Source organism: Flavobacterium sp. (assembly GCF_027490375.1).
Classification (GTDB): Bacteria; Bacteroidota; Bacteroidia; order Flavobacteriales; family Flavobacteriaceae; genus Flavobacterium.
Genome location: NZ_JAIXYH010000070.1, coordinates 1 through 57671, shown reverse-complemented (window position 1 = coordinate 57671; position 57671 = coordinate 1). Strand labels below are relative to the sequence as shown.

42 protein-coding genes and 3 tRNA genes (1 of these 45 running past the window's edge) are annotated in these 57671 nt (G+C 39.9%); 18 read left to right on the top strand and 27 right to left on the bottom strand.

Annotation, left to right across the window (positions count from 1 at the left end):
* The 5 genes from crtI to Q0064_RS09650 form a co-directional block, all read right to left on the bottom strand.
* A protein-coding gene (gene crtI, locus Q0064_RS09670; protein WP_298147772.1) for a phytoene desaturase family protein crosses the window boundary here: on the bottom strand, positions 1 to 9 show its 5' portion. Its footprint begins 1458 nt before the window's first position; only the first 9 of its 1467 coding nucleotides appear in the window; its start codon is at positions 7 to 9; the stop codon falls past the left edge of the window.
* A gap of 5 nt (positions 10 to 14) precedes the next feature.
* The gene (locus Q0064_RS09665; RefSeq protein WP_298147769.1) at positions 15 to 914 is read right to left on the bottom strand and encodes a MerR family transcriptional regulator; all 900 of its coding nucleotides are present in this window, start codon (positions 912 to 914) and stop codon (positions 15 to 17) included.
* 323 nt (positions 915 to 1237) lie between these two features.
* A tRNA-Leu gene (locus Q0064_RS09660) sits at positions 1238 to 1320 on the bottom strand.
* A gap of 39 nt (positions 1321 to 1359) precedes the next feature.
* Positions 1360 to 1432 (bottom strand) — tRNA-Lys (locus Q0064_RS09655).
* Positions 1433 to 1455: 23 nt separating this feature from the next.
* Positions 1456 to 1528 (bottom strand) — tRNA-Lys (locus Q0064_RS09650).
* A gap of 110 nt (positions 1529 to 1638) precedes the next feature.
* Here Q0064_RS09650 and Q0064_RS09645 point away from each other — a divergent pair.
* The gene (locus tag Q0064_RS09645) at positions 1639 to 2169 is read left to right on the top strand and encodes a shikimate kinase (RefSeq protein ID WP_298147766.1); all 531 of its coding nucleotides are present in this window, start codon (positions 1639 to 1641) and stop codon (positions 2167 to 2169) included.
* Here Q0064_RS09645 and Q0064_RS09640 read toward each other — a convergent pair.
* Together Q0064_RS09640 and Q0064_RS09635 are read right to left on the bottom strand one after the other, a co-directional pair.
* Complete coding sequence (locus Q0064_RS09640) at positions 2161 to 2658, bottom strand: phosphoribosyltransferase family protein (protein ID WP_298147763.1); 498 nt, start codon at positions 2656 to 2658, stop codon at positions 2161 to 2163. The genes Q0064_RS09645 and Q0064_RS09640 overlap by 9 nt on opposite strands.
* Positions 2655 to 3041 carry a S4 domain-containing protein gene (locus tag Q0064_RS09635; protein ID WP_298147761.1) on the bottom strand — a complete coding sequence of 129 codons (387 nt, stop codon included), beginning with the start codon at positions 3039 to 3041 and terminating at the stop codon, positions 2655 to 2657. Before Q0064_RS09635 ends, Q0064_RS09640 begins: the two co-directional genes overlap by 4 nt.
* A 76-nt stretch (positions 3042 to 3117) precedes the next feature.
* Here Q0064_RS09635 and Q0064_RS09630 point away from each other — a divergent pair, with 76 nt between their 5' ends.
* The gene (locus Q0064_RS09630; RefSeq protein WP_298147759.1) at positions 3118 to 4080 is read left to right on the top strand and encodes a hypothetical protein; all 963 of its coding nucleotides are present in this window, start codon (positions 3118 to 3120) and stop codon (positions 4078 to 4080) included.
* Between the two features lie 417 nt (positions 4081 to 4497).
* Here the strand turns inward: Q0064_RS09630 and Q0064_RS09625 are convergent, their stop codons facing one another.
* The 3 genes from Q0064_RS09625 to Q0064_RS09615 form a co-directional block, all read right to left on the bottom strand.
* Positions 4498 to 5451, bottom strand: coding sequence for a transketolase C-terminal domain-containing protein (locus tag Q0064_RS09625; RefSeq protein ID WP_298147755.1), 954 nt, complete (start codon positions 5449 to 5451; stop codon positions 4498 to 4500).
* A gap of 1 nt (position 5452) precedes the next feature.
* Positions 5453 to 6304, bottom strand: a complete 852-nt coding sequence (locus tag Q0064_RS09620) for a transketolase (RefSeq protein ID WP_298147752.1) — start codon at positions 6302 to 6304, stop codon at positions 5453 to 5455.
* Between the two features lie 135 nt (positions 6305 to 6439).
* Complete coding sequence (locus Q0064_RS09615; protein ID WP_298147749.1) at positions 6440 to 7504, bottom strand: hypothetical protein; 1065 nt, start codon at positions 7502 to 7504, stop codon at positions 6440 to 6442.
* 180 nt (positions 7505 to 7684) lie between these two features.
* Between Q0064_RS09615 and glgA the strand changes: the two genes are divergently transcribed.
* Positions 7685 to 8908 (top strand): glycogen synthase, encoded by a 1224-nt coding sequence (glgA, locus tag Q0064_RS09610; RefSeq protein ID WP_298147748.1) that lies wholly within the window; start codon positions 7685 to 7687, stop codon positions 8906 to 8908.
* A gap of 32 nt (positions 8909 to 8940) precedes the next feature.
* Positions 8941 to 10212 (top strand): glucose-1-phosphate adenylyltransferase, encoded by a 1272-nt coding sequence (locus Q0064_RS09605; RefSeq protein ID WP_298147745.1) that lies wholly within the window; start codon positions 8941 to 8943, stop codon positions 10210 to 10212.
* A 337-nt stretch (positions 10213 to 10549) separates the two neighbouring features.
* On the opposite strand, the gene Q0064_RS09600 is transcribed toward Q0064_RS09605, so the two are convergent.
* Positions 10550 to 11734, bottom strand: a complete 1185-nt coding sequence (locus tag Q0064_RS09600) for a glycosyltransferase (RefSeq protein WP_298147742.1) — start codon at positions 11732 to 11734, stop codon at positions 10550 to 10552.
* A 184-nt stretch (positions 11735 to 11918) separates the two neighbouring features.
* Here Q0064_RS09600 and Q0064_RS09595 point away from each other — a divergent pair, with 184 nt between their 5' ends.
* From Q0064_RS09595 to Q0064_RS09585, 3 genes are read left to right on the top strand one after another with little or no spacing between them, the layout of a single operon-like run.
* Positions 11919 to 15008 carry a hypothetical protein gene (locus tag Q0064_RS09595; RefSeq protein ID WP_298147739.1) on the top strand — a complete coding sequence of 1030 codons (3090 nt, stop codon included), beginning with the start codon at positions 11919 to 11921 and terminating at the stop codon, positions 15006 to 15008.
* Positions 15009 to 15034: 26 nt separating this feature from the next.
* Complete coding sequence (locus Q0064_RS09590; protein ID WP_298147736.1) at positions 15035 to 16243, top strand: hypothetical protein; 1209 nt, start codon at positions 15035 to 15037, stop codon at positions 16241 to 16243.
* Positions 16227 to 17780 carry a cellulase family glycosylhydrolase gene (locus Q0064_RS09585; protein WP_298147734.1) on the top strand — a complete coding sequence of 518 codons (1554 nt, stop codon included), beginning with the start codon at positions 16227 to 16229 and terminating at the stop codon, positions 17778 to 17780. The genes Q0064_RS09590 and Q0064_RS09585 overlap by 17 nt, the downstream gene beginning before the upstream one ends.
* Here the strand turns inward: Q0064_RS09585 and Q0064_RS09580 are convergent.
* The 3 genes from Q0064_RS09580 to Q0064_RS09570 all read right to left on the bottom strand — a co-directional run bounded on the left by Q0064_RS09580 (position 17760) and on the right by Q0064_RS09570 (position 20632).
* Positions 17760 to 18962, bottom strand: coding sequence for a glycosyltransferase (locus Q0064_RS09580; RefSeq protein WP_298147731.1), 1203 nt, complete (start codon positions 18960 to 18962; stop codon positions 17760 to 17762). The genes Q0064_RS09585 and Q0064_RS09580 overlap by 21 nt on opposite strands.
* Positions 18963 to 19054: 92 nt before the next feature.
* Positions 19055 to 20287 (bottom strand): sugar isomerase, encoded by a 1233-nt coding sequence (locus Q0064_RS09575; RefSeq protein WP_298147728.1) that lies wholly within the window; start codon positions 20285 to 20287, stop codon positions 19055 to 19057.
* Between the two features lie 42 nt (positions 20288 to 20329).
* On the bottom strand, positions 20330 to 20632 hold the full coding sequence (locus tag Q0064_RS09570) for an STAS domain-containing protein (protein ID WP_298147725.1): 303 nt from the start codon (positions 20630 to 20632) through the stop codon (positions 20330 to 20332).
* A 158-nt stretch (positions 20633 to 20790) separates the two neighbouring features.
* Between Q0064_RS09570 and Q0064_RS09565 the strand changes: the two genes are divergently transcribed.
* Entirely contained in the window at positions 20791 to 22875 is a 2085-nt protein-coding gene (locus tag Q0064_RS09565; RefSeq protein WP_298147722.1) for a tetratricopeptide repeat protein, read from the top strand.
* Positions 22876 to 22907: 32 nt separating this feature from the next.
* Here Q0064_RS09565 and Q0064_RS09560 read toward each other — a convergent pair whose 3' ends face one another.
* The 11 genes from Q0064_RS09560 to htpG all read right to left on the bottom strand — a co-directional run bounded on the left by Q0064_RS09560 (position 22908) and on the right by htpG (position 38511).
* Positions 22908 to 25346, bottom strand: coding sequence for a DUF4114 domain-containing protein (locus tag Q0064_RS09560; protein ID WP_298147720.1), 2439 nt, complete (start codon positions 25344 to 25346; stop codon positions 22908 to 22910).
* A gap of 113 nt (positions 25347 to 25459) precedes the next feature.
* Complete coding sequence (locus tag Q0064_RS09555; RefSeq protein WP_298147719.1) at positions 25460 to 26176, bottom strand: LytTR family DNA-binding domain-containing protein; 717 nt, start codon at positions 26174 to 26176, stop codon at positions 25460 to 25462.
* A gap of 14 nt (positions 26177 to 26190) precedes the next feature.
* Positions 26191 to 26508, bottom strand: a complete 318-nt coding sequence (locus Q0064_RS09550; RefSeq protein WP_298147716.1) for an Hpt domain-containing protein — start codon at positions 26506 to 26508, stop codon at positions 26191 to 26193.
* Entirely contained in the window at positions 26489 to 27532 is a 1044-nt protein-coding gene (locus tag Q0064_RS09545; protein ID WP_298147713.1) for an ATP-binding protein, read from the bottom strand. Before Q0064_RS09545 ends, Q0064_RS09550 begins: the two co-directional genes overlap by 20 nt.
* A complete protein-coding gene (locus Q0064_RS09540) occupies positions 27532 to 28665 on the bottom strand; it encodes an FIST N-terminal domain-containing protein (RefSeq protein WP_298147710.1) in 1134 nt (377 codons plus the stop codon). Before Q0064_RS09540 ends, Q0064_RS09545 begins: the two co-directional genes overlap by 1 nt.
* 10 nt (positions 28666 to 28675) lie before the next feature.
* Positions 28676 to 31285, bottom strand: coding sequence for a PAS domain S-box protein (locus tag Q0064_RS09535; RefSeq protein WP_298147707.1), 2610 nt, complete (start codon positions 31283 to 31285; stop codon positions 28676 to 28678).
* Positions 31286 to 31289: 4 nt separating this feature from the next.
* Complete coding sequence (locus Q0064_RS09530) at positions 31290 to 31832, bottom strand: heme NO-binding domain-containing protein (protein WP_298147704.1); 543 nt, start codon at positions 31830 to 31832, stop codon at positions 31290 to 31292.
* A 6-nt stretch (positions 31833 to 31838) separates the two neighbouring features.
* A complete protein-coding gene (locus Q0064_RS09525; protein WP_298147701.1) occupies positions 31839 to 32252 on the bottom strand; it encodes a response regulator in 414 nt (137 codons plus the stop codon).
* A gap of 1081 nt (positions 32253 to 33333) precedes the next feature.
* Entirely contained in the window at positions 33334 to 33798 is a 465-nt protein-coding gene (locus Q0064_RS09520; protein WP_298147698.1) for a hypothetical protein, read from the bottom strand.
* A gap of 445 nt (positions 33799 to 34243) precedes the next feature.
* Positions 34244 to 36094, bottom strand: a complete 1851-nt coding sequence (locus tag Q0064_RS09515; RefSeq protein ID WP_298147695.1) for an ABC-F family ATP-binding cassette domain-containing protein — start codon at positions 36092 to 36094, stop codon at positions 34244 to 34246.
* 530 nt (positions 36095 to 36624) lie between these two features.
* Positions 36625 to 38511 carry a molecular chaperone HtpG gene (htpG, locus tag Q0064_RS09510; RefSeq protein WP_298147693.1) on the bottom strand — a complete coding sequence of 629 codons (1887 nt, stop codon included), beginning with the start codon at positions 38509 to 38511 and terminating at the stop codon, positions 36625 to 36627.
* A gap of 168 nt (positions 38512 to 38679) precedes the next feature.
* Here htpG and Q0064_RS09505 point away from each other — a divergent pair, with 168 nt between their 5' ends.
* The 6 genes from Q0064_RS09505 to Q0064_RS09480 all read left to right on the top strand — a co-directional run bounded on the left by Q0064_RS09505 (position 38680) and on the right by Q0064_RS09480 (position 44445).
* Positions 38680 to 39153 carry a lipocalin family protein gene (locus Q0064_RS09505; protein WP_298147688.1) on the top strand — a complete coding sequence of 158 codons (474 nt, stop codon included), beginning with the start codon at positions 38680 to 38682 and terminating at the stop codon, positions 39151 to 39153.
* Positions 39154 to 39164: 11 nt separating this feature from the next.
* Complete coding sequence (locus Q0064_RS09500) at positions 39165 to 39857, top strand: OmpA family protein (RefSeq protein ID WP_298147685.1); 693 nt, start codon at positions 39165 to 39167, stop codon at positions 39855 to 39857.
* Between the two features lie 445 nt (positions 39858 to 40302).
* A complete protein-coding gene (locus Q0064_RS09495) occupies positions 40303 to 40971 on the top strand; it encodes a TetR family transcriptional regulator C-terminal domain-containing protein (RefSeq protein ID WP_298147682.1) in 669 nt (222 codons plus the stop codon).
* The gene (locus Q0064_RS09490) at positions 40968 to 42278 is read left to right on the top strand and encodes an AarF/UbiB family protein (RefSeq protein WP_094485016.1); all 1311 of its coding nucleotides are present in this window, start codon (positions 40968 to 40970) and stop codon (positions 42276 to 42278) included. Before Q0064_RS09495 ends, Q0064_RS09490 begins: the two co-directional genes overlap by 4 nt.
* Before the next feature lie 75 nt (positions 42279 to 42353).
* Positions 42354 to 43316 (top strand): ABC transporter ATP-binding protein, encoded by a 963-nt coding sequence (locus Q0064_RS09485; protein ID WP_298147678.1) that lies wholly within the window; start codon positions 42354 to 42356, stop codon positions 43314 to 43316.
* A 124-nt stretch (positions 43317 to 43440) separates the two neighbouring features.
* Positions 43441 to 44445, top strand: coding sequence for a beta-ketoacyl-ACP synthase III (locus Q0064_RS09480; RefSeq protein ID WP_298147675.1), 1005 nt, complete (start codon positions 43441 to 43443; stop codon positions 44443 to 44445).
* Between the two features lie 290 nt (positions 44446 to 44735).
* Here the strand turns inward: Q0064_RS09480 and Q0064_RS09475 are convergent, their stop codons facing one another.
* Positions 44736 to 50552 (bottom strand): T9SS type B sorting domain-containing protein, encoded by a 5817-nt coding sequence (locus tag Q0064_RS09475; protein ID WP_298147672.1) that lies wholly within the window; start codon positions 50550 to 50552, stop codon positions 44736 to 44738.
* 340 nt (positions 50553 to 50892) lie between these two features.
* Here Q0064_RS09475 and argS point away from each other — a divergent pair, with 340 nt between their 5' ends.
* The 4 genes from argS to Q0064_RS09455 are packed head-to-tail and all read left to right on the top strand — an operon-like array spanning position 50893 to position 57039.
* Positions 50893 to 52671 (top strand): arginine--tRNA ligase, encoded by a 1779-nt coding sequence (gene argS / locus Q0064_RS09470; RefSeq protein WP_298148042.1) that lies wholly within the window; start codon positions 50893 to 50895, stop codon positions 52669 to 52671.
* Positions 52672 to 52680: 9 nt separating this feature from the next.
* The gene (locus Q0064_RS09465; RefSeq protein WP_298147669.1) at positions 52681 to 54117 is read left to right on the top strand and encodes a hypothetical protein; all 1437 of its coding nucleotides are present in this window, start codon (positions 52681 to 52683) and stop codon (positions 54115 to 54117) included.
* Positions 54104 to 55528 (top strand): LysM peptidoglycan-binding domain-containing protein, encoded by a 1425-nt coding sequence (locus Q0064_RS09460; RefSeq protein ID WP_298147667.1) that lies wholly within the window; start codon positions 54104 to 54106, stop codon positions 55526 to 55528. Before Q0064_RS09465 ends, Q0064_RS09460 begins: the two co-directional genes overlap by 14 nt.
* Before the next feature lie 2 nt (positions 55529 to 55530).
* A complete protein-coding gene (locus tag Q0064_RS09455) occupies positions 55531 to 57039 on the top strand; it encodes an MBOAT family O-acyltransferase (RefSeq protein WP_298147664.1) in 1509 nt (502 codons plus the stop codon).
* A gap of 18 nt (positions 57040 to 57057) precedes the next feature.
* Here Q0064_RS09455 and Q0064_RS09450 read toward each other — a convergent pair whose 3' ends face one another.
* Complete coding sequence (locus Q0064_RS09450) at positions 57058 to 57354, bottom strand: hypothetical protein (RefSeq protein ID WP_298147662.1); 297 nt, start codon at positions 57352 to 57354, stop codon at positions 57058 to 57060.
* Between the last annotated feature and the right edge of the window lie 317 nt (positions 57355 to 57671).

Here is a 57671-nt window from a genome sequence, read left to right as displayed (position 1 = left end):
TTGAGACATAAAAACTAAAGTGTGCGAATGAAAGTATTAATAGATTCGTATACAGTAACTCTGCTGTCTAAAAGTTTATCGGAAACTAATTGCGCCTGCTTTCCAAGCAAAACAATTTTGGTACTGTCGTCGTTAAGTAAATTTTCTTTCAGATCTTTTACATACGTATTCATTTCTTCGGCAATTGGCTCGACAGTACAATACGTCACGTATGTAATGTTGCTGAAAGCTTTTTTCATGTCCGATAGGCATTCGAGAGGTACGGATTCACCTAAATACACCGTTTGAAAACCGGCATTGATGATTTCGTAGTTTACGAATAGAATTCCCAATTCGTGAATTTCATTCATCGGAAGGTACAGTACGTAGGTTCGATCCGTGTACTGCGGACTATTTAATTGTGCTTTTTCGGTGTTAACCAAAACCTTCTGTTTGATTTGGTGGCTAATGAAATGTTCGTGTACGATATTAATGGTATCTGTTTGCCACAGCAAGCCTATTTCGTTGAGAAGGGGTACAAAGATTTCATGAAAGATCTCGCGGAACGGCTTCTCTGAAAGCAATTTATTATACGTTTGAACGAAAAGTGTCTGGTCGAAGTTCATCATGGCGAGTTTGAAATCGCTGATAGCATGAACTTTTACACTTTTGCTCGAGATTATTTCGTTGACTAATTCCGGAATTCGTTCTTCGGGATATTTTGATATCTTCGAAATTTTGTAACCGTGATTGTGCAACAAAGTAATGTTGAGCAGCTTTTGTAAGCTCGCCAAATCGTAATAACGAATGTTGGTGTCGGTTCGTTTTGGCTCGAGGACATTGTAGCGCTTCTCCCAAATACGAATCGTGTGGGCCTTAATGCCGCTCAAATTCTCGAGATCTTTAATCGTCAGGATGTTCTTAACGTAAGCCATAGTCTTATTTTGTTTAACAAATATAGGTAAATACTTAAACAAAATAATTTATTGGCTAAGTTTTAGGATTTTTTAAACAGTTGATTTACTGAAGAAAAAAATCTTTAGTTATTTTTAAATGTCTGTTTTTTAATTAATTAAGTGTTTTTTAGTGGATTGTTTTTTTAGTTTGAGAATAATTTTTATCCCAATCGACTTTTTGTTTAAGTAGATTTGATTTTGTTTAATCAACTCTTGTCTGGAGTTTAAATTTGTCCTTGATAGTTTGCTTAGCAGAAGCGAGAGGAAATAAAAAAAGTCTGCTTAAAAACAGACTTTACATGTGACCAAGGTGGGATTTGAACCCACACGCCCTTACGAGCACCACCCCCTCAAGATGGCGAGTCTACCGTTTCTCCACTTGGCCGAGTATAAAAAAAGTCAAACGCAAAACGTCCGACTTTCGTGACTCGACTGGGGCTCGAACCCAGGACCCCATCATTAAAAGTGATGTGCTCTACCGACTGAGCTATCGAGTCTGGAACATAAAGCAAAAAAAAAGTGACTCGACTGGGGCTCGAACCCAGGACCCCATCATTAAAAGTGATGTGCTCTACCGACTGAGCTATCGAGTCTTTTTAACTTTGCTGAATGCGGGTGCAAATATACAGCGTTATTCTGTATATTTCAACACATAATTCCTATAAATTTACCTTTTTTCTTGCGTGTTTGATAACTTATTTATATGCAGCAATTTAGCTTAAAATCATCGGTTGTTTTAATGGGTTACGCCGGTTCTGGTAAGTCGACCGTAGGAAGATTGCTTGCGCAGAAGTTAGCAATAAGACACCAAGACCTCGATACTTTCATTGAAGAAAAACAACAGCAATCGATCACCGACTTATTTAAAAATCGCGGTGAAATTTATTTCCGGAAGATTGAAAACCAATTGCTTGTAGAATTATTAAACGCCGGATCGCCTTTGGTGATCAGTTTAGGAGGCGGAACACCTTGTTACGGAAACAACGCCGAGCTCATAGCTAACAGCCAACACCTCTCTTTTTATCTGCAAGCCAACGTGCCCACTTTGGTTGCACGATTGAGTAACGAAAAACAACAACGCCCGCTATTAGCTGCTGTCGAGGATTTACCTACTTATATAGGTCAGCATTTATTTGAGCGCGAGCACTACTACCGAACTGCAAAGCACATCGTTTCAACGACGGGCAAAACTCCCGAAGAGGTTGCCGATGAGATTTATCGATTTTTAACGTAAATAAGCTATGCGTTCCGGGCCGTCTAAAACCACTTCAACGTGTTCTTGTAGTGAAGTCGACAGCGAAATGCCTTTAAAATCGGCTTTTACGGGAAACATTTTGTGATTGCGATCAACCAGAACGGCTGTTTTGAATTTTCGAAGCGGAATATCCAAAAAGTAACGGACAGCATATATCAAGGTTGTTCCGGAATGCAAAACATCGTCGACAAGCACCAAACCAGTATCGGCAAGTTGTTCGCGTACAGGTGTGCTGCTAATGTTTCCACGCGGATTGCTTTTGTCGAGTTGTACTTCGCAAAGTATCGTTTGTAATGGCGATACACGGCGAACTTCCTCGGCAAGTAGTTGCGCCAATCGATGGCCATTTCCTTGAATACCAGCAATAACGACGCGATCTTCATCGATAAATGTTTCGTAAATCTGGTAGGCCATTCGGGTTATCTTGTGGCTAATTTCGTTGTGGTTGAGTATAATGTGTTGGCTCATGGTTCAAAGGAAACAGATTCTTCGTTGAGATAATCTTCAAAATCGCGACGGTCTTTTTTTGTTGGTCGGCCTTCTCCAAAACGGCGCGTGTGATCTTTACCGAGTTGTAGCAATTCGTATTGCTGATAAACTTCTTCAGGCGTAATGTCTTTGCGATAAATATCAACCAATTTAGCTGCCATTCGGCTGGAAGGCAAGTCCAAGACTTTAATGGTGCGCGTTAATTGCTCGCGCCGAAACGCAATTTCGTCGCCGGGGAAAACTTCTTTTGCAGGCTTTGCCAAATGCCCATTTACCCACACTTGGTTTTTCTTACAAGCTTCCGTTACCATATTCCGAGTCTTGTAATATCGAACACACCACAAAAACTTGTCTATTCGCATTTTAAAATAAGGCGTTAAAGTTCGAATTCAAAAAAATCTAAATTGTATCTTGCGCGCTCAATTAGCAACGACTTACATGAACAAAGTTAAGATTTTCTCGGCGCTCTTTTTAGCTCTTGCCGCATTAATTTCTTGTAATAGAGACGACGATAATAACAGTGCGCCAATTCGCGATTACGGCGAACAGTACACAGCCGATATTTTAGCGATCGAGACTTATCTCAAAACGCATACGTTAACGGTTACCACAATCGACGGACAACCAGACGTTTCAATTACAGCAATACCAACAGGAAATCCCGACAATTTAATATCCATTTGGGACAATACTGCTTATCCGCTGCAATCCAAAATTGTGCAAAACGACAATAGGACCTCGAATGCAGTTGATGGCGAACTTGTGGACGATACGCAATACAAACTATACTATTTAACGATTAACACCGGTGGTGGCGCAACCGCAAAATCGATCGATTCTACTTACGTGAGCTATCGCGGTTGGAAACTAGATAATGCCGAGTTTGATCGCAATGCAAACGGTTTGTGGTTTACGTATCCACCAGTAACAAGTGCTGAAACCAATGCCGTTTCGATTTCAGGTTTTAGACAAATTTTAAGTGGGATGAATGCCTCAACAGGTATAATTAATAATCCTGACGGAACATTTTCATTTCAAAATTCCGGAGTTGCCGTTGCTTTTTTGCCTAGCGGATTAGCTTATTTTTCTGCTGCACGAACCGGTATTCCTGCATATTCGCCTTTGGTTTTCACCATCCGTTTGCATACCATTCGTGAGCGAGATCACGATCGCGACGGTGTACTAACCAAATATGAAGACTTGAATAACGACGGAAATCCGTTTAACGACGATACAGATGGTGATAACACGCCAGATTTCTTCGACATCGACGACGACGGCGATCGCGTCCAAACACGTTTTGAAGTGCGCGACGAGAACAATATTCGTTATCCTTTTGAGTTAATTCCAACTTGTCCAGGTGGAACTCAAAAACGACACCTCGACCCGAACTGTAACTAACACATTAACCCGATTCGTCGGGTTTTTTTGGGTGTTTTCTGTGCCTAATTTTCGTTGCGGACGTACGCCACGCCATTCGCTGCCCTCGATAGCTATGGGGTTACTGCTCGGCAGCTGCCGCTGGCAGCAAGTTTTCGCTGCTGTCGTTAACACAAAATAGTGCGCTTAATATAAGTAAAGAAGAAACTATCCACTCTGCGAAAGTCGTCGATACACACATAGTTTGTTAGCATTGTTTTTTGGTAACGATTGCCCGCAGCCGCGACTGCAACGGAAAGCGCGCAAAGAAAAAGCCGCAACAGCCTTTGGCTTTTTTGTGGCGACCAACGGAAGCCCAAAAACGACTTAAGGATGTGCGACTTTTTGTGTGTACTTGTAGTGTAAGGCGCGAAATGCTGCCCTAAAAAACCACTAAAATTATTTTCTTGCGATAACTTTTTTAGCTTTTGCCACAATCGATGCGGCGTTTAAACCGTACTTTTCCATCAATTGTTCGGGCGTACCGCTTTCACCAAAGCTGTCGTTTACCGCTACAAACTCTTGCGGACGTGGGTTATTTAGTGCCAAAACGAGCGAAACGCTTTCGCCCAAACCACCTAAAAAGTTGTGCTCTTCGGCAGTAACTATACAGCCTGTTTTTGCAACCGATTGCAAGATAGCTTCCTCATCTAACGGCTTAATTGTGTGGATGTTCAAAACATCAGCCGAAATTCCTTCTGCTTCGAGGGCTTCGGCAGCTAAAAGCGCTTCCCAGACCAAATGACCGGTAGCTACAATCGTAACGTCGGTTCCTTCTTGCAAATGCACGGCTTTTCCAATCACAAACGGCTCATCTGCAGGCATAAAATTCGGAACCACTGGGCGTCCGAAACGCAAATAAACCGGTCCGTGGTGGTCGGCAATGGCCAAAGTAGCCGCTTTGGTTTGGTTGTAATCGCAAGTATTGATAACGGTCATGCCCGGAAGCATTTTCATCAAACCAATATCTTCTAAAATCTGGTGCGTAGCGCCGTCTTCGCCCAGCGTTAAACCGGCGTGCGACGCACATATTTTCACATTCTTATCTGAATAGGCCACCGACTGACGGATTTGATCGTACACGCGTCCGGTAGAAAAGTTAGCAAAAGTTCCCGTAAACGGAATTTTACCGCCAATGGTTAAACCGGCCGCAATTCCAATCATATTCGCTTCAGCAATACCCACTTGAAAAAATCGGTCGGGATGATTCTTTTTAAAATCGTCCATTTTCAACGAACCGATTAAGTCGGCACAAAGCGCAACCACATTCGGGTTTTTAAGTCCAAGTTCCGTTAAACCGGCGCCAAATCCTGAGCGCGTGTCTTTACTTCCCGTGTTTGTATATTTTTTCATGCTAGTAATCGGTTTCTTGAGTAGTGGTGTTTTGTGCCAAAGCGGCTTCTAATTGCGCATCGTTTGGCGCTTTTCCGTGCCATGCGTGCGTGTGCATCATGTAATCAACGCCGTGACCCATTTCGGTATGCAATAACACACAAACGGGTTTTCCTTTTCCGGTAAGCGATTTGGCTTCGTTCATGCCGGAAATAATTGCGTCAAGGTTGTTACCTTCTTTAATTTCGATTACCGTCCAATCGAAGGCTTCGAACTTAGCTCGCAAACTTCCCATAGCCAATACTTCGTCGGTCGATCCGTCGATTTGCTTTCCGTTTAAATCGATTGTAGCGATTAAGTTGTCTACGTGTTTAGCCGAAGCATACATGATTGCTTCCCAATTCTGACCTTCCTGCAATTCGCCATCGCCGTGCAGCGAGTACACCAATTTGCTGTCGCCGTTTAATTTCTTCGCTTGTGCAGCACCAATGGCTACCGATAAACCTTGTCCTAACGAACCTGAAGCGATTCGTACACCCGGAAGTTTCTCGTGTGTAGTTGGATGTCCTTGCAAACGCGAGTTAATGTGTCGGAACGTGGCTAATTCGGAAACTGGAAAATAGCCCGAACGCGCTAAAACGCTGTAGAACACCGGCGAAATGTGTCCGTTTGATAAGAAAAAAATGTCTTCGCCTACGCCATTCATATCGAATGTTTCTTTGCGATCCATGATGTTTTGGTACAGAGCTACGAAAAATTCGGTACAGCCGAGTGATCCACCGGGATGCCCAGAATTTACCGCGTGTACCATGCGCAGGATGTCGCGTCGAACCTGAATGCATAGGTCTTGGAGTTGTTGTGTGTTTCGCTTCATAAGCTAATTTGAGTTAGAAGCGGCAAAGATAAAAAACTGACTAGCAGAATTAAGAATATTTATCAGGCAGTTGTTCACAGTTTAATATGCTTTCGCAGAGGAGCATTCGGCTAGCAAAATTCGGTTTTCGACCAATTACTCTTCCGTCCATTTAAAAACATTCACGCCAATAGCGTAGCCGTAAACTTTGTTGGCGCTGTTGCGGTAGATGCGAATTTTGTTACAAGCGCGACCCAGATCGATTTTCGTCCAGGTTTTTCCACCGTCTTTGGTTTCGAAACCGCTGTTCATCGTACCAACAAATCCGTGATTTTCATCGATAAAACCAATTCCAAATTCGCGCGCAGCGGCATCTTCAATGAGATTGATTTCCGTCCATGTTTCGCCGCCGTCGGTTGTTTTGGCGATACGTTGTTGCTTGACGTTTGGATCGGGATTGTACGATTGTATCGTTACGTAACCCACTTGCGGCGTCGGAAATGAAACTTTCCAGGTCGTTTCGAACAGTCGTGCCGATTGGTATACTTTTTTCCAGGAATTGCCGCCATCGGTTGTTTTGAGGATTACGGCATGGGATTGCGAAATATCGTCGCTGCTGGCGGCACAGGCAAATCCAAGGTTTTTATTCAACATTTTAATATCGAACAGCATTTTGCAATCGTTTTGCAGCGATTTCGATTGCCAAGTTTCCCCGCCGTCGTGCGAAACGAGCAGGTTTGCAGGGCTTCCGACACGGCCCACAGCAAAAAGATGGTATTTGTAGTCGATGTTTCCGTGATTGATGTATTGTTCTTTAACCACATCGATGGCGCATAATCCTTTCACATACGGACCCTTATACGAAACGGCTTCCCAAGATGTACCGCCGTCGCGGGTTCGATAGAGCGGAATGGTGTCGGTTACGTTTGGAAAATACTCGGTGCCTACGGTTCCGACAAAACCCACCTGATCGTTGATAAAAGCAACGGTTCTAAAAAAGCTGCCTTTTTGTTCCCATTGTTTGGTCCAGGTTTCGCCGCCGTTATTGGTGTGAAAAACTTTTCCGAATCCATTTACATACCAGCCGGTATTTTCATTGATGAAGCAGATGTCGTCTTGTTTACCTGCGTAAGGTTCGGTGTTGAGTTGCTTCCAGTTTTGTGCGTTAATGTTGAGGAACGGCACTAGCAGAAAAATCAGAATTGGTGCGCTAATTTTCATTTCGTGAGTTTTATAATGAGTCGTCGGTTACGACCTTTAGTAACAAAAATTCAAATGCTTGTCGAATTCGCTAGAAATCGCGTTTAATTTTGAATGTTGAGTTAATATATAGGTTAAACTACCTGTAATATCTAAATTTATTTGCAATTTTAGGGAATCGAAATTAACTCAACTTTTTGCATGAAAGTAGCGCTTTTTACGAATGAATTTCCACCACACATTTACGGTGGCGCTGGTGTACACGTCGATTTTCTCTGTCAGGAATTATTAGCTCACGCAGAAGTAGAAGTTCGCTGTTTTGGCGATCAGAACGAAAGTAGTGAACGACTGCATGTACAGGGCATCGAAGCCAATGACGAAATACTACAATCGGCTGCTTTTCAAGTGAAGTTATTTCAACATTTAATTCGAAACGTTGATATCTCCGCCGCTACACCAACGGCAGACGTCATACACTGTCATACTTGGTATACCCATTTAGCCGGCGTTTTTTCCAGACAATTATTACAAGTGCCGTTGATTCTTACAACTCACAGTTTGGAATCGCAACGACCCTGGAAAGTCGAGCAGCTCGGAAACGGCTATTTTCTTTCACGTTGGATTGAGCAACATGCCTACCAGACAGCTGATGGGATTATTGCTGTAAGCCAGCAAATGAAACGCGATGTTGTTGATTCGTATCAGGTAAATCCCGATAAAGTCACGGTAATTCACAACGGTATTGATCCGGATTTTTACGCACCTACCTCCGACGATTCGTTGCTGGAGCGCTATGGCATCAATCCCGACATTCCGTTTGTACTTTTTGTAGGGCGCATTACTCGTCAGAAAGGTATTTCCCAACTCATTGCTGCAGCACATCATTTTGATGCGAATTGCCAAATAATTCTTTGTGCCGGCGCTCCCGATACGCCTGAAATTGCTCAAGAAACCGAGCAGTTGATTGCCAAGTTGCAGCAAGCACGGCCGGGTGTAATTCTTATTTCAGAAATGCTGCCGAGAGAGCAGGTTCGCATTTTGTACAGTAAGGCGCGCGTTTTTGCGTGCCCGTCGTTGTACGAGCCTTTTGGCATCATTAATTTGGAAGCACTGTCGTGCGAAACTCCCGTAGTAGCTAGCGCGGTTGGAGGAATTCCCGAAATCTTGACCGAAGGAGAAACGGGCTTTTTAATTCCGTTGGAGCCGGTTTCAAAGTCGGATTTTTATCCCAAGGATCCGGCGGCTTTTCAACGTGCTTTTGCAGAAAAGGTGAATGAGCTGCTGCGCGACGAATCCAAAGCAATTGCGATGGGAAAAGCGGGTCGAAAGCGTGTAATCGATCACTTTAGTTGGCGCGCTATCGCAAAACAAACTTTCGATTTTTATCGTTCCGTGCAAGCAAATTTTAAACCGGAACAAGCTTAATCTAGACAAACCTCAAAACAAAATACATTTCCATGAATACAAGTACTTTAGCTATAATTTTAGGTGGCGGACAAGGTTCTCGATTATATCCTTTAACCGAAACACGTTCGAAGCCAGCAGTTCCGATTGCTGGAAAATACCGTTTGGTTGATATTCCGATTTCCAACTGCATCAATTCGGATATCAAACGTATGTTCGTTTTAACGCAGTTTAACTCGGCATCGTTAAACCAGCACATCAAAAACACCTATCATTTCAGCCATTTTAGTACTGCTTTTGTGGATATTTTGGCCGCAGAACAAACGCCGGACAATCCGACCTGGTTTCAAGGAACTGCCGATGCGGTGCGCCAGTGCATGAACCACTTTTTAAATCACCAATTCGATTATGCACTAATTCTTTCAGGCGATCAGCTCTATCAAATGGATTTCAACCAAATGATTAAAGCACATCACGAAAGCGGCGCCGAGATTTCGATTGCTACCTTACCCGTTACGTCTAAAGAAGCACCCGAATTCGGAATTTTAAAAACCGATGCCCAAAGTTGGATTACTTCGTTTATTGAAAAGCCAGACGCATCGTTGTTGCCGGAGTGGACGTCTGATGTTAGCGCTGAATCGGCTGCTGCGGGCAAGCACTACTTGGCGTCGATGGGTATTTATATATTTAACAAACAGTTACTTATCGATTTAATGTCGAATCCGAACACGAAAGATTTTGGCAAGGAAATCATTCCGCAATCCATCGGTAAACATAAAGTACTGAGCTATCAATACGAAGGTTATTGGACCGATATTGGAAACATCGAATCGTTTTTCGAAGCTAATTTGGGATTAACAGACGATATTCCGCAGTTTAACTTATTCGATAATTCACAGAAAATTTACACGCGTGCTCGTGTACTTCCGCCTTCGAAAATTACTGGCGCAACTACTATCGATCGGTCTGTGGTTGCAGAAGGTTGTATCATTAATGGTGCTGCGATCAAGCATTCGGTGGTTGGAATTCGGAGTCGGATTGGTTACGGTACTTCTATTTCCAATTCGTACCTGATGGGTAACGATTATTATCAAAATCTGGAAGAAATCCGACAAAACGTTGAAAAGCAAATCATCAACATCGGCATCGGTACGAACTGTGTTTTGAACAACACGATCATCGATAAAAATTGCCGCATCGGAAATGGCGTTGTTTTGAACGGCGGTCCGCATTTACCAAACCAAAATACGCCCTTATTTGCGGTAAAAGAAGGCATTATTGTGGTTAAAAAAGGTGCGATTCTGCCGGATGGGTTTGTGGTTTAGGGTTTTGAGATTGTGAGATTGTGAGATTGTGAGATTTAAAGATTTAAAGATTAAAAGATTAAAAGATTAAAAGATTAAAAGATTAAAAGATTAAAAGATTAAAAGATTAAAAGATTAAAAGATTTAAAGATTTAGAGATTTAGAGATTAAAAGATTAAAAGATTAAAAGATTGAAGGATTGAAGGATTGAAGGATGGTTCGTAAACTACAATTCCTTACTATCAAATCTTTGTGGTTAAAAGTTTAGGTTTTTAGTGGTTTCTGTTTAAAGATGAGAGGCATTTTGGTATCAGAATTCACAGCAGATTTCGTTCGAGTTGGTGCCTAGATACTCGTTTTAACGGTAATGTAACACGATTTGACCAATTTGGCCGACAATTTTCATGGAGTCTTTTAAAGATAGTTTAGAGCCATCTACGTGCATCCAACGGTTAAGTGGCTTTTCGCAAATCAACGTTTTTGCTTTTTCACTACCGTAAACTTTTTTCATTCGCATAAAAATTTCTACGTCAAATAACCATTTGGTCAAGAATTTTTTCTGAAATGTCTTTTCAACGATTTCCTTCGACATTATTTTCGCGCCGCATTGCGTATCGTTGAAGTCCATTTGCAATACTTTTCGGATAATTAGATTAATGCTTTTACTAATTATTTTGCGAGCAGATTCCTTCTGAATGGCGGCTCCCATGCGGCTTATACGTGATCCACTAACGATTTTGTAGCTGGAATTGTTTATCGTTTGTACGAGTTCGTCGAAGTCTTCAAAATTTGTTGCTAAATCAGCATCTAAAAATCCGATGTAATCAAACTGATTCTCTTTTGCTAAATGAAGCATTCCTTGTCGAACGGCTTCTGCTTTTCCAACATTTTTTTCGCAGTTGTAAATACTTACCCGATCTTCATTTGATTTCCGGATTTCTTCCAAGACGCCAAGTGTGTTGTCTTTACTTCCATCATTAACGAAACACAAATGATATCCCAAGTTTTGATGAATAAATGTTTTAAATTCGGTAACTGCTAATCTATTTTCTTCATTGTAACACGGAATTACAACACCAACACAAGTGCTTTGAATGTTTCTATTTCTGGCTCTGTCGGTTACTGTAAAATCGGTTTGCGTGCCTAATAATTTGCCCACTCGAATACCAATCTCGCTCAAACTAAGTGGTTTTTTTAGATAATCCTCAGCTCCAAGTTCAAAACCTTTGACAATGATTTCTTCTTCGTTGTTTCCGGATAAAATCATAACTGGAGTTGCGTGTCTTTTAATCTTTTTTATGTATTTAACGATTTCTAAGCCAGAGGCTTTTTCATTAATGTTTGTAGTATCATTCTTTTGGCTGTCGATTTCTAAAACCGGCATATTTATATCAACTATCACTAAATCGGGCTCAAATTCGTCGTACTTTTTGATGGCACCAAATACGTTGTTTGAGCTTTCAACCTGATAGCCTAAATCAGTCAAACATTTGTACAGAGAAAGCACTACTAATTCTTGGTCGTCGATGATTAATATTTTCATAATGATAGAGTTTTTAATTCTGAATTTCGGAGCGAAAGTATATTTCTTTACCAGTTCATGTTTTGATTTTTAGACCAATGGTAGGTTTTCATTCGATGAACTGAGGATAAGTGTAGTTGCGTTTTATTCTATTTTCTTTTCAATATCAGTATCTTTACCGTATCTATTAAACACCAGACTCTTTGTGCGAGAAAAATCAAATAAATACTTACTGATTGCATTAATAATTGGCGTAGTATTTCACTCTAGTGTCATTTTTTTCACACTCGAAAATTCGTACGATGCCTTGATCCATATGTTTTTTGGCAATCACTACGCTCAAAGTTGGTTTGAACCTTGGAATTATAGTTGGTATACCGGTTTTACGGTAATGGGTTATCCGCCGCTGGTTCACCAATGCATCGGTTTGCTGTCGCTTTTGGGAGGCCTAAAATTTGGCTTGATAACAGTCGCTATCCTTGCTGTAATTCTCTTTATTACGGGTGTTTTTCGTTTTTCGTTAGTTATTACTGGAAATCGCGATGTAGCCGGATACGCTGCTTTAGTGGCTGTTTTTTCCTCATCTTTTATAGAAACACTCCACATTTTCGGTCAGTTGCCGAGTATCATTGGTATTTCTGTATTAATGCACGCACTACCCGAAATTTATTTGTGGATAAAAACAGGAACTAAAAAGTATTTTTTCACTGCTACCTCGTTGATCGCCGTAACGGTTTGCTCACATCATGTTACCCCTTTGTTTGGGATGATTTTCTTCATTTTTCCGTTAATTGGAATGACAGTAATGGATGTGGCTAGAGAAAAGGTACATGCTTACGCAGAAATCAATTTAAAGTTATTTCTAAACTCTTTATTGTCTTTATGGAAGCGAATTGTTGCATTTGGTGTAACAGCTGTTTTTTTAATCCTTTTTTGCATACTTCCGTATTGGATTAATTCTAAAAAGAATCCGATAACGCAGGTTCCTATTCCACACGGAAGTAGAGATAATTTTCTTGAAGTTGCGTCGTCTGGTTTGATGTTTTTCCTCATTCCCTGGGGAATTTTATTGTTTATACTTCCGTACATATTTTATCGGTATTTCAGTAAGCGCTATTTGTTTTTCGGATTATCTATCTCATTACTAACTTTATTGGGAACAGGTGGCACAACGCCAATTCCTCTTAAAATACTAGGTTCTAATGCCTTTAATATTTTAACTCTCGATCGGTTTACGCTTTGGGCTGCTTTAATGAGTTTACCCATATTCGGCGAATTCGTGTACCGCTTAGTGGAGGCCGATTTACGAACTCGGATACAGGAGAAATTTGGCTCTGTTTATTACAAAGTTATTTCGATGTTCTTTGCGGGAGCCTTTCTCTTTATGGCTATTTTTACCATTACTTTAGGTTTTTTTAGGCCGTTTCAGCCACAAAAAATTAATACACTTCCGATCGTCAATTTTCTGAATCAAGACCAGCACGATCAATGGCGTTATCTGCCACTTGGCTTTGGAGATCAAATGGCAACGCTTTCCTATCAGACTCGAGCTTTAACAGTTGATGGTAATTATCATTCTGCAAGGCGACTTCCCGAACTCACCTCTCGTGCTGTCGAGCGTTTAGAAAATTCAAAGTTTCGCGGTTTAGAAGGAATAGGTTCGTTACAGCAATTTTTAACAGTTCCCGAAAAATACAATCTCAAATATGTTTTTTCCAACGATAAATTCTATGACCCCATTTTGTACTTCTGTGGTTGGCATCGATTAACACAGCTTGAAAATGGGATTATGGTATGGGAGAAGTTGAATGTTTCACCGTTGCCAAAAATTCTTCCTTTTGAGGAAGTTCCTTTATATCAAAAACTAATGTGGGGAATCATTCCCATGCTCACAATTGTAGTGGCTTTTATCTTGAATATTCAAATGATTTTTATTCAAGCTCTAAAAATCAAACCCGTTTTGCCTTCCGATTTTCTAAAATTCAAAAGCAACTATGTACTTTTCCCTCCTAAATTGCTCCAGCTTTTGCAGCTGTGGGGCGGTTTGATTTTGCTAGTTGTTTTCTATTGCACCTATCAGTTTTACCTAAATAATACACCACAATTAACAGCTGCCAATGTGGTAAAATCGTATTACGACGCGCTTGATTTTAAAGAATTTGAGCGGGCGCATTCTTATTTATATCCTAAAGCAAAAAAATCCTTACCCCAATTTTTACTAGAAACGGCGGTTCAAGATGGTGTCTTAAATTCTTACGGTAAATTAGATGCCGTAGCTATCGAGGAGCTCTTTCAAACTGAGAATACAGCGAAAGTTATTGCGAAAACTAGATGGGTTACACCGCTGGAAATTATCGAGAAAAACTACACACACGATTTGGTGAAAGAAGCGGGAAAGTGGTTTATCTTACCAAGTAAAGTAGATGCGGATATTCCGCCCGATCAATTTATTTCGAACAATAAATCAGCCTTTTTCAAGCACGGCCGAAGAATATTAACTACGCAGCAAACCTATCACGACGATGTTTTAAAACAGCCGGTTCTCGAAATTTTATCGGCTAAATTAATTAGACATAACGATAAGTACGTAATTATCGGTGAAGTCCAAAATGTGGATAACGTTCCTGCCGATGTGGTTTTAAAAGCTACTTTGTACGGTAAAAAAGACAAGAGATTGGCATCTTTCAATGCTAAATACGAAATTAAACACAAACTCTTACCGATGGAAATCAGCAGTTTTAAGGTAGATTTTGAAGATGTAGCTTGGGTGAAAAATACAGACTTGAAACCTAAAACTTTTAATCCCAATGAATTTTCTCCTTCTGAAATTACCGACCAGCCGCTAACTTTTGACATTCAATGCGCGGGAAATGTTGCTACCACTGATTTGTACACCGAAGTTGCGCTATCAGATATGCATATAGAAAAAGGACTACTACGCGGAACACTTTTTAATTACGGCATTCAAGAAAGCACGATACCGCAATTGCTGATATCATATTACAACTCAAATAAAGAACTCATTTATGTTGATCATTACTTTATGCGCGAAGGTATTCGCGTACAGCGTAAAAAGAGTTTTGATTATAAGTTGTTGAATTTGTTGTCTTGCAAAACAATAAAATCATCGTTGGAGAATTGTTTCGTTAACGGCCTTAACAATGCTGAAATTTCTAAAGCGGTGGTTCCAAACAGAAAACAAATCCAAAATGAGCAGCAGCTGCAGCGCGTAAAAGGAGCAGGCTTTGATTATGTGAAAATTGAAATCAACAATTACATCGGCAATCCACGATGATTAATCGAAAACGAAACATACTCTTTTTGATTTTCACACTATTTCTTTTAGCATTAGCTATTGGAAAAGAGGTTGCGCGAATTGAATCTTTGGTTTTAGTAACAAAGGCGACAGAATTTACAGCCGGAACTCCGATAAAATTAGAATTTACAGCAAAGTCAAACAGCGAAAAACCGCAGCTTTTCATCATTCATTCCTACGGAAAAACACTATTAGAAGCGAGCGTAGATCGAGGTAATTACGTATTTGAACTACCGGAGAACTATTGTGAAAAAACGGGAAAGGTCTCTTGGTTTTTGATTCTGGAACACGAGTCGATAGCATCGGGTACATTACAAATACTTCCGAATCCAAAAACTAAAACAGTTCTAGAAAATTATTTCGGTCCTCGAAAAATTATGGCAGGAGGAAGAGAGTTCTCGATGATGGTGGTTGTGCCAACAGACGGTTTCGACAACCCAAAAGAATCGAATACTACCGTGAAATTGAAATATCAGTTTCTTCAAAACATTAGTACTTTGGATTTGCGGACCAACAACTTTATTGCTTGGTATAACATATATTCGCCAGATAAAGCCGGCAAGATTTTAGTTTCAACTGAATGTGAAAATACTGTGTCTAAAGAAATTGAAACCGAAGTTTATCCGAATATTGCGACAGACTTTTCTATCAATTATTCCAGAAATCATGAATTTGCAGATGGAAACCAACTTACCCGTTTTTCAACTTCTATAATTCGCGATCAGTTTGGAAATGTTGTTAGCGATGGTACCTTAGTGTATTTCATCATTCGAACTAAAGAAAATATGTTGTTGAAGACATTTGGAGCTACGATTAACGGAATTGCAAGCGCGCAAATTTTACATCCAGATCACCAAGACAGCTATCAAGTTAAGGCCTACGTTATGGGAATTGCTGAAAGTAACTCAATAACAATAAATTACAAACCGGTAGCCGCTTCGTTTGATTATGCTTTAAGTCACAATAATCGAACGCTCCGGGTTGGCCCGATCAAAAGTTTTATGAATCAGTTGGTTCCCGATGGAATTACTGTGGTCTTAAACGTTTTGCAAAAGAATAAGATCGTAGCTACTTTGGAAAAAGAAACCTCAAAGGGAATAGCATTTTTTGAGATTTCGGACGACATCCTTGCAGCAGGCAATTTTCAATTAGAAATAAAAACGCTTGGTATTTCCAAGAAAACTCCAATTTTACGTAATGACCATCAACAATAGAAGCATGATTCGGATTTTATTGGTAAGCTCATTTATTGTGCTAAATGTGCTGTTATTATTAGGTCTGAGTAATATTTTGAATTATCTCAATACTGGTGCCGATCGAAGTTCGATGCTTCATTTGGAGAGAGAAACAGTAGACACGTATTTACCTGCGGTTACTTGGGATGAATTGAAAAATATTGGGCGTAAAATGGAGCCTACAACTTTGAAGAAAATTGAGAAAGATTATTTATTTTCTTGGTACGTCAAGAATAAATCGCTGAAAAGTAACGATAAGCAAGGAATTGAAGATTTTTACACACAAAATGCACGGGTTAATCTATTTAAGTCGATTGACTACAATTTAAGAAATCATGTTTCCATTGAAAGCACTTCTTTAAAGCATCATCCCAAATTAGAGTTTTACAGTGAAGATGGGCAACAAGTAGTGTTTACAGATAAAAATGTAATTGAATTTCAGCGCATTTTTAAAAATGAAAAATTGATTACCGAAGTTCAAGATACGGCTACCTATAAGATAATGATGCTTTTAGAAGACGGTTTTTGGCGCGTTAGGCATATTGAAAAAATGTCGGCTATTCCCGTTGCAACCGATACGGTTAAAAAGAATCCTGAATTTAGCGTATCGGGAAATAAGATACTATTTAAAAATTCTGAATTTACGTTCAAAGGAATAAACTACTATCCAAAAAATTCTGCATGGGACACTTTTGGCGACGCCTTTAATAAAGATACTATTGCTAGAGATTTTGATATTATAAAATCTGCAAAGCTAAACTCGATTAGAATTTTTATTCAATATGACGATTTTGGAAAGGCAAACCTCAAACCTGAAAAGATCGAGAAACTAAGAATTCTACTAGATCTCGCACATGCCAAAGGATTAAAAGTTGTAGTGACGCTGTTTGACTTTTACAGCGATTATACTTTGGAAAGTTGGACTTTAACCGGTAGGCACGCTGAAAAGCTAGTTTCTGAATTTAAAAATCATAAAGCCATTGCAGCCTGGGACATTAAAAATGAACCGAATCTTGATTTTGAAAGTCGCGATAAAAACAACGTTTTAAACTGGGTCAAGCAAATGATAACAGTTGTGCGAGAACACGATCCTAATCATTTGATTACAATTGGCTGGTCTAATTCAACTGAAGCAAAGAATCTTGAAGACAAGGTCGATTTTGTTTCTTTTCATTATTACCATTCGATAGCCGACTTTGAATACGAGTACAACAATTTACAGAGAGCAACCAAAAAGCCGTTGGTAGTTCAAGAGTTTGGAATTCCTTCTTACAGAGGTTTTTGGCGGTGGTTTGGCGAAGATGAGGAAGATCAAGCCGAATATCATAAAAAAATGCAAGCCTTATTCAAAAAGAATAATCTTGCATTTATGTCGTGGACGCTCTATGATTTTCCGCATGTTCCCGATCAGGTTGCGGGTAAATGGCCGTGGCAGAAGAATCGTCAGAAAAAGTTTGGCTTCATCGATGAAAAGGGAGCAAAAAAGCCGTCGTTTTTATATATTTCCAACGATTAATTGAGGATTCTTTTTTGATTGCAATTCTTCAAACTTATTCAAGTACATTTCCACAATTTTGTCCATGGATAACGAACATGCGGCATTGAAATTGGTTTGAGCGATTCGCTTTCTGTAGTTATCGTCCTCAAGAATCGTTTGAATGGCAACGGCTAACGAAGAAGTACAGTTCGGATTGAAAAATTCTCCCTGATAGCCTTCTTCCTTTACGAGCAGTGCCAAGTCGCCTAAATCAGGCATCACGACGGCTTTTCCGTAGCTCCCCGCTTGATGTAAAACACCAGAACTACCTGTAGTGGAAGTATAGGGGAAGGCCACTATCGTACTTTCTTTAAAAATTTGTTCTACATCATTTTCTTCCACATACCCTGTAAAAGTCAGACCTTCAACATGAGCATATTTGTCTTTTACCGATTGCAAATAACCAGGTGTATTCGGACTATCTGTTCCAGCGATTACCACTTCAAGAGGTTCTTTATTTTTTTGCCGAATAAGCTCCACGGCATCAATTAGAATTTCAACCTTCTTGTAGGTTCCAAACTTCCCAAAAGCTAGAACTTTTTTAGGGCCTTCGGGTAAATCAAAATTTACCGACTGCGGCGATTCGAAGCTGCCGTGCGGAATTAAAGTTACATTTTGCGCATTATATTTTGCCTTCAAAATAGATACGTAAGCAGTTATTGTTACGGCTACTGCATCGGCTTTCAAAAGACAATTGGTAAGCTGTGTTCCGATGAAATTGTAAATTTTCTTAGCTATTTTGTTCGATGTAAAACCTGCATTTGTTAAATCTACTTGTTCTAAAATATTGTGCAACAATACCACGGAAGTGCAGCCAAACATCTTTAAAATCATAGGAATGAGTAAACCTAGTGCAGCGGGTATTTTTTTATCACCAAATTTTACAAATTGTAAATTGAACAATACCGCATCGGGTTTTTCCTTTATAATTGCCGACACAATAGTGAACAGATTGGTGTAATTGTTGAATTTCCAGCATTCGTTAACCGAAACTTTGTGGCTGTTCTTAAAATCCAGCTGTTTGGGTTCCGCAGTGTAATCTGTAACCAAAACCAATTCAGTTACTTCTTCTTTCTGGACGAAGTTTTTTACTAGATGATAGCCGTATTCATTTAAGGTTACTTTGCTGGGAGGGAAAGCCGTAACAATTGCTATTTTCATGATCGTACCTTTTATATTTTATTTTAATTGCAGTTCAAAATTCTATTAAATAGAATCTTTACGTTATTTATTTCGATGAATGGGCGTTTGCCTTAGACGAACCTTTTCCTTCTATTGACGAAGTAAAATAGTAGCTGAAAGAAAAGTAGAACAAGCATTGAGATAATTTGCATTTCGACTACCTGCTCTAACGAATTGTGAAATAAAACGATTAGAATGATTTGCGTTAAGCCAAGAAGGGCAGAGATGATAACCGGAAGAAATTTACCAGTGGATAAGAAGTAATATGCAAAAATATTTGCAACGGCAAAAATCGATGTAGCCAAAGCATATTTCCACAATAGTGGAGCGATACTCAAGTAGCTTTTACCAAACAATAGTAAAACAACAAAGTCGGGGAAGAGGAAGCATACCGAAGTAATTACCGCAGCCAACATAACAACATATCCGACATACCTAAGTAAAGTAGGCGCAGTATCTTCTTCGTTTTTATGCTTTTCGATAACTTCTGGCAACAATAACATCACAAACATCCACGTCACAAAATAGACGACTCTTCCGATAAGAGCGAGTGACGCATATACGCCTGCCTGATCGTTTGAAAAAAAGTGCTTTACCAAAAGGATATCACTGTTATTTATGATAATTTGCGTGAGTTCGTAGAAAGCTGTGAGTGAAAAAAAGATAGCAATCTCACGGGAACTGATCTCAGATGTCGAAAAAACTTTGTTACTTTTTAGTATTCGTTTTTGGAACGGGAATAATCCAACAATGCACGAAAGCAAAATTCCTAGTGCAATAGTTATAGAACTGGGAATTATTGAAACTAATGCAATTAGGAAAATAGTAACGAACAATCTTACAATCATTTCGTTTTGATAGGTAACAGACATTGCATTTAATTGGTGTTTTCCCTGAAAAAGCCCTCTGTTTACACTAATAAGGAAGTACAACGGAACACTTAGCCCAAAAATTAAAAACATTTCGTGTGTTTCTGTCTTTAACAATTGTTGTAAGGTTTTCGCAAATACGGCTATCAACAAACCAATAGCAAATCCGGCCAATAAAGCTGCTCTACTCAAAAGCTTCAAAACCGTATTTAATTTCACTGAATGATATAAAACGGCGTACTTGGAAGTCACGATTTGAAATGTCATTCCTAAAAAAGAAAGTACCAACAACAGCGTAATTAAAATTGCTGCATCTGCAAAAGCCGCCGGAGTTAATAGTCTTCCGAGAATTAAATTGTATGTGTAATTCCCAATATTGACAACCAGCATGCTGCCCATAAAAAACTGCTGAGCACTTAGACGTTTTAGATGCATTTTTTAAGGTTTGGTGTTTCTAAAATGTTTTCCTGCAATAAGTTACAATACATCTCTTTGAAGAATGTAACTTAGTCTTTCTGTCTGGAATTGTTCGCTGATTTTTGAATTCTCTTGCCCAATGATAAAAAGAACTTTGTTGTGCGACATTGCTTTTTTGTATAGTGAAGCTATTGCTGAAATAGCCGTTTTATCGATATCTGAAAGATTGTTGAGTGATAAGGTTACAATTTTAGATCGATCTAATAATTTATCGAAATGATCGTAAAGCGAAATCACATTTTGAGAATTTAGATCGCCGATAATTTCAAAAACTCCTGAGTTGTTAGTTATTTGTAAAGCCATAATTTTTACTTGTTGTAGTTTATTTTTTGTTTTGACGCTGCGAAGATGCTTCGGCTTTCTCTTTTTGGCGCGTAGATTTCGACGAATGCCCGTTTACTGTAGATGAAATATGTGCCTTTATCCCTAATTTGCACACGTTATCCATTAACTTTCGACGAATGAACCACTTCTGCAGAATTACCTTATTATTTTTCATATTCTTTAGCAGCTATTCACAGAATATGGAGGAAGGCTTTTCGCTGCTAGAACGTGGCGATTTTAAACAAGCTGAAACCTTTTTCGATGCTGTACTTAAAAGCTATCCACAAAACAAAACGGCCCGATTGTGTTATGCTAGAGCCGTAGGTCTTAGTGGGAAACCCGAAAAGGGACTAGAACTTTTCACTATCTTAAATCAAGAGTTCCCTAACGATTTGGAAATTAAACTGAATTACGCCGAAGCTTTACTTTGGAATAAACGGTTTGAAGATGCGGAAGTGTTTTACGGAAAGTTGATTTTGGAAAATCCGGATAATTTTGTCGCTAATTTAGGTTATGCAAATACCTTATCTAATCTTCAATCGTATAGCAAAGCCTTAGAATACATTACGAAAGCTATTGCTTTAGCGCCCGAAAATAATGGAGCTAAAGTTTCTAGGAAGTACATTAAATTAGGGTATGCAAATGAAAAAGTAAAAGAGAAAGATTACCAGGGAGCAGAGGCATTTTACGATGAAATTCTATGCGATTTCCCTAACGATCAAGAAACCTTACTCAATAAAGCTAATTTGTATCTGATTACAAAGAACATCGAAAAAGGTAAAGCGGTGTATAATTTGCTGGGAAAAGAAAACCCGCTCATTGCTCTAAATGGCCTCGCATTAGTTGAACACATCGACGGAAAAGATAAAGCATCATTAAAACTATCAAATCAAGCCATTGCGGCATTAACAACAACGACGGGAGAACGATTGGTAAAACAGACGCAAGAGCGCCACGTTCAAGCCTTAATTTGGAATAAGAAATATCGTGAAGCTGATTTGGAAATAAAACAATTAACTGCTCGATATGGAAACGAAAATTGGGTTTTAGCGCTATCAGCCACTTTAGCAATTTACATCAGCGAGTTCAAAGACAGCATAAAGTATTATCAGCTTATTTTAGATGCGGATTCAAAGTCGTTCGACGGAAATTTAGGAATTGCTAATGCCTATTTTGCTAATGGCGAAACCGAAAAAGCATATGCTGCTGCTTATAAAACACTAACTATTTTCGAAAAGCAAAACGACGCCACCAACTTTTTAAAGAAGTTGCACGAAGAGCATACGCCCTTTATAGAGGAGCGATTTAGTTATTCTTTCGATAATGGAAACAATACCGCATATACGTCAAGAACCTTAGTGTCGGTGCCTGTTTCACAAAAATGGTCAATCAACGGAAACTACCAGTATCGTAAAACTGGGAATAAAGTTGTCGATTTAAACGCCAAATCTAATGATGTGTTGCTCGGTTTTGGTTATAAATTTCATCCTAAAGCAAGTTTTTACTTTGATGCCGGAATTACCTCGGCAAGTACCAACAGCAGCAGCTATACCGAAGCATTATTTAACGCATATTTCAAAGTTAAACCCTATAAATTGCAGGATTTGGAAGTTGGGTATCGCCGCGAATTGCAAAATTTTAATACCGAATTGATTGATCGACAAGTAGCAACCAACAATTACTATTTGAACTACAATGTTGGAACTAACTTTAATCTCGGCTGGTTTACGCAGTACTTTTACACATCTCAAACAGATAACAACACCAGAAATTTACTATTCACATCGTTGTATTATTCGATACTTCCTAAGTCGGGTTTAAAAGCGGGTTTAAATTACCAGTATATTACTTTTAAAGATCAACTTCCTACTTTTTACTTCAGCCCGGCGCGTTTTAATGCCTACGAAGTTTTTGTAGATTTCTTAAAGGACGAAAAAGCGATCCAGTCTAAACAACTTTTTTACAACATCAACGCGGCTTTCGGATATCAATTTATTGAATCAAACGATAAGCAATCAACGTATCGTTTTCAATTGCGATTTGGTTATAAATTTTCAGATCGATTGCTTGCCAATTTGTATGGAGGAAGAAGTAATATCGCATCGGCCTCTGTAGCCGGTTTTACTTTTACTGAAATGGGGGTACGCTTGAAATGGAACCTATTTAGCGTTCCTATTTTTAAAACGCAAAAGAATGATGAAACAACAAAGGCTGTCGATTGACAGCCTTTTTAGATTCTAAAAACTAAGACGATTTAGTTTTTAAGAAGTTTGGTAAACAACTTTTTGTTTTCATCTGTGGTAACTTCTAGAAAGTAAATTCCATAGGTTAAGTTTTCCGTATTGATGGAAACTTCATAGTTGAGTTGATCAACCTCTTTCTTTCCATAATCAACAACTCTACCCATTTGATCTATTATTCTGATAAACACAAAATTAGATTGCGTAGGTAAAACTAAAGTTGTTGAGTTGTGACAGGGATTTGGATAATTATATAATGGATTGAAGGATAGAGGTTCGTTTGGTGTTATTGCTAAAGTGGATGCATTTCCAAAAGTTACATTTGACACGCTGATACTAAAAGGTTGGTAGCTGTTATAATTTCCAGAAGTAGAAAATACTATGTCTTTTACATTTTCTTGATTGTAAGCTTCGCCAAATGTGTTAACAAAATCCGTTAGTGGAATTGTTATTTCGGTTTCGGTTTCGTGTGCGGGAAGTGAAATGCGCAATCTGTTGTTCCAATTGCTTAAGCCTTGCGTAACTAAAACAACTTCAACAGGCAAGGTGTTCTTTATCGTAAAGCGAATCGAACTGTAGCCCGAAGTATCAAAAGTAAGTTCGCCCGGCAAAATATTTCTAAACAAATTTACAGTTCCATAAACCGAGCCTGTTACTGTGGCATTTCGTTCAATTTTATATTCATCTGCTTCAACTGGCGTGTTATCGTTAGTGATTTCGAATTGGGTAACAGTAGTTTCCGACTCGATGTAGTCTAAACCCCACGGACCATCGGCCAAGTAAAGCGCATCAAATTGCGTCGCATTATTGCCTTGGATCGTAAAACCGATATCAAACAATCCGCCTGTATTTATGGTTATTTCTTGCTCGTAGCTACCCGTAAGCGGGATATTTTGCGCAACAGTTTCAAGTGATGCAAGCTCTGTTTCCTTCTTATTACCTAAAAAGGTTACGCTTGTAGCTGCTGTTTTATTGATTAGATTGAGCTTTAATGCACCATTTTTATAAAAGCCGTTTTTCACAAACACAGTTGGTATTCTATTTGTTAAAAAATCTTCTGTTAAAGGTGCTTCATTTTGAAATTGACTTAAAATATAATTTGTTATACTACAAACTTGCCCCATAGATGAACCCCAAACCTGAAAATTACAGTAATTGCCACTCGGATATTGTCCGATATTCCAATAGCTGTGCAGTTTATTCTCCTCGGTAAGTTGCTGTACCGAAAAGTTCAAACCGTATTCTAAAGCGCCGTTAGCTCTTCTGATCTTAATCATCACAATTTCATAGCCGTTTAGCATAAGAGTTCTCACATCTTCTAGACTTGAATTGTTTAAGCGATCGCAAATTGCTTTCGAATGACCGTAGATTCCGTTTGACGTTTGTGTAGCTAAAACGGCCGCAACTCTTGTAGTACTTTGATAGTAGTCAACCGAGTAGACTTGCAACGCATTGGTAATTCCAATCAAATCTGTTGGACTTGATACATACGTAGACTCGTTTCCGAACATACCAGTTTGCGGAAGTAAAGCAGCGAGATTTATAGAAGAATTACTGCGGAATTGAAGTGTGTTGTCTGGAGCAAAAACGCTCTGTTTATCTTTGGTATCGGCGTAGCTGTTCGTTTTCACTCTACTGAAATTTCGCTTTGCAATTAAGGTAGCTAAATCTCCGGTACTTTCTAAACCACCATTGTTTGCAGAGGAAACGTCGGTTGCTGATGTGATATCTGCGGTATTATTTAGCCTCATTGCTACGTAAGGATTGGCAGTAACGTAGAAAACGGCATCGTTAAAATCGTTATCGCAACTACCGAAATCTCTGCGAATATCTTCAAAACCTAAAATAATTCTTTGATTTTCAACGTCATTCAACAAAACGTTGTGCTGTCGTAGGTTTGGATCTGATTCCGGGTTAAAATCTGGGTTAGAAAACAAGCGCCACAAGCCGTTTGTTACAGAAGATCCGTTCCAGCCATTCGCTAACAACACCCAGCCAATGCCCGTCCCTGCAGGGAATGTTCCTATTTTTACTTTGTGTCCTGCCACTAAAGAACCGCCACTACCAGCGGCAGATACATTTGGAAAAACGATGGTGATCTGACTTGCCGTAGGTGGAGTTGTTGGTGGGTTGTTTATATCGTACGTATAAAAGCCCAGTACGTTTCTGTAGCCTGCACCTTCACTTACAAATGTCACCCAAACATCGGCCATGCTGTCTAGAATTACGTCTGTATCATATCCCGACGATATGTACTGCGGATTGTAGGTGGGCACCGGATAATTCTCGGGTAGTGAGTTATTAATTAGTGTCATTGTTGATGCACTTATAACATCACTTTGTGCAAAATAAAGCGGTGTACCGTCGGCGGTAAAACTCCCAAGATACTGAAAGCTTTGTGCCGATGCGAGTGAAGTAGCTAACACCAAAACAGATATTAGTAAACGTGTCATAATTAAAAATTTAAATGTGACACAAAACTAATTCGGCAAGTTGTCCTGCTTTTGATTTTTAGTTTACAGTATTCAGAAGTGTAGACGAAATGTGAAAAAGCGTAGATGAATGATTATAGGAGATTTAAGCGATTCATGAGCTCGGCTTTGTTCGACCGACTTACCGGTATCACATCTTTTGCAATTAGAACGCTATTATCTTCTATATCGATGATTTTTTTTGTGTTGATAATATACGATCGGTGCACTTTTAAAAATAAATCTTTAGGTAATTTCTCTTCAATTTTTTTCAATGTAGAGTGTACCAAATAGTTTTTTCCGTCGGTTTTTATTTGCGAATAGTCTCCTTTTGCTTCTACAAAATTCACCGATGCAAATTCGATTTTGATTAATCGCCGATCTATGTTGATGTAGAATTCTTTTGCCGTGTCTTGTGGCTCCTGATTTTTAGTTTCGGCCGAAACAGGAAATGTAGTTAAGGCAGTGCTCGCAGCTTTTTGAATTGCTTTTAGAAATCGGTCTTCGGTTATTGGTTTTACTAGATAATCAACAATACATTCATACTCAAATGCTTCAATAGCAAAGTTTTTGTCGGAAGTAACCAAAATTACTTTAGGCGGATTTTTTATTGTTTGTATAAAGTCAAAGCCAGTAAAAGCAGGCATATGAATATCGAGGAAAATCAAATCAACCTGATTTTGATTTAAATATTTAATTGCTTGTATGGCATCGGAGAACGACTGGACTAATTTAAGCTTCGGGTTGTTTTCAATCAGCTGACCCATGATGGCACGTGCCATTTCTTCGTCGTCAATAACAATGCAATTCATACCGCAATCGGAAATTATAGTTCTTCAACAAATCGCTGCATGACGTATAGAATTTCTTCGAATTTATCTTGCAGCAAAGTGCTTTTATTTTTCAAAAGTTCTTCAAATTCCTCAGCAATATAATAACTTTTTTCAAGACCTAACAGAGATATTTTGTGTTTCAATTTGTGTACACATTGCGCGGCATCAGCTAAATCGTTGTTTTTGAGGTGGTTTCTGTAAATAGCTATTTCCTCTGGTAACTCTCGCTTTAAGATTGCAATCATTCTTGCTTTAAAATCATAGTTGTCGCCCGAGAGTTGTTCGATGTATTTATTGTTGGGTTGTTCCATGGTTTTTTGGGAAAGTGAAATAAAAAGTAGTTCCTTCGTGCTCTTTGCTTGTGAGCCAAATTTTACCCTTGTATAGATCGATAATCTTTTTGACAATTGATAGGCCTATTCCCGATGATGCATCGTTGTTATTTAACTTTGAAAATACTTCGAAAATCTTTCCTTGATAACGTTCCGCAATGCCTATTCCGTTGTCTTTGACGTAAAAAAGCAGTTCGTTTTCGGCTTCTGAACTTCCAATTTTAACTTCGCCCAGACTTTTATCGTTGTATTTAATGGCATTTTGAATAAGATTTTGAAACAACTGATTAAAGCGGTACTGATTACCATGAATTTTGGGCAAGGTATTTTCAATAGTTATCACTACATTTTCTGGCACGTAAATTCCTCGAATGACTTCATTAACCAAATCATTTATATCGATAGTTCGATCTTCTACTTCTTGCTTTTCTACGGAAGAATAAATCAAAATCCCTTTAATAAGGCGGTCCATTTTTTCAACATTCGATAAGATAGAAAGCATGGTTTTTTTATTCGCTTCGGTCAGCAGAATAGCATTATCTTCCATAAACCAATTTATGAGCGTATCAATGCTGCGCAAGGGTGCTTTTAAATCGTGCGATACCATATGGGCGTATTCATTTAATGCGCGATTTTGTTTTTCCAGATTGATAAGTAATTCTTCTCGCTGTTGGTTAATCCTGATAATTTCGACAGATTGCGCTTTGATGAACTCGGCTGATTTTAAGGTATCTGTATTAGAAAATCGGGCAACATCGAGTTTCATGGAGTTTAAAATAGACTCCAAATCGCGATTGATTTCTTTTAAACTCTCGGCTTCTTCACGGAGTTTTTGATTGGCAGCGTACAATTCGTCCGAACTAATTTTCATAGCACGTTGGAGCATTGCAATCTGCTCCTCGTAATTTTCGTAAGAACTTTCGACTGCGTTAAGAAACAAAGCGATCTCTTCCTGATTGCCTTCCAAATACTTACCTATTTGTCTTTTCAACAAGGAATTCATTATTCGCTAATTAAGGTTAGAGTCATCGTTTGGTTATGTAATTGACAATTGGCAGTATCGTTAAAAGGCGCTATTTCACCGTAAGAATAAAAGCCACAAATCGCTGTGTGGTTTCCTAAGATTTCCTGTACTTGTTCGATTTCTTCTTCTACACGCTGATTCAATACTAATTTCCTTCCTATACAGCTTACAAGTATTGCTAGTTGAGGTTCTGTTTTTCTGTTTTTCATGGCAAGCTCGGCCGCACGCTCAGCTCCCGCAACGATCCCGTCTACAGCTGCCATCATTAACTGCACTCTCGAATTTACGGGAACATCTCCGGCAAGTATCATCGAGTTGTTATTCTCGTTAATTTTGAGAATTGTTCGAACAACGGGCTCAGTTGTACCTTCCGGTGTTACATTTAACGGATACAATAATGATGCTTGTGGTAATTTGCTTGCTTTTTCTCCCAAATACTTTTTATATAAGTCCAGGGCTGGTTGATCGTCGATTTCAAATAAAATATTACTTTTCGCTCGAGTAACTTTTCGCTCGGGGCCAAAAGGCAACCAACCGCCAAAACTAGCGAAACTAATTTCTAGAGAATTTCCATAAAAACCGATTAAAACTACTTCTCCTTCTTTAGGATTGTCTTTATAAGAAGCTAAGGTTTTTTCGAATCTATCATCGTCGCCACAAAGGCCTCCAGTTATTGACAAGTTCGGATAAAGCTTGTTTTCAATACCTTCAATTAATGAACTTCCGTTCACAAAACTCCCCTCAGATAATACAAAGAAGTGCTTTAAATCCGATTTAGGTATTTTGTCGAATAATTCTTTGCCTAAATTTTTTGCTTTTTTATTGAAATCTAAAACATTTGCGGTTACGATTTTAAAACTACTTTTCTCAAATTCAATAGCAGTTACGGCAATTGAGTTATCGGTAACTTCTTTGCCTATTATTTCGCCGCAAGTTGAACCAAATACAAGATGCTCGTAGGGGAATTGTGTGCGTATGTCTGCTAAAACCTCTTCATTTTCTAGTGCATATCGATTTGCAAAAATTAAAACCAACGGATTGTTTAAACGCTGATTCTCTGTAATAAACACCCATGGTTGGTTTCCAATTTTTGAACCTTGAACTATCTTCACTTGTGTATTTTTATTTTTTCAATTTAATATAGAACGTCGAGCCGAGACCGACTTGGCTGTCAATCCAAATTTCACCGTCGTATAAGTCTATTATTTTCTTCACAATCGAAAGACCAAGCCCGGTCGATTTGTCGCTGGAACCAAGAGATTGGAATATTTTAAAGATTTTTTCTTGGTTTTTCTTTGCAATTCCTTGTCCGTTATCGCGGATAGAAAAAAGATGGTATTTCGGTAGTGTTTGACATTCAATCTCGATAAATCCCTGAGGTTTATCGATGTAATTTACAGCGTTGCTGATTATGTTTTGAAAAAGTTGTTGAATTCTAAATCGGTCGGCTTTTATGACAGGCAAATCGCTTTTTATCGAAATGGAAATATGTGCAGGAATGTGAATAATGTTTATGATATTTTGAATAATCTCCGAAGTATTAATCTTTTCGATGGCCACATCGGCTTTATCAATTTTTGCATAAGTGAGAATTCCTTCGATGAGATGGTCCATTTTTTCCACTTTATTTTCCATCATTTTAAGGTATTGCAAGGTTTGCTTACTAAATTCTTTGTCGTTGTCTTCTCTTATCCAGGTAATTAGAGAATGAATGCTTCGTAAGGGCGATTTTAAATCATGTGATACAATCGCCGCATAATCTTCAAGCTCTTTGTTACTTTTGGCTAAACTATCTAACAGGAACTCTCTTTGCTGTTCAAATTCTTTCTTCTTCGTTATATTTTCTTCGATAAAGAAGAACTTTATGAGCTCCTGATTCTTATTGTACAAGGCTTGACCTTGAATGCTTACCCAGTGTTTTTCGCCGTTCTTTGCATAAATGCTGATCTCACAATTAAAAGGCTCACCCTTACTAATGTGTTCTTTTAAAGAGGCAATCGTTTCGGCATTGGCTTCGGGGCCTTGCAGCAAATCACTACGCTTTCTCCCTAAAACTTCCTCTTTTGAAAATCCTGAAATGTTCAAAAAGCTCGAATTTACCCATTCAATTGTGCCTTCTTTATCGGTAATAACGACGGCATTAATATTCTTTTCCGCGATAAGCGACAGCATTTGTAGCTGTTCTTCTTGTTCTTTTTGCTCGGTAATGTCGAGATGAATACCTATTGAACCCGTTATATTTCCGTTAAGGTCATAGTTTGGTGCGCCGCTGATAAGCCAGTGTCTTTTATCACCTTTTTTGTTAACAATCTTTACTTCGTAGGAATCTGTAACCCCTTTCCTACGCATTTTTATTTTGTTGTCAATGACATGCTGGCTGTCAAATGGCACTAATAATTCAGCTGCTTTTTTTCCTTGTAATTCCGCTGCTGAGTAGCCACTAATTTCCGTGAAACTGTTGTTGGACAAGGTAATTACATCATTTAAATCCACTTCAAGTAGCCCTAAATTCATGTTTGCAATTATTCCCTGGTATTTACTTTTTTCTAACTCTAAACTCTCTTGGTAGCGTTTTTTTAGAGAAATATCTTCGAGCATTGCAAAGTATTGTTTTACCTTACCTTGTTCGTCGAAAATAGGTTGTCCTTTGGTTCTTGACCAAAAATGGCTACCATCTTTTCTCCCGTGAATTAAGTCTACTTCAAAAGGTTCGCCATTGTAAAACGGCTTGAGCATTTTTGAAAAATCTTCTGTATTCGTATGTTTACACTTTCCTATTTCAACTGGAGTTTTACCTAAAATGTACTCTTTCGAATAGCCAGTTAAATTTAGATAAGCATCGTTACACCAAAAGATAATGCCGTCTGGGTAGGTGAACACAATTCCGTTTTCATTGGAACTTGCAACAAGCGACAAACGTTCAAATTCGGCGTTATTCTTTTTTTGTTCTGTGATATCTCGACCGTAGATATTGATGTACCTTTCTTCTTTAAGACTCTTGCAAACAAACGAGTAGTCTTTAGCGCCGGATTGTGTCTCAAATGTGAAACGCTCTTGATCAATATCGATTTGATTAATAATAATTTTAAAGAATTCATCAGGGGGATATGCTAAACCTTGATAATTAAAGTGAGTAAGTAGCTCTGCGGCCGGGTTTCTTTTGAGTAAATTTCCGTCAAAATCGATGCGAATTAATGGATCCGGATTTTGAGTAGGAAATAAGGCAATATCGTGTATCTCTTTATTTGCCCGCTTTAATTCATTCTTTTGTTTATTGATTGTTTCTAAGGTCTCTTTTAATTCGTTGGCCGAGATCTCTTGATTTTTCAAAACATGCAACAAATCTAAAAGCGGATCGTGAATAGCGAAATCATTAATCGTGAGGTTTTTTTCTACTGCTTCATTCATGGAATTGAACCATGGAGATCCAACAAACAATAATTGATCTTCTAAGCGTTCAAATTGCCCACGAAGGGAAATGCCATCAAGTCGACTTTCAATAACAACTAATTGCTCCTTGTAGCTGTTTAAGCTTTCAAAATTAAGATCTTCTAAGTACGGCCTTTTTAGTGTGAAAAAGTGGGAGAAAGAAACTTCTGTTTTTAGATTTGGACATATTTTCGCAATACTTTTTCCAAACCCAAGTATATCGAAATTTGAATCGATTAGAATAAAATAAGGGAATAACTTATTAAAAGATTCTTCTTTAAATTTAAATTCTAATCCACTCATTTTTTTACCAGCTTATTTTGAAGATTTCATGACTGCTGCCTTCGTTTCGGCTTTGCAGTAATTCAATCGTTGTTGGTGTTTTGTACATGATGCCGAGCCCTTGAATTAATCCTCGTACAAATTCCTGTAAACCTTCGCGTTTCGAAAAATAATGTAAGTGAATACTGTTTTCTGTTACATCACTTATTTTAAATTCGGGAGGTGTCAGTTTTGGATAAATCAGCATTACACGGTTGTGAAAGTTAGGCAGATTTATTAAAAAATCTTTCAAATTGCTTCCGCCTGATTGCATCAAACCGGCATACTTTTCAGAAGTTGTTTTTATTACCCACCATTCGCCAAAGGCAACCAACACTTCGCCAACGCTCATATTCATCTCTTCCGATACAGCAACGGCGAGTTTGAATGTAACATCGTCATCATAGGGTTCGCTACTGATAAAGAAATCAATGTCTATGGCACTGCGTTCTTTAATTGCTTCCCATTTCTGTTCGCCAAAGTTAGCAATTACCAAGTCTTCAATGGCCTTGTTTACAATTCCGTACATGATATTTTATTGGGAAATTAATTCGTTTGCACTCCAATAATCGAGGGTTTTTTTAATTCGATCGAGATAATCTTCGTACTTCAAAGGTTTTAAAACATAGCCAGCAATGCCAATTTTATAACATTCCAAAACATCTCTATGATTGTTTGAAGTAGTTAAAATTATGGCAGGTATGTATTTTAAATAATCGTCGTCCTTTAAAATCTTCAAAAATTCGATACCGTTAATTCTAGGCATATTCAAATCTAAGATAATAATATCTGGAATGACATCCTTTTGTTCTAAAATACCTATAGCTTCTTCACCATTATTAGCTTCAATGATCTTGTGCTTCAGGTTTAAAGTACTAAGCACCCTATTAAATTTCATTACTTCTATCGCATCATCCTCAATCAAAAGTATATTTAGTGATCTCCCCATTTTCTAAGTATAATTATCCAAAGTTAAATGTACTTGCAAAGAAGCTCTATCGCATTTATTTTTCGCCAGATCCCCGCTTACTGTAGTTCAACGACGCAAAAGTGTCGACGAGCGGTGCCGATTTTTTAATGCAACTTCATTAGAAAATCTATAGTCAACTTACGCGAATAGTAAACTATGATTTCATGCTATCAAATCTTTCTGATTAATAGTCTCGGTTTACAGGTTTTTGCGCAAATTCGGGAGTCGGTTGCACAGCTTTACTATGTTTTCTATGTACCTATGTGGTCCACTGTATTTAAAAGTGGTATGGAGTAGAGATTTAAAGATTTCGAGATTAAAAGATTGAAAGATTTCGAGATTTAAAGATTTAAAGATTGAAAGATTGAAAGATTGAAAGATTGAAAGATTAAGAGATTTAAAGATTAAGAGATTGAAAGATGGTTTGTTCAACTACAAGTCTATACTATCAAATCTTTGTCATTAAAGTGTAGCGATTTTACGGGTTGTTGCGCAAATTCGGGAGTCAGTTGCGCAGCATTACTATGTTTTCTATGTGCCTATGTGGTCCACCGAATATAAAATTGTTTTGAGGTCGAGATTTAAAGATTTAAAGATTCAAAGATTCAAAGATTCAAAGATTCAAAGATTCAAAGATTAAGAGATTTAAAGATTTAAAGATTGAAAGATTGAAAGATGGTTTGTTCAACTACAAGTCCATACTATCAGATCTTTGTAGTTTAAAGTCGAGGCTTTAGTGATTTTTGCACAAATTCGGGAGTCAGTTGCGCAGCATTACTATGTTTTCTATGTGCCTATGTGGTCCACCGTATTTAAAAGTGGTATGAAGTAGAGATTTAAAGATTTCGAGATTTCGAGATTAAAAGATTGAAAGATTGAAAGATTGAAAGATTGAAAGATTGGAGATAAGCGAAAAAAGCGAAAAAAGTGAAAAAAATGGAAAAGCTAAAAAAGGGAAAAAAGTTAAAAAAGCGAGAGAGGTTGGAAGTTAGATTGGCTTTTAGCTTCTTTCGATTCTAAAAGTACTTCTTACAGAGGAAAGAACAACCGCTTACAAAAGTTAGTGAATATTCATTCTTTTATTGCTCTGATTTATTGTTTTTTTGATTTTTTCTTTAAGTTCAATGTTTTCTCTTTTTAATTCAATATTTTGGATGTCAGATATATATTTTCCAATGCCGACCGCCACAGTAGCTATCGCTGTCAAAATTAAAACAATTAAACTGTCTGAAAGTTTACTTAAAATATTAGTCGTGGGCTTTTTATAAAGTCCGACATTTTTAATGGTATTGATACAGTCTTCAAGAAATTTTATTGCGTCTTTTTCTTGTCGGTCATGATCTCTTTTAGGCTCTATGCTCCAGCTAAGGTGACGGAAGTATTCATTTTGAAAAGAATTCTCTCCAAAAAAATAGACTATATAAGTTCGAGTTTCGATCGTCCAGCTTTGTGTTCGGTTATCTTTTGAGGTTTGAAGTTTCTCAATTTGTTGTCTTAATATCTCTACTGCTTTATCTGGTTTCATATTACAGTGTCTTTTTGTTAAGGAAATTATTTTCTTAAAACTAACTAATTAAGAGATTTTCAAAAGTGAATAGTATTATTTGGTAAAAGATTGATTTTAGTATATCAATGTAATATAAACCGAAAATATCCACTTTATGAAAACTAATACTAGCTTCGTATTCTATGGGTATCTATTGGAAAAAAATATATCTCAATAGTTTAAATCATTTACACATTTCAAACCTCATCTTTCACGAAGATACGTTTTTTCCACTAAACGTTAGTAACGTATTTTCGCAGCAGCGGCAGAGCGGATTACCCCACAGCGTTGTGCCCGGGGTTCGGGCGCAAGGCGAGGAGTATGAGCGACGACGCGGCCCCACTAAACTACTCTCTTCGTACGGACGCATTTTCGTGGGGGCTGCCCAAAAAAAAACTCAAGTTAGTTGAACGCTCGTGCTCCCCTAAATCCCAGCTTTTTCGCCCAATTCAAACCAGCGCATTTCCTTTTCCTCCAACTTGTCGATCACTGTTTTAAGTTCCAGTGAGGCTTTCTCTATGTCGGTTATCGTGCCGTCCGAAAAGGCTTGCTCCATCCGTTGCTTGTCTTCTTCCAACTGCTTAATCTCGCGCTCGAGTTTTTGAAACTCCTTTTGTTCTGCAAACGTAAGTGCCGACGCCTGTTGCTGTTTCCAACTGTTCTTGTCCGGTTTTGCTTCGGTCTTTTCCGTCGGAACACTGTCTTCATACGCCCGGAAATCCGAGTAATTGCCGGGAAAATCTTCAATCTCGCCCGCTCCGCGAAACACAAAAAGGTGGTCGACAATCTTGTCCATAAAATAACGATCGTGCGAAACCACTAGCAAACAACCCGGATAGTCGAGCAAGAAGTTTTCCAAAACGTTCAAGGTAACTATGTCTAGGTCGTTCGTAGGTTCGTCCAAAATCAAGAAATTCGGATTTTGTATCAAAACCGTACACAAATACAAGCGTTTTAACTCGCCTCCGCTGAGTTTTTCCACATAATCGTGCTGCTTTTTCCGATCGAACAAGAAACGTTCGAGCAAATGTCCGGCAGAAATGGTTTTTCCTTTCGTAAGCGGAATAAACTCGCCGTATTCTTTAATAACTTCGATAACTTTTTGCCCCGGCTTCGGATTGATGCCGCTCTGCGTGTAGTAGCCCAGTTTTATTGTGTCGCCAATAATCACTTTTCCACCATCGGCGGGTAAATTTCCGGCAACCACGTTTAAGAAAGTCGATTTGCCCGTTCCGTTTTTTCCGATAATGCCAATTCGTTCGCCGCGCTGAAAGTTGTAATCAAATTGGTTTAAAATGGTTTTCTCGCCAAAGTTCTTACTCACTTTATGCAGCTCAATTACTTTGCTGCCCAGGCGCTCCATGTTTATTTCCAGTTCCACCACATTGTCTTTCCGACGTTGTTGCGCCTTTTCTTTGATTACGTAAAAGTCGTCTTGACGCGATTTCGATTTCGTAGTACGGGCTTTAGGTTGTCTGCGCATCCATTCTAATTCGCGTACAAAGATGTTTTTTGCCTTGTCGATCGATGCATTTTCAGCGGCAATTCGCTCTTCTTTTTTCTGCAAATAATAGGCGTAATTGCCTTTGTAGTTGTAGAGTTTACCGTTTTCCAGTTCCAAAATTTCGTTGCACACGCGTTCCAAGAAATAGCGGTCGTGCGTAACCATGAATAAAGTTATGTTTTCTTTGGCAAAATACGATTCGAGCCATTCGATCATTTCCAGGTCGAGGTGGTTGGTAGGTTCGTCTAGGACGAGTAAATCCGGTCGATCAATAAGAATAATCGCCAAAGCCAAACGCTTTTTCTGTCCGCCAGATAAGTTCTTTATTTTGAGTTTTAAATTGTCGAGTTTAAGTTTGAATAAAATCTGTTTGTACTGCGTTTCAAAGTCCCAAGCTTGGTATTGTTCCATAGCTTCGAAAGCCGCCTGATATTTCTCGCTATCTTCCGGATTTTCCAGTGCTTTTTCGTACTGTTCGATAACTTTTAGAATCGGATTGTCGCTGGCAAAAATGCTTTCTTCGATGGTTAATTCGGCTTGTAATTTAGGTTCTTGCGGCAAATACGCCACTTTAATTCCCTTACGCATAACCACTTGCCCGGTGTCGGCCTCGTCGGTGCCAATAAGCATATTCATCAAGGTCGTTTTTCCGGTTCCGTTTTTGGCAATTAGCGCAATTTTTTGGTCTTTATTGATGCCAAATGAGAGGTCGCGAAACAGTTCACGCTCGCCAAACGATTTGGAGATATTTTCAACCGAAACGTAATTCATGGAGGATTTCTTTGCGGCAAAAGTAGTTTTTTGGGTGTTACCCTCGCCAAGAAATTTTTGTTGAAGTACGTGTCGTCGGGGCTCGGGTCACGCCATTCGCTGCCCCCAATAGCTGTAGAGGTGCTGTTCGGCAACGGCCGCTCGCAGCAGGATTTCCACTGCCGTCGTTAACACAACATTGTTCTCACAGAAAATTTCGTTTTGAAAATTCGTTTGTTTGTATGTTTGCGGCTTTGTGATTTTTAAAACGTAATATTGCAATATTACCTCGTGTAAAACAATCAAAATCAATATTTTAAATTTAGATTTTTTAAGTGTTTTTCGAATGTGTTTAGCGCTCAAATAGATAACGCTATTTATTACTGATACCATGTGAAAAATCGCTTTGGTAAGATTAGTGTTAAGCATTGGTTGAAAGGGAAGGAGCGACTACAACGAATTGGCATGAAGCGTAAAAACGAAAACGTGCCAAGATGCCAAAAAAAAAAGACTGCCCGAAGACAGTCTTTCTTTAACTATGTGGATTTCTATTACGACTTTATCAATTCGAAACTGCGCTTTACAAAAGCAGTTAATTCTTCACCTTTCAACAGGTTTTGCGACAATTTTGCCAAATCGAGCGCCTGTTTTACCAGTTTCGATTGCGCATCGTTATCCGCTGCGTTTAAGATGCGTTCCGCTAGATCAGAGTTGGTATTTACCACCAAATTGTACATTTCGGGCATGCTTCCCATACCAAACATACCGCCGCCCGTAGCACTCATTTCTTTCATACGACGCATGAATTCAGGTTGCGTAATTATAAACGGCGCCGCGCTGCTATCCATAGCCTCTAACTGTACCGTGTAGGTAGGTTTTGGAACAATTTCTTCAACCACCGTCTTTAATTTCTCCTGCTGTTCGTCCGATAATTTCGAAATAACCGCATCGTCTTTCTTGATTAAATTGTCGATATGATCAGCGTCTACACGTACAAAGCTGCGGTTTTCGTTATCGCTTTCTAATTTCTGAATCAAATGTGCCACAATCGGCGAGTCGAGCAGCAGCACTTCGTAACCTTTTGCAGTGGCCGCTTCAATGTATTGGTGTTGCGCATCTTTATTTGCCGCATACAGTACAACTAACTTGCCGTCTTTATCGGTTTGAGCGTCTTTGATTTTTTCTTTCAACTCGTCAAGAGTTAAGAAGGTATCGTTAACCGTTGGGTATAACATAAATGCGCCGGCTTTTTCGTAGAACTTCGGTTCCGACAACATACCGTATTCCAGCACAATTTTAATGTCGTTCCACTTTTTCTCGAAGTCCTCGCGATTTTCCGTGAAAAGCGATTTCAACTTATCGGCCACTTTTCGCGTAATGTAGTTCGAAATCTTCTTCACATTTCCATCGGCTTGCAAATACGAACGCGATACGTTCAACGGAATATCCGGCGAGTCGATCACACCTTTCAACATCGTCAAGAATTCAGGTACAATGCCTTCTACATTATCGGTTACAAAAACCTGATTTTGATACAGTTGAATCTTATCTTTCTGAATTTGTAAATCTGCCGCCAATTTCGGGAAGTATAAAATTCCGGTTAAATTAAACGGATAGTCTACATTCAAATGGATGTTAAACAAAGGTTCGTCGAACTGCATGGGATACAACTCGCGGTAGAAGTTTTTGTAATCTTCGTCGGTTAAATCGGCGGGTTGTTTCGTCCATGCCGGCGTAGGATTGTTTACAATGTTATCTACCTCTTGGTATTCTGTCTGGTAATCTTCAGGTGCATCCTCCGGTTTTGGCAAAGCTTCCTTACGGGTTCCAAACTTAATCGGAATCGGCATAAACTTGTTGTATTTGTTCAACAAGCCTTTGATTTTGCTTTCCTCTAAGAACTCAACCGAATCTTCAGCAATGTGCAAAATAATTTCGGTACCGCGTGTTTGCTTGTCCGCCGCAACTAAGGTAAACTCCGGACTACCGTCGCAAGTCCAATGCGCTGCCGGTTCGTCTTTGTAACTTTTGGTGATGATCTCTACCTTATCGGCCACCATAAAAGCGGAATAAAATCCGAGACCAAAATGACCGATAATGCCCGTGTCTTTCGCACTGTCTTTGTATTTATCCAAGAATTCTTCGGCACCTGAGAAAGCTACTTGGTTGATGTAACGCTCTACTTCTTCGGCAGTCATACCAATACCTTCGTCGATAATGTGCAACTTCTTGCCCTCTTTGTCTATTTTCACTTCAATCTTCGGCTGGCCGTATTCCACACTGGCTTCGCCAATACTCGTTAAGTGTTTGAGCTTTAAAGTTGCATCGGTGGCATTCGAAACGAGTTCGCGCAAAAAGATTTCGTGATCACTGTATAGAAATTTCTTGATCAGCGGGAAGATGTTTTCAACCGAAACATTAATTTTTCCTGTTGTCATAGTCGTTTATGTTTAGTTTTATTCGCTTTCCGCAAAGCAAATCAAGTACCACTGTCAAAAAAAATGACAAATTGTCTGAAATAATTTTACAATTTATTTAGTTAATTCTGCAACCTTTAATTTTAACAGTCTTGTATCTTTGCATGTAATTTAAAACAATTAAAATTGATGAAAAAAATACTTTTTGTGCTCCTGTTATCTGTGAGCTTCCTCGCATGTAAGTCTACTTCGGCAGTAAGTACTAAGGTTGATAACAAAGTGCAGTCTTCGTTAAAAGGAAACTGGATTATACAATCGGTAACCTATCCGAACTCAAACGTTTTTAAGGTAAACTCTTTTCAATTGGCCGACAGTCAGTGTTTCGTTGGAAGTGCTTGGAAATTAGTAGCCAATAACGATTCAGGAACTATGTCAATTGAAAAAGGAGGTTGTCCTTCATTTTCATCGCCAATTAAATGGTACATCAACAAAGAAGGACAGTTTGTGCTAAAAGTGCTTAACGCCGGTGAAAAAGCAAAACGTGTGAAAGACGGATACGTACTTTCGGTGGCCAACGTTACTGAAAGCAGCTTTCAATTAGTTGACGTCGTAGATATCGCCGGAAAACAAACTAGTATCGTTTATCAATTCGTTAAAAATTAAAACATTCTCCCATGAAAAAAATAGGAATTTATACTGTAGCGGCTGCTTTCTTAGTAGCATCTCTAACGAGTTGCGAAGCCGTAAAAAATACGAATAACACACAAAAAGGTGCCGGAATTGGTGCGGTAGCCGGAGCCGTGATTGGCGGTGTTTTAGGAAACAATTTAGGTAAAGGCGGTAACGGTGCCTTAGGCGCAGTTCTTGGTGGCGTAGTTGGCGGTACCGTAGGCGGCGTTATCGGTAACAAAATGGATAAGCAAGCACGCGAAATTGATACTGCCATTCCCGGTGCGGAAGTTGAAAGAGTAGGAGAGGGGATTAAATTAACTCTTGGCGAAAATTCCGTTCGTTTCGAAACAAGTAAATCTACTTTAACGCAGGCAGCTAAAGCGAACTTATTAAAGTTAGAAAAGATTTTTGAGCAGTATCCAGATACAAATATTATCATCTACGGATATACCGACAGCACAGGTCCTGTAGATTTTAACCAAAAATTGAGCGAACAGCGCGTGGCATCAGTTAAACAATATCTGGTAGCAACCGGTATCAAAGCAGAGCGCATCAGTACACAAGGTATGGGTATCGCCGATCCTATCGCTACAAACGATACACCCGAAGGTCGTGCACAAAATCGCCGCGTGGAATTTGCCATCACAGCGAATCAAAAAATGATTGAAGACGCTCAAAAAGAAGTGAAGCAATAAAACAACGCGGGTTCAATTTTCACAGCGAACCCACGTTACGCCTTAAACAATTTTCAAACCGCAAGCGAATACACTCTTGTTTCGTTTGCGGTTTTTTATTTGGGCGTTGCGGCGCTCGGGTTTGCTGCGCAGCATGTAGTGGCGCCGCCGCGCTTTACGCTGTATAAAACGCACTGCCGTTTGCATTTGCACGCATCGGCAAGGCTCATAAAATCGCCTCACCACCGCGGCAAATCGCAAAACAGCAGTTTTGTTTTATGCTGCTGCAATCGCTAACGCGAAATATCGTTCTAACGTTTCTCAGTAATTTTAACTTGGTTCTATTTCTGGGTTAAAAACCCGCATTTTACGGTCTTTTTCTACTCATTTTTAGGCTTATTCTTAACGTTTGTTTACAAGTGTACAAGCATTTGTTGCCGTATTTTTGTAGTAAATCTAGTGTATCATGTGTGCTAAAAGAAAATCCGATGTTCTCGAAATCGACGATAACTATATCATCGAAAAATATATGGATAGCGTCCTTTCTGGCGCCGACCACCACAAAAACGTTTACCTTTTTTGTAAACACAACGGAATAGAAGAAGCAACTTTTTACAGCTTTTTCGGTTCGCTCGACGGCGTGAAAGCGGCCATCTGGACAAAGATGTTCGACAATGCCGAAACTGCCCTTCGATCCGATGCGCAATACGAAAACTACGACGCCAAAACAAAACTCTTGTCTTTGTTCTATACCTTGTTCGAAATTTTTGCGCTGAATCGCAGTTACCTACTCGAAACAGTAAAAAAGGAACAGTATAAACTAAAAGATTTAGAACAACTCAAAGCGTTTCGCAAGCGTTTCAAAACTTTTGTCGACGGTATTCAGGCATACGACAATCAAAGCATTCCCGATAAATTTCGCCAACGCGCTAAACCACTTTACAGCGAAGGCGCCTGGATTCAATTCCTGCTCCTTTTCCGTTTCTGGCTCTCCGACGAGTCGCCTAAAGCGCAAAAAACCGACATCCTGATCGAAAAATCCGTCAATGCAGCCACCGATTTACTCGACATTAAACCCATAGAAAGCTTGTTTGACCTAGGTAAATTCCTTTGGAAGGAAGGAAACATGCGATGAAAACACTCGATAAAATTCCAACTACCAAAATTGAACGCGCTTCGCAACTCGTAAAAACAGGTTTTAAAGTGGGTACAAATTACTTGTCCTACTACGGCGAAAAACTAGTAAATCCCGACTTATCGCGCGATAAACTCAACGAGAACAACGCCGCCGATATTTACGATGGTTTAAAAAACTTAAAAGGTTCGGCCTTAAAAGTGGCGCAAATGCTCAGCATGGATAAAAATATCATGCCGCGCGCCTATGTCGAGAAATTCTCTCTTGCACAGTTTTCGGTGCCACCACTGTCAGCTCCCTTAGTTCGGAAAACCTTTAAAACCTACTTAGGGAAATATCCAGAAGAAATATTCGACACGTTTACGCCCGATTCGGTCAATGCTGCTAGTATTGGTCAGGTGCACCGTGCTTCAATCGGCGAAAAACAACTTGCAGTAAAAATTCAATATCCCGGTGTTGCCGAAAGCATTAGCTCCGATTTAGCCATCGTGAAGCCATTCGCAATTCGAATGTTTAACCTACAAGGCAAAGATTCAGATCGGTATTTTAAAGAAGTGGAAGACAAACTTCTCGAAGAAACCGACTATAAATTAGAGTTACGTCAAGGTCAAGAGATTTCGAAAGCTTGTGCACAAATTCCAAACCTGAAATTCCCGAAATATTATCCCGAATATTCCTCGGCAAAAACCTTAGCCATGGATTGGATGGAAGGCGAACACCTTTCTGAATTCTGTGCCCGAAACACCGACACCGAACTCGGAAACAAGCTGGGCCAAGCGCTTTGGGACTTTTATATGTTTCAAATGCACGGCTTGAAAAGCGTTCATGCCGATCCGCATCCAGGGAACTTCTTGGTGAGTCCAGATAACGAACTAATTGCAATCGATTTTGGTTGCATCAAACGAGTCCCAGATAGTTTCTATTATCCGTACTTCGAATTGGCAAACCCAGAATTAATTGATGATCCGAAACGTTTCGACGAAAAATTATACGAGCTAGAAATTTTACGTACCGACGATACCCAAGAAGAAGTCGTGTATTTCACCTCGCTCTTTCGACGCTTGATGAAAGTATTTACGCAACCGTTTCACGGAAGTAGTTTCGATTTCTCAGATCCGGCTTTCTTTGACCAAATTGCCGCACTTAGCGAAGAATTTAGCAAGGATACACAAATTAGAAAAATGAACGGAAACCGCGGTTCACAACACTTTATCTACATCAATCGAACCTTTTTTGGATTGTACAATTTGTTATTCGACTTAAAAGCTGCGGTCGATACACAATATTATCAAAAATATATCGTTTAAAAAGTGTTAGTTTGGTGGTTAGTTAGTTTGTAAAGGCGGGATTTCTTTCGGAAATTACCGCCTTTATTTTTGATCATGCTCGAAATTCAAAACGTTTCCTTCTCTTTTTCCAATCAGCTGATTATCGATAAGCTTGCCCTCGATTTACCGAGCGGTAAACACCTGGCTGTACTGGGCGAAAGCGGTTCGGGCAAAAGCACCTTACTGAAACTCATTTACGGCATTTACGACTGCCAAGACGGTCAAATTGTATTCGATAACCAAAAAATAAAAGGTCCAAAACAACAACTTATTCCCGGACATCCCAATATTAAGTACGTTCCGCAAGACTTCGAACTTAATTGGTATGCTACCGTTGCCGAGAATATCGGTACGTTTCTTTCTTATGCAACTCCTGCAAAACGAAACGACATTATAGCCGACTTGTTACAACGCTTCGACTTAACCGACGTTGCCTCCAAAAGGGCAATCGATTTAAGTGGCGGACAAAAACAACGAACGGCACTTGCAAAATCCTTAGCAATAAACCCAAAATTACTATTGCTCGACGAGCCGTTTAGCAACATCGATACCGCCCGGCGCAATCCCATCCGAAGAGCGCTTTTCGATTACGCAAACGAAAACCAAATTGCCGTAATCTTAGCAACGCACGATCCCGACGACGCTTTAGCATTTACCGATTTCACACTTATTCTCCATCGCGGAAAAGCACTTCAATTTGGTTATTCTTTTGAAGTCTACAATGCGCCAAAAAAACCCACAGTCGCTGCACTGTATTCCGATTTTACGCTCTTCCGCGAAACCGATTCAACCCGTGAAATTATCGTTTATCCACATGAGTTTTCAGTGGTTCCACAAAGTAACATACAAGTTGTCGTTAAAAATTGCTACCAGCAACGATCTCAGTTCTTAGTGCAGGCACATACAAGCCAAAGTGAAGTGTTTTTCTACAGTCAAACACCTTTCCAACCCAACACAATTTTATGTATAGAAGTACATCCAGACGCACAAAAACGCCGGCAACCACAACAATTTTAGTGTCGTAAATCAATCGAGCAATCGGTTCTTAGCGCAAATTTATTTATCGCAGGTTCAATTTTAACAATTCCGAAATTTTTGGCTACTTTAGTACTTTCAAATTGTTATAATCTAAATTTTTCTAATGTATAATTCGAAAATCGCAGGTTTGGGTTTTTACGTGCCTGAAAACATCGTGACAAATGCAGATTTGTCCAAACTAATGGATACCAGCAACGAGTGGATTATCGAGCGCACCGGTATCGAGGAGCGCCGCCACATCGTTAGAGGTCAAGATACCACTACATCCATGGGCGTAAAGGCCGCTAAAATTGCCATAGAACGCGCCAACATTTCAAAAGATGATATCGATTTTATCGTATTCGCTACGCTTAGTCCAGATTACTATTTTCCGGGGCCAGGTGTTTTGGTACAAAAAGAACTCGGCTTGAAAACCGTCGGAGCACTCGATGTTCGTAATCAGTGTTCGGGTTTTGTTTATGCACTTTCTGTGGCCGATCAGTTTATTAAAACAGGTATGTACAAGAATATATTGGTCATTGGTTCCGAAGTTCATTCAACGGGCTTAGACATGACTACGCGAGGTCGCGGCGTATCAGTGATTTTTGGCGATGGGGCAGGAGCTGCCGTAGTTTCTCGCAGTACCGACGACAGCAAGATTTTATCAACGCACCTCCACAGCGAAGGCCAACATGCCGAAGAATTAATTGTTAAAGCACCGGGCATGGGCGGGCGTTGGGTTTCCGATATCGTTGCCGATAACGATCCAAACGACGAAAGTTATATGCCGTATATGAACGGACAATTCGTGTTCAAAAACGCCGTTGTGCGCTTTGCCGAAGTAATCAACGAAGGTCTCGAAGCCAATCAGCTAAAAGTGTCCGATATCAATATGCTGATTCCACACCAAGCAAATCTTCGCATTTCACAGTTCATCCAGCAAAAGTTTGGTCTCGCCGATAGTCAAGTGTTCAACAACATTCAGCGATACGGCAACACAACCGCTGCTTCGGTACCAATTGCTCTTACAGAAGCTTGGGAAGCAGGCAAAATCCAAAAAGGCGATTTGGTTGTATTGGCGGCTTTTGGAAGTGGTTTCACTTGGGCATCGGCAATTATTCGCTGGTAATCCAAATTATTTGGTAATTCTAAATCCGATGGTTTTTCAATCATCGGATTTTTTTATTTGGGCGTTCCGGCGCTACGGGTTTGCTTCGCAGTTGTTTCGTGGCGCCGTCGGTTGCTTGTTGCAATAAATGTCCGGTAACCGGCAAGTTGCAGCGCAGTAGCGTGGCTTCCGCCGGTCGCCCGCTACTGCGGCAACTTTAACCGTTTCCCCGTCATTTATTTCCACGCCGCCACCTAACGCGAGAAAAAGTGCATAAAAAAAGCTCCGAATTTCGGAGCTTTTTTTGATTGTTATCTGATCAACGAGAAGTGCGATTTATACTCTTTCAGAACGCCATTTTCAACGTACTGAATCGTGAACCAGTAATCGGTTCCAGGTAGTGGCTGTCCAGCTACCGTTCCATCCCAACCATCGCCATCAGTATAGATTTGCGTAAGGAATCTTCCAAAACGATCGTAAATGAAAACTTGCGCAGGATTCGAAGGATCAAAACCTTTGATCGTCCAACGATCATTAATACCATCACCGTTTGGTGTAAAGTACTTCATGCTGTCAACCAATTCGATGGTAATAGGCAATGGCAACGAGCCGCAACCATTTACGTCAGAAACTACAATTTCATGAACACCCGATGGTACGTTGGTAAATACATTACTGCTCTGTGCCGGTTGGCCATCAATCGAGTACAAGAATTTAGTGCCATCATCGGCTGGATTTGTAAGTACACGAATAGTCTGACTGTTCGTAAACCAACCCAAAGTTTCAAAACTAACCTCGGCAGGTCGAGCCGATTCAATTACTGTTACCGGAATTGGAGTTGATTCACAACCTGTGATACCTTGTGCAGTTATTACCAATTGGTAAGCTCCAGCAGCTGTTGGGCTGAAGTTTGGAGTTGTAGCCACAGTATCGCCAGCAGCATTGGTCCAATTGAAATTATAGAAAGACGAACTGTAACCACTTTCAATCACAGGTAAAGTGATTTGTCCTGTTACAACGTCAGTACAGATAGTTCCTGAAAGTGGATCTGAAGCCGGCTGTGGAATTACTGTTATGGTTACTGGTTCGATGTCTTCACAACCAGAAGTACTGCCATCGCTAACTCTTACGTAAACCGTATTTAAAGACGTATCGGTTAAAGGTCCGTTGTCTGTAATTATTTCATTGGTCTGGAAATCAGCATCATCAGGTGAAGGATAGTATTCAACACTGTAGAAAGTTGGGTCTTGGCTACCAAGGATAGTTGCTGTTAACGTATCTAAATCAAATCCAGTGATAAAGTCATTTGGATTCGCATCCGAATCACAAACTCGCAGTAAGCTTTGTGGCACCGGATTCGCTACTGCTGCTGGATTTACCGTTACAATAAAACTTGTTTCGCTCGAACAAGCAGGTGTAAATGGTGCAATACCGTATACGTAAATTGTTCTAGTTGAGTTTATGACCGTTCCAACGGGTATCTCACCACCGCCGCCATTTGGCGCGTTATAGTAAGCAGCTCCTGGAGTATTCAGAGGTAGTAGGGTGTATGATCCACAAACCGTAACGTCAGGAACTTCATCCACATTGTAGAATGTAATATTGAATGACTCATTCGCCGACGCACATGTATTTGGAGCAGTTCCGTTTACCGCATAAACATACACTTGAGCATTAGAAGTATAAATAGTGCCAGGATTTATTACGCCGCCTGTACCATTTGGTCCTGCATAGTAGTTTGCACCAGGAGTAGTTAAGTTTGGCAACGCGTAAGAAGTTGCGCAAGTATTTATATTCTGAATATCTGCAGGATTAATAATTGGTGTGGTTGTAATCGTGATGTTGAATGCTTCCTCATCGGTACAGTTTGGAACAGTTCCGGTGTCAGCGTAAGCATAAATTGTGGTTGAGTTTGAAATTGAATTTCCAGCAAATAATTCAGTGTTTGCAGCATTTGATGGTCCACCTGGTTGGGTAAACCAGCGTGTAGCAGGTGCAGGTGGCGCTGGTAAAATGTACGTATCACAAGCAAAAGCTGGAGCAATTGCTGCTACTACAGGCGAATTATTGATGGTAATAACAAACGGCTCATCATCAAAACAAATTTGTGTAGCGGTTGTCCCAGATTCTGCGTAAGCATATAAAGTTGTTGTAACTATTACATTGAATCCAGCCAATCGCTCAACGTTACCAGGTACTGTTGGTCCGCCTGGTAAGGTAAACCATCTTGTAGCTGGTGCAGGTGGAGCAAGTAATGTATAAGAATCACAAACGGTAACCGGAGCAATCGGTGCTACAACTGGTGTGTTGTAAATCGTTATGCTTAAAGGCTCATATTCAAAACAGTTCGGGACAGTTGCAGTTTCTGCGTAGGCATAAATTGTTGTAGAAGCATTTATTGTAGTGCCAACAGTTATCTCTGTTCCCGTTCCCGTATTATCGGTGAACCACTTTGTTGCAGGTGCAGGAGGCGCTGGTACTATATAGCTATCGCAAGCATATATTGCAGCTTGTGCAGGAATGTTTGGTGTTTGATTTATTGTAATTACAAAAGGCTCATCGTCAAAACAAATTTGTGTGGCAGCAGTACCCGATTCTGCATAAGCATATAAGGTAGTTGTGGTAGTCACATTGAAACCAGGTAAACGTTCAACATTATTAGTTACAGTTGGTCCTCCTGGCAAAGTAAACCATCTTGTAGCTGGTGCCGGAGGTGCTGGTAGAATGTATGAATCACATTGCGTTACCGGAGTAATAGGTGCTACCGTTGGTGTTTGATAGATAGTAACGGTAAAAGAATCTTCGTCTGAACAAGCAATACGGTTATTGTTTTCAGCGTAAACATAATACGTGTTAGTACCTACTGGCGGTGCAAAGCCGGCAGCTAATGCGGTACCCGTTCCGTTAGGTCCATTAGGTGCGGTGTAATAAGTTCCCGGACCAACGATAGCCGGAAGAACATAATTATCAGTGTCGCATTTAAATACATCCGCAACGTCGGTTACCGTTGTATTGGTTACAAATACGTCGATACTATACTCTTGGAAACAAGTGTTGCCTGGTTCACTACTACTAGAATAGACATAGATTGTGTTATCGGACGTAATTTCAAATCCCTCTGGTAATACAGGATTAGAAGCCGATGGTCCACCAGGATTATCATAATACTCACCGAAAGCCAAGTTATCCAGGACAAATGGTTGGTTGCATCGAATTACTTCCTGCGGTCTCGGAGAAATTTGTGGTGATTGATTAACGGTAACTGTAAATTCTTCTTCTACAAAACAGCCAGCGGCAGCACCTTGCTTGTAATAATATAAGGTGGTTACTCCAGGTGTTGTGATAGGAAAACCAACCGGGCGCACAGATCCCGTGCCTCCTGGTGCTGTTCTGTACTGTCCGCCTAAGCCAAGCTCCGGTAGTGTGTAAATATCACATACTGGACCAACGTCGGGAATTGTTGGTAGTGCTGCTACGTTTACAGTAACATCGAAACTAAGATTATCTAAACAGCTTTGCCCAGGTACATAAATATAAACGGTTGTTAGCGGTGCACTAAGAGTAGCAGGAAGTGTAATAACATTTCCACCGCCTGCTGGGGCGTCACGGTACTCTCCAAAAGGTGGTGGAGGTAAGGCATAACTAGAACATGAATTAACATCGGCTGGTGGAGTAATACTGCTGAATCCGATAGTAACTGTAAAAGATTTTTCAGAAGTACAATTTACCGGTGAGGTATTTGACTCTTTGTAAACATAAATTGTACGAACACCTACTGTATTAATAATGGTATTTGGTGATACAATACCCCCAGTTTTGTTCGGGCCGTTATAATACGTTCCTCCATTACCTGCTGGCGGTAAAGTATAACTTGAACATGCAAATTGATTGTCATAATCCGGTAGTGGAGTGAAAGGAATTACATTAATAGTAAACGGTCGGTTAATGACGCACGGTGGCGATACAGTGTTGTCAGTAAAAACAACGAATAAATTGTTTACTGCATTTGTAAGTTCTGATCCCTCTGCAATTGGTGTTCCTGTACCATTCGGATTGTTGTAATAATCTCCATAAGGAAGTGTCGGTAAACTATACGAAGTACAAACTGTTTCATCATCAGGTGTGATAGCAGTTAAATTTGCAATAGTGATAGTAAAATTGCTTGAACCTGGACAACCTCCTGTGTTATTCCAAATGTGAACCGTAGTGTTTGTGGTAAAAGTTGTACCAGCATTGATAACTGTACCTCCTCCGTTCGCTGCAGTGCGATATTGTGAGCCCGCGAAAGTTAGCGGAGGCAGTGTGTACGATGTACATACCACAACATCTGGAAAATCGTCAACTTGTGCCAATGGAGTCACCGTTAGACTGAATTGCGTAGTAGTGAAACACGATGGGTCTGAAGCATTTTGTATCCGGACATAAAATATTCTGCTTACAGAGGCAAGAACACCATTCACTGGGTTTAATCGGGCAGTTGTATTATTAATAGTAGAGCTTGCACCCGCTGCGGTACTATGAAATGTAACTGTATAAGCGGTCGGGTCTTGGCTTCCTAAAACAACATTAGTATAGCTTATAGGTGGATTTAAAGCAGGATTTGTAGTTAGAGTTGCTAAGTTAATATTTGCTCGTGGTGGATTTTCTGTTGAATTCCGAGCACAAATTGTTATGTTTTGTGGAGTTGCAGCAATTACAGGAGCTGCAATAATGCGCAGCGTAAAAGTTCGCACCACGTAACAGGGCGTTCCGTTGGCTTGAATGCGCACGTAAATAACTTTGTTATTCGGGTTTGATGGTATGCTGTAACTCAACGGCAATGCATTTGTAGTAAGTCCTGCATCAGCAGCAGCCTGAGTTTCATAATACCGAATAATAGTATCCGCCGGCAAGTCATCTGCTGCCGCGGCAGTATTGTTTGATAAGATAATCGGCGTATTTTTTGACAAATCAAAAGTGTAATTCGTTGCTCCAGTATCGCATACATGAATGTTTGGAACTGTAGCTAAAGCGTTAATTGTTGGGTATAAGAACACTATAATTTCATCGGTAATAGCAGTACAGAGAGGTTCTACGTATGTTACGCTAAATCTGTTTTCTCCTGCAACAAGCGGACTTATACTTGGATTTCCCTGAAGAACTAATGTAGAATTTGTAGCTCCTGCTATAGTTGTTCCGTTCTGTGCCCAAGTATATGTAGTTCCTGCTAAAAGCCCAGCTGCGTTTAATGTCGGCAGCGTGGCACCCGCGCAAATCGCGTTGTTGTTTGCAGGTACGTAATCGATTCCCAATACATTTTGCCCAACATTTAAACTATTCGCCTCTAGGAATATGGCAGAATCAAAGTTGGTGTTGTCGTTACCGTCGGCAATTACAATTTTAATTACATATATATGATTTGTATTTAATCCTGTAGCAGAAGCTGTTAAAGGAATAGTTTGGCCATTGTAATTAATAGCAGGGCCAAAACCAGGGCCGTTAAAAGCTCCGAAAAAGGACTCATTTTCACTAGTACACAACGGGTTGTATTCGTTATCGCGAATAGTAGCTACCGAAACCGCAGTGTTACCGTTTATTACGGCAAGGTTTATACCATTTGTAAGACCAGGATCTAGTGTCTTATTGTAAAGAATGAAAGCAAATGCGTCCGAGAAATCACACTGTGAAGTACCGTATTCTTCCGATGCAAAAACAAATCGAAAATCGAACGAAGGTGTTTTCGGAGTAAATTCGAAAGTGAGCGATGTCGCATTAATTGAGTTAATGCTTACCCCATTTTGCGAAAGCAGTATGTTTTCAAGGGTTGTATCACCTGGCCAAGTATTTGAACCATCACTCAATGTAGTGTTGTTCGGACTTGGGCTGTTTAATACATTACCAGTTGTTAGGATTACCCCTCTGGAAAACGGAAAGTTTGGGTTTAGATTTTCGAAATAACCAATACCATTCGTTGATCCAAAGTTTGTTCCCGTACTTGCAACTACGTTCTGAGCTGCAACACAAGGCGAGTTAATCAAAACATCGTTTACGAGTTGTGCGGGGGTATAGGTTGTCGCATCGACAGTTATTCCCTGCGAAAAACCCATTAAACAACTTAAAAACGCCAATAAAATAAATGTCTTTTTCATAAAAACACAGAATATTTGAAGTTAGCAAACATAGCTAAAAATTTAATAATTAACTGGAATTTGGGAATTTTAGCAATTGTTAATTTTTATGCACAGCTCAGCATAAGGTCTGTAAACGATTGCTTCAATCTTTAATTTCTACCGACAATCCTACTTTTAACTCGCGTGCCGTGTAATTCCTGCTTGAATATTACTGTGACTTAAGGCGGTGTCGACCCAAGATTCCGCTTAAATTTGAATTCATAGTTAAAAAGTAAAATTCTTCTTTAAATCGATTCTTATTACTATTAAAACGAGCGCGCAATTCAATTATATTTGCAGCCTCAAAAAAATCGCAATGATTACTCTGAAACAGCAAATAGAAGCCACTGTTACTGAATGCATTCAGTCCGTGTTTTCCAATATTGACGCCATTCCGCTCGAAGTTCAACTAACTAAAAAAGAGTTTGAGGGCGATTTTACCGTCGTACTTTTCCCACTCGTTAAAGCCTTAAAGCTCGCACCAGCACAAATTGGAGAACAGCTCGGAGCCTTATTGCTTGAAAAATCATCGCTCTTCAAAAGCTATAACATTGTTTCGGGTTTCTTAAACCTTACACTACAAGAAAGAGCATTCACCGAGACATTTTCGCATATTTTCGCAGATTCTAATTTCGGTTCGCATCCAATTTCTTCAGAAGGTGGCGCTATCGTAGAGTTTTCTTCACCAAACACAAACAAACCGCTTCACTTAGGTCATATTCGAAATATCTTGCTCGGTTTTTCGGTATCGCGAATTTTAGAAGCGGCAGGAAAAAAAGTACATAAAACGCAAATTATAAACGATCGCGGCATACATATATGTAAGTCGATGTTGGCTTGGCAACGTTTTGGCAACGGCGAAACAGCACAAACTGCCCAAATGAAAGGCGATCATTTTGTCGGAAAATACTACGTGCAGTTTAATATTGCTTACGAAGAAGAAATAAAAGCGCTTGAGGCAAATGGCCTAACTAAAGATGAAGCTAAAAAGCAAGCACCTATTTTTCTCGAAGCACAAGACATGCTTCGCAAATGGGAAGCCGGCGATGCCGAAGTTGTTTCTTTGTGGAAAACCATGAATCAATGGGTTTACGAAGGTTTTGAAACGACTTATCGCGATTTAGAAGTAGATTTCGACTCGTATTATTACGAAAGTGAAACCTATCTGCTCGGGAAGTCGGTTGTAACTTTAGGTTTGGAAAAAGGCGTTTTTGAACAAGATCCCGACGGCTCGGTTTGGATTGACTTAACCGCCGACGGTCTCGATCGTAAAATCGTTCTTCGTGCCGACGGAACTGCCGTTTATATGACGCAGGACATAGGTACTGCTATTCAACGCATGAAAGATCAGCCAGGTATGGACCAAATGATCTTTACCGTTGGAAACGAACAAGATTATCACTTTAAAGTCCTATTCCTGATTTTAAAGAAGTTAGGTTTTAGCTGGGCCAATCAGTTGCATCACTTATCTTACGGCATGGTTGATTTGCCTACCGGAAAAATGAAATCGCGCGAAGGTATCGTTGTTGATGCCGATGATCTAATTGCCGAAGTAATCGACACCGCAACGGCTATTTCACAAGAACTCGGAAAACTCGACGGTTATTCCGAAGAAGAAAAGTCGGCCTTATACCGAACAATTGGCTTAGGCGCAATGAAGTACTTCTTGTTGAAAATCGATCCGAAGAAGAAAATCACTTACAATCCAAAAGAATCTGTCGATTTTAACGGAAATACCGGACCTTTTATTCAGTATGCGCACGCACGTATCCAGTCGATTTTACGCAAAGCAGGCAGTATCCCAACTACCTTAGCAGTTGTTTCAACGCTCGATGCAAAAGAAATCGAGTTAATTAAAGTTTTGGAAGATTTTCCAGCAGTGGTAAAAGTTGCTGCCGCAGAATTGAGTCCGGCGCTAATTGCAAACTATGCCTTCGATTTGGTGAAAGCATACAACAGTTTCTACCAATCGGTTTCTATTTTAGGTGAAAGCGACGAAAATACGCGAACGTTCCGTGTACAGTTGAGTGCAAAAACAGCAGAAGTTATAAAGAAAGCCTTGTATTTGTTGGGGATTCAGTCGCCCGAACGCATGTAAATCACCCCAATGCAGCAATCGAGTTTTTTTAAATCATTTCTGATTTTATTCTTTGCAGCCATTTTGTTTGTGGTTGCCAAACCGTATTTGCCTAAAAAGTTGTTTCCCGAACAACGAGCAACGGCAAATCAAGTTGTCGACAGCACGGTTATTGAAGCTATTTCGGAAGCGGAAGCCACCGATGAACTTAACTATGCCGAAGCAGATTCTATGGGGAATCAGCCAATTGTTTATGTCGATGAGTCTGGCATTCAGTTTCCGTCTGAAACCGCGCAATCATACACCGGAAATCAACATTTGATTTCGTTTTATAAAAAACTTCGCTTACTCGAATCCAATCCCAATCAGTCGGTACGTATTGCTTATTTTGGCGATTCGATGACCGATGGCGACTTAATCGTTCAAGACTTGCGTTCGGCATTTCAATCGCAGTTCGGCGGAACAGGTGTTGGTTTCGTTCCTCTTGTATCTGAATCTGCGGGTAGCAGAAGTTCCGTAAAGCACAGTTTTGGAGGTAGTTGGAAAGATCAGAATTTCGTGACTTCGAAATACAGCCGATACACTTTTGGAATCAACGGACATGTTTTTTATCCCACAGACAGCTTGGCGTGGGTACGTTATGAAGCAGGCCGACAAGCCAATGTGGCATCGCTACCTAATCCGACACTCTTCTACGGGAGTTCAAGAAAAAACGGCCGCTTGAAAGTCACCTACGGAAAAGATAGTTTGTGGTATAAATTAGATGGTAATCTAGCGCTCAACACACTTCGTATAGGTAAGTCGGATTTAAAGAAATTCAGAGCCGATTTTATCGAAGCCGATTCCATTCCAATCTACGGATTTAATTTCGACAACGGAAAAGGCGTTCACATCGACAACTTTTCGCAACGCGGAAACTCAGGTATGCCGCTGGCAAAGCTAAATCCACAATTGCTTAACCAATTTCAAAAAAAGTTGGGCTACGATTTAATTATTCTGCATTACGGCACGAATGTTCTGAATTACGGAACTAAAAATTACAATTGGTATCAACGCGGCATGCAAAAAGCCATCGCTAATTTACGAGCAGGTTTTCCCGGCGTTCCCATTTTACTGATTTCCGCCGCCGATAAAGCAACAAAGTACGATATGGAAATGCGTACCGATTCGGCTGTAGTGCCTTTAACACTCGCACAACGAAAATTAGCTGTAGAAACACGAAGCGGATTTATAAATCTGTTCGAACTAATGGGCGGCAACGGAAGTATGGTTCGTTGGGTCGACGAAGTTCCGGCCTTAGCCAATAAAGATTATACGCACTTTAATTTCCGCGGAGCAAAGAAGGTTGCCTCGCTGTTCTATCAAAAATTACAAAGTGGTTTTATTACATATAAACGATTAAAAAGTAAAGTCGCTACTGAGGCCGTGTTGCCTGAAAACGACAGCATTCCTGATGAAGAAATGTAGCCTCATATTGTTGCTTTTCTTCGGATTTATCTTCTCAGGAAAAGCTCAGGTAACGGATACAACCGACGTTGAATCCGCTGTCGCAGAAGATATCGTTGCCGTTCCAATCGTAATTCCTGAAAACGGATTAAAGAATCCGAAAGCCATTGCTAAATTCCTGAAAACTTTGCAGCAACGCGAAACAGACGGTTTTTTAAGCGAGCGTGTGCACGTTTTTCACATTGGTGACTCGCACATTCAAGCCGATTTACAAACCGATAAAACGCGAACACTACTTCAGGAAACCTACGGAAACGGCGGACGTGGCTTCATTTTTCCTCACCGTTTAGCGCGAACTAACGGTTCATCAGACGTTTCGTTTGAGTCGGCAAACAATTTTTCAGCGCAACGCATTATAAATGGTGGCAATGCCTACATGGGTTTAAGCGGTATTTCGCTGAGTAGCAAAGAGCGCCCCTGTGCCGTGAAAGTTAGTTTGAAAGACAGTTCCGATGCATTCGACCTCGTACGCATTGTGCAGCCAAAAAGTACGGCACGTTGGCAGTTTTCTGCGGGAAAGACGCTAGAAAGCAAAAAAGTGATTGTACCAAAACCGCGCATACACAAAATCAAAGACGGCGAAGTTTTGGGAAGCATTGCTCGTAAATACGGAATCTCGGTTAGTCAGCTTAAAAAAATAAATCGTTTGAAATCCGATCGAATTCGCGCTGGTAAAACGCTGATTGTTAGCAAGTCGGAAAATCGTACAAGAAGTATAAAAAAGTATAAGTACGCCACGGTCGATTTCAACGCAAGTGAAACGTGGACATCCAAAGAGTTTGATCAAGCGCTGCAATTTGAAGTTTTTACAGATTCAGACGACACTTCTGCTTTAAACGGATTTATGTTGGAAAATTCCGACGGCGGCATTATCTACAGCAGTGTGGGCGTTAACGGTGCTAAATTCTCCGATTACAACCAAAGCCCGTTGTTCTTCCAGCAGTTACTGGCAACTTCGCCCGATTTGTTAGTACTTTCTTTAGGAACCAACGAAAGTTTCGATCACCAATCGGCTTCAACGTATATCAATCATCTTACTACGTTCATTCAAAATTGTCGAAGTATCCATCCCGATATCGAAATTTTGGTGTGCACGCCTCCGCCTTCGTTGTTTAAAAGACGATACAAAAACACGTACGTGGAAAGCTATGCGAATGCACTGTTGTTAAATGCCGAGTTATTGCGCTACGCCGTATGGGACGGATACACACAGTTGGGTGGCGGAAATGCCGTAAGTAGAAATTATAAAAGAGGATTAATGGCCGCCGATCGCGTGCACTATTCCAAATTAGGTTACGAAATACAAGGAACGTTGTTGGCCGAAGCGATTATCCGCCAAGCCAATCAATACGCAAAATCAGTAGGTCAGTAAGTATGCAGGATTTTACAAAATATATCACGGATTTTTTCACATGCTCTTCCGCCGATGTAGCGCAGTGGTTTACCTTCGATCCGAAAAGTCCGATTTTATTCAATACTGCACTCTTTTTGGGCTTGTTTCTGATTTTTTATCCCATTTACATCCTAACACTGCGACTAAAAACATACCACTTGCGCAATTTGTACGTGTTCTTGTTTTCGCTGTTTTTCTATTACAAATCAAGCGGTCACTATTTCGGCTTACTGTTGCTTAGCGGTGTGATCGACTACAATTTAGCCAAACTCCTGTACGAAGAAAAGTTACAGTCGTTCCGAAAGTTCTATTTGGTACTGAGTGTTGTTTTAAATCTCGGATTTCTCGGTTATTTCAAGTACAGCAACTTTTTAATCGATAACTACAACCAGTGGTTTGAAGGCAATTTAGCGTTTCAAGATATTATTCTTCCGGTCGGAATTTCGTTTTATACCTTCCAATCGATGAGCTACATCATCGATATCTATCGCCGTGAAATTACGCCTACTAAAAACATACTCGATTACATGTTTTTTGTGTCGTTTTTTCCGCAACTGGTTGCCGGTCCGATTGTTCGAGCCTCGGAGTTTTTACCGCAGATTTACAAGAAAATTACCCTCAACAGTTCCGACTTAAATCACGCGTTGTTTTTAATCATTGGCGGATTAATCAAGAAAACAGTTGTATCCGATTTTATCTCCTTAAATTTTGTCGATCGTGTGTTCGATTCGCCGAGCAGCTATACGGCCTTCGAGAATTTATTGGCGTCGTACGGCTACGCTATACAAATTTATTGCGATTTTTCGGGCTATTCCGACATGGCTATCGGTATTGCACTACTAATGGGATTCCGCTTGTCGGTAAACTTCCGCACACCGTATAAGTCGGCCTCGATAACCGAATTCTGGCGTCGTTGGCATATATCGTTATCTACCTGGTTGCGCGATTACTTGTACATTTCTATGGGTGGAAACCGCAAAGGAAAGTTCCGCATGTACTTTAATTTGTTTATGACGATGCTTCTCGGCGGACTCTGGCATGGTGCGAGCTGGAAGTTCGTTATTTGGGGCGTTTTACACGGTTTAGCCTTGGTTGTAGAGCGCTTGTTCAAGAACGTACTTCACTTACCTAAAAATAGTTTTGTGCGTGTTGTGCAGGTATTGCTTACGTTTCATTTCGTGGTTTTTTGCTGGATTTTCTTCCGCGCGAAAGATTTCGAAACAGCTTTTGAACTGATCGGAAACATTGGTCAGTTGCAATGGAACCCCGAGCAGTATCTCGTAATTTTAGAAGGTTATAGAAACGTGATGTTAGTGATGTTGTTTGGCTTCTTGTGGCATTTTTTACCAAGTCGTTGGTCCGATGGTTTGAAACAAGCTTTCGGTTACTTACCCATTGCCGGCAAAGCATTAATTCTTGCTGCGGTATTTTGGTTGGTTTACGCCAGCAGTTCCGAGGGGCCACAACCGTTTATTTACTTCCAGTTTTAACGAAGCGAGCTACTTTCTTTAAACCGTTTTTTTCAAAATTTTAGTTTCTTTTTTTGGGGGTGCCGGCGGTGCAATCGTAGCGCTTCGCAAACGTTTCACTGAACCGCCGTCGCGCCATCCGCTGTATCTTTCCGGCGAACGTAGGGTGGAAATACCATAACGCCGCAAAGGATGCCGCTGCTGTCGCTCACCCGAAGGAGTTGCAAATGGAAAAAATATAAAAAAATGGAAAAAATGAAAAGAAGCTAAAAAATGGAAAAAAGCTAAAAAATGGAAAAAAGCGAATTCCGATATCTGTTGTAAAGAAAAAGGCACAAAACGTCTTTGCGAACTTTGCGTAAATCTTTGCGCTCTTTGCGGTTAAACCTTCGATAAGAACTGGCACCGACGATGCGCGGATTAGGGTGGGAAAACGATACGTTAAGTGGTGAATGTCATGAAGTCTAGCTTCTAACTTCTATCCCGATAGCTATCGGGACTAGCTTCTCAAAAAATAGCCTTCGACAGGCTCAAGCACCTACGATACGTGGGTTAAGTAGGATAAAACGATACGTTAAGTGGTGAACGTCACGAAGTCTAAATTCTAACTTCTATCCCGATAGCTATCGGGACTAACTTCTAAAAAAGATCCG

Excerpts from the sequence above, each read along its gene's own strand:
- Q0064_RS09665 (WP_298147769.1), bottom strand. The coding sequence starts at position 914 with ATGGCTTACGTTAAGAACATCCTGACGATTAAAGATCTCGAGAATTTG.
- Q0064_RS09645 (WP_298147766.1), top strand. The coding sequence starts at position 1,639 with ATGCAGCAATTTAGCTTAAAATCATCGGTTGTTTTAATGGGTTACGCC.
- Q0064_RS09640 (WP_298147763.1), bottom strand. The coding sequence starts at position 2,658 with ATGAGCCAACACATTATACTCAACCACAACGAAATTAGCCACAAGATA.
- Q0064_RS09635 (WP_298147761.1), bottom strand. The coding sequence starts at position 3,041 with ATGCGAATAGACAAGTTTTTGTGGTGTGTTCGATATTACAAGACTCGG.
- Q0064_RS09630 (WP_298147759.1), top strand. The coding sequence starts at position 3,118 with ATGAACAAAGTTAAGATTTTCTCGGCGCTCTTTTTAGCTCTTGCCGCA.
- Q0064_RS09625 (WP_298147755.1), bottom strand. The coding sequence starts at position 5,451 with ATGAAAAAATATACAAACACGGGAAGTAAAGACACGCGCTCAGGATTT.
- Q0064_RS09620 (WP_298147752.1), bottom strand. The coding sequence starts at position 6,304 with ATGAAGCGAAACACACAACAACTCCAAGACCTATGCATTCAGGTTCGA.
- Q0064_RS09615 (WP_298147749.1), bottom strand. The coding sequence starts at position 7,504 with ATGAAAATTAGCGCACCAATTCTGATTTTTCTGCTAGTGCCGTTCCTC.
- glgA (WP_298147748.1), top strand. The coding sequence starts at position 7,685 with ATGAAAGTAGCGCTTTTTACGAATGAATTTCCACCACACATTTACGGT.
- Q0064_RS09605 (WP_298147745.1), top strand. The coding sequence starts at position 8,941 with ATGAATACAAGTACTTTAGCTATAATTTTAGGTGGCGGACAAGGTTCT.
- Q0064_RS09600 (WP_298147742.1), bottom strand. The coding sequence starts at position 11,734 with ATGAAAATATTAATCATCGACGACCAAGAATTAGTAGTGCTTTCTCTG.
- Q0064_RS09585 (WP_298147734.1), top strand. The coding sequence starts at position 16,227 with ATGACCATCAACAATAGAAGCATGATTCGGATTTTATTGGTAAGCTCA.
- Q0064_RS09580 (WP_298147731.1), bottom strand. The coding sequence starts at position 18,962 with ATGAAAATAGCAATTGTTACGGCTTTCCCTCCCAGCAAAGTAACCTTA.
- Q0064_RS09575 (WP_298147728.1), bottom strand. The coding sequence starts at position 20,287 with ATGCATCTAAAACGTCTAAGTGCTCAGCAGTTTTTTATGGGCAGCATG.
- Q0064_RS09570 (WP_298147725.1), bottom strand. The coding sequence starts at position 20,632 with ATGGCTTTACAAATAACTAACAACTCAGGAGTTTTTGAAATTATCGGC.
- Q0064_RS09565 (WP_298147722.1), top strand. The coding sequence starts at position 20,791 with ATGAACCACTTCTGCAGAATTACCTTATTATTTTTCATATTCTTTAGC.
- Q0064_RS09560 (WP_298147720.1), bottom strand. The coding sequence starts at position 25,346 with ATGACACGTTTACTAATATCTGTTTTGGTGTTAGCTACTTCACTCGCA.
- Q0064_RS09555 (WP_298147719.1), bottom strand. The coding sequence starts at position 26,176 with ATGAATTGCATTGTTATTGACGACGAAGAAATGGCACGTGCCATCATG.
- Q0064_RS09550 (WP_298147716.1), bottom strand. The coding sequence starts at position 26,508 with ATGGAACAACCCAACAATAAATACATCGAACAACTCTCGGGCGACAAC.
- Q0064_RS09545 (WP_298147713.1), bottom strand. The coding sequence starts at position 27,532 with ATGAATTCCTTGTTGAAAAGACAAATAGGTAAGTATTTGGAAGGCAAT.
- Q0064_RS09535 (WP_298147707.1), bottom strand. The coding sequence starts at position 31,285 with ATGAGTGGATTAGAATTTAAATTTAAAGAAGAATCTTTTAATAAGTTA.
- Q0064_RS09530 (WP_298147704.1), bottom strand. The coding sequence starts at position 31,832 with ATGTACGGAATTGTAAACAAGGCCATTGAAGACTTGGTAATTGCTAAC.
- Q0064_RS09525 (WP_298147701.1), bottom strand. The coding sequence starts at position 32,252 with ATGGGGAGATCACTAAATATACTTTTGATTGAGGATGATGCGATAGAA.
- Q0064_RS09520 (WP_298147698.1), bottom strand. The coding sequence starts at position 33,798 with ATGAAACCAGATAAAGCAGTAGAGATATTAAGACAACAAATTGAGAAA.
- Q0064_RS09515 (WP_298147695.1), bottom strand. The coding sequence starts at position 36,094 with ATGAATTACGTTTCGGTTGAAAATATCTCCAAATCGTTTGGCGAGCGT.
- htpG (WP_298147693.1), bottom strand. The coding sequence starts at position 38,511 with ATGACAACAGGAAAAATTAATGTTTCGGTTGAAAACATCTTCCCGCTG.
- Q0064_RS09505 (WP_298147688.1), top strand. The coding sequence starts at position 38,680 with ATGAAAAAAATACTTTTTGTGCTCCTGTTATCTGTGAGCTTCCTCGCA.
- Q0064_RS09500 (WP_298147685.1), top strand. The coding sequence starts at position 39,165 with ATGAAAAAAATAGGAATTTATACTGTAGCGGCTGCTTTCTTAGTAGCA.
- Q0064_RS09495 (WP_298147682.1), top strand. The coding sequence starts at position 40,303 with ATGTGTGCTAAAAGAAAATCCGATGTTCTCGAAATCGACGATAACTAT.
- Q0064_RS09490 (WP_094485016.1), top strand. The coding sequence starts at position 40,968 with ATGAAAACACTCGATAAAATTCCAACTACCAAAATTGAACGCGCTTCG.
- Q0064_RS09485 (WP_298147678.1), top strand. The coding sequence starts at position 42,354 with ATGCTCGAAATTCAAAACGTTTCCTTCTCTTTTTCCAATCAGCTGATT.
- Q0064_RS09480 (WP_298147675.1), top strand. The coding sequence starts at position 43,441 with ATGTATAATTCGAAAATCGCAGGTTTGGGTTTTTACGTGCCTGAAAAC.
- Q0064_RS09475 (WP_298147672.1), bottom strand. The coding sequence starts at position 50,552 with ATGAAAAAGACATTTATTTTATTGGCGTTTTTAAGTTGTTTAATGGGT.
- Q0064_RS09465 (WP_298147669.1), top strand. The coding sequence starts at position 52,681 with ATGCAGCAATCGAGTTTTTTTAAATCATTTCTGATTTTATTCTTTGCA.
- Q0064_RS09460 (WP_298147667.1), top strand. The coding sequence starts at position 54,104 with ATGAAGAAATGTAGCCTCATATTGTTGCTTTTCTTCGGATTTATCTTC.
- Q0064_RS09455 (WP_298147664.1), top strand. The coding sequence starts at position 55,531 with ATGCAGGATTTTACAAAATATATCACGGATTTTTTCACATGCTCTTCC.